A 57,671-nucleotide genomic window follows, 5' to 3' on the forward strand; every position below is an offset into this window, starting at 1 on the left:
CAGTGCGTTTTTTATCGCTCTTACCATAACTGGTGTCTTGGCATTGCTTTTAATGCACAAAAAGTCGAAGTCGTTGGCGGTGTTGTTAGCCAGTGTGCTGCTGATTGATAGTTTTATTTTAGGCTCTTACTTTGGCATTGATAAGGTAAAAACTCGCATTGAACAAACGCGTATTGAGCAAGAGGTGCGCGTTGATGTAAATCAGTACTCGTGGCAGTTGGTGAAACTGTTTCCCACGGTGGGTGTTGGCGGTGGTGGCTATTACAGTGCGTTTGGCTTAGTGCAAGGCGATAACATTCATGCTTTTTTTGATCACGCTCACAATGACTACCTGCAATTTGCAGTGGAATACGGTTTAGTAGCCACGATGTGGCTTGGTAGCATTGTGTTGGTTAGTTTGTACTATGCGTTGATGGCGATGCGCCGGCGGCGAGCGCCACTATTACAAGGCCTAGGTTTTGCCTGTTGTTTAGCCATTATTGGCATGCTAATACACTGTACGGTAGATTTTAATTTACAAGCACCGGCCAATGCCGCCTATTTTCATATTGTGTTAGCGCTGGCTTGGATAGCCCATGTTGGTTTACCGTCTAAATCAGGTGGTAACAGCTCAAAAACTAGGCTAACGGTAAAAAGATAACGGTAAAACAAGAAAAAATACTAATAAAAACACATGGCTACGAACTTTTTGTGGCTTTTTAACGTAAACTTAATACAATGGTAAGGTTGCACAGGTTTAACCGTTTTTTGATGAATAATTTATGACCGTAGATGTATAAAAACGCTAAAGAAAAATACAAATATAAATAAGAAAATAAATAAAAAATTTAAATAAAAATAGTGTAACAAACACAACAACAATAACACGCCGTAACAAGGAATTGCGCTGGGTAAGTGAAACGTATTTTAAGAAGTAATACATTATTCGCTTTAGTGGGCCTGCTAATACATATTAGTGGGGCAGGCGTTGCTGTTGCTGAAAATCAACCCGGCCAGATTCAACTTGAACAAAGTGCGGTTCCAGTAACCACACCATCTCAAATCGCTAAACAAGAGCCTATACAAACAGCGCCAAGTACCTCAGTACTCGACTCTTTGGAGAGCCAAGCGTCGGCCAATGTTGATGACAATACCACAAGCCCAATATACACCAACAACAGCACGGGCAGTAATACACTGACGATTGATGTTGATAACCCGCAAACCTTACTTGGCCAAGTTGGCGGTTTTGACATTACCAGTAATCTACGCGTTTCTCAGGTGTACACCGATAACTTGTTACAAGACAAAGACAGTGAAATACATACCTTTGTTACCAATATTGCACCATCGTTGCAGTTCAATAAACTCGATGGCTTAAATCGCTATAACATGAACTATCAGTTTGATCACCGTAACTTTTCGGCTCGCGGCCGAGATAATATCACTAATCAGCGATTAAGCGCCTCAGGCTTATTTGACTTTGATATTCGCCATCGCCTCAACGCCAACATTAATTATGCTTGGTTGCACGAGATGCGCGGACGCGATTTTTCAAACGGCTTTGGCGATCAGTTAACCGAGCCCACATCGTATAACGTTCTCAATGTGTCAACCGCGTATATCTATGGTAGTAAAACAGCCGCAGCCAATTTAATTTTTGACTACCGCATTAGTGATATTAACTACGACAGCGTCTACCTTGACGAGCTAAACCTGGATGACCCTATACCCGATACTGATGAGCGCTTTGATATTACCGCCGACCGTGAGCACCAAACGCATACCTTGGCATCAACGTTTAAGTATCGATTAGGGGCGTTTACCGATATGTCATTGCGCTTAACTTACAAAGATACCGACTACGACACCAAGCGCTACAACCAAGCCAGCTTAAACAACCGAGAATACGAGATAAGTGGTCGCTTTGCCTGGCAAGGCTCAGCCATTACCACCGGATATGTTGATGTGGGTTATGCAACGCGAAGCTATAGCGATGATGCGCGCAGCAGTAAACAGGGTATTCGCTGGAAAGCTGGGGTATTATGGCAGCCATTAACGTATTCCAATGTTGATGTATCAACCGCCCGACAAATTTACGAGCCCAAGGGCCAAGGTAGCTACATTGAAAATGCCAATATCAGTTTGGCTTGGCATCACAATTGGCTGTCTCGTTTAGGCAGTCGAGTTGCGGTATCGTTTAATGAAGACGATTACGGCGACTCTACGCGAAAGGATGATAACCGCTTATTGAACGCCAGTGCACAATACCAGATGCGCGATAACTTAAAGTTTGATGTATCGTTTACGCACCATCAGCGCAGCAGTAATGTTGCCGATATGCGTTTTACCGAAAATCGTTTGTCGTTTAATGTTAATTACCAGTTGTAGTCGTTATATGAATAGTTTTTATATGAATATTTTTTCTCGTTTTTTATCACCGCAGCTAACGTTGTTTTTGGCCTGTGTTTTGCCGTCACTGTTTGCACTGCAACCTAATCACGCTTTTGCTAACACAGCAACTAACACAGAAACTAAAGCAGCCTCATCAACCGCTAACAACAATACCAACCAGCTGTATCGCCTTGGCGTTGGCGATACCATACAAATTTATGTGTTTGGAGAAGACGAGCTGTCAAAGCAATTTAAAATTAACCAACGGGGTAGTATCAATTACCCATTTTTAGGCGAGGTTAGTGTTAACCAACTTACCTTAAGTGATGTGGAGCAGCGCATTGTTAATGGCTTAAAGCCCGATTATTTAATTAACCCCAGTGTGTCGGTATCCATTGTTGAGTATCGGCCATTTTTTATTGAAGGCGAAGTGAAAAAGTCGGGCGCGTATGCCTATCAACCCGGGCTTACGGTTGCCAAGGCGGTCGCCTTAGCGGGCGGTTTTACCGAGCGCGCCTCAAAAAGCAAAATATTTATTCAGCGCGCTGGTATCAACAAAAGCGAGGCTAACCAAGCGACGAACGCCCAATTAAACAGTGCGGTGCAACCGGGCGATATTATTACCGTTAAGCAGAGCTTTTTCTAAGCTGGTATTTACACCGCTATTAAAGCCTTTATTTGAGCCTTTTTAGAAGAGAAATTTAGTGAACCAACAAGTGCCTTTACATTCAACTTCTCCCCCTGATGCGTCGCATACCGCTAAGGTGATGCAAGACCATAATGACTTTGATGACATCGATTTTAAACAGCTGTTTTCGGTGCTGATGAGTCACAAATGGCATATTCTGTTATTTACCTTGGTAGTAGGCCTATGTGCAGCCCTGTACGCGTACTCTCTCACCCCAATTTACCGTGCAACGGCAACCATGCACCTTGACGCAGGCCAAGCGCGAGTTGACGATTTACAAGATGTGTATCAAGACACTACCGCCAGCGAAGAGTTTTATTACACCCAGCTAGAAATTATTCGTTCAACCTCGGTGGCAGAGCAGGTAGTAAAAAACTTACGCCTTGAAAATAACCCGATTTTTCGCGTTGATAAACTGGTACTACTTGAGCGCAATCCCGATTTGTTAACGCTGTCAGAGCAACAATTAAACGAGCGTATTGTGCAAATGCAGTATCAAAGTGCGGTAGGTTTTGTACAAGGCGGTTTATCGGCAACACCGTTAAAAAACACCCAGTTGGTTAATATTAGCTTTACCTCGGTATATCCTCACATGACGGCCTTGGTAGCCAATGCGCTAACCCAAGCGTATATTGATAACCACATGCAGGTTAGTCTTAATCGCATTGAAAAGTCAGCGCAGTGGTTAAATACCTCGCTTGCTGGTTTAAAAGCCAAGCTCAATCAATCGCAAGATGCGTTGCAAGCATTTAGAGAGCGCGAGTCACTGGTTGATATTGGCGGGATAAAATCACTGGCGGCCAACGACGTTGAGTCGCTGTCTACTCAGTTATTGCAAGCCAAACAAACGTTAAAAGACATTGAATTGGTATATCAACTGACGAGCAAAAACACGACGCAAGTAACCGAGCTGGCCACCTTGCCCGATGTGTTAAACCACCCCGATATTCGCCAAGCCATAGAGCAACAACGCCAAGCACAGCGCAAGTTAGATAATTTAGCACTCACTTACGGCAAAAAGCACCCCAAAATGATTGCTGCTGTTGCCGAAGTAAATCGCGAGCGTGCCAATGTGCAAAAAAACATTGAAAGCTTAGCCAATACCATAGGTAGCGATTATCAAAAGGCGCAACAAACCGTAAGTCAATTGCAGGTGTCGTTAAACAATGCCAAACAGCAGTATCAAAAATTGACTCGACTTGACGATGAACATCGCACATTAGAGCAAGAAGTCGAAACCAACAAGCAACTGTATACCTCGTTTTTTAATCGATTACAGGAAACCGCTGAGCTACAGCGTTTTGAAGCCAATGTCGCCCGAGTTATTGAGCCTGCCGTACAGCCAAGTAGCCCGATAAAGCCAAACAAAAAACTGATTGTGGTGATCGCCATGTTAACCGCGGCGGCGGCAGCTGTTGGTGCGGTGTTATTGCTTGAAGCGTTAAATAGCACCATTCGCTCTGTGGATGATGTTGAAACCAAATTGCACAAAAGCTTGCTGGGTATTGTGCCGTTGATCGGTCAATACAACGATAAAACCAGAAAAGATAGCAACGAGCAGGTGTTACCTGCAAGCTATTACAGCCAAGGTGGCGACAGCGCCTTTAGTGAATCTATTCGCACCTTGCGCACCAGCTTAAGTTTGCTCAGCCTAGAAGATAATCACAACGTGGTAAGTATTACCTCAAGCATTCCGGGTGAAGGCAAAACGACGGTAGCCATTAGCTTAGCAAGTGCGTTAGGGCAGTTACACAAAACGCTACTAATTGACACCGATATGCGTCGCCCAACTGTGGCTAAACGCTTTAACTTGGCCGATAACCAGCCAGGACTGTCTAATGTGATCGCCGATACTCATAGCTTTGAGCAATGTGTTCACCACTGTGAGCAAACCAACCTTGACGTACTCAGTGCGGGTCATAATGCACCAAATCCGCAAGAGTTACTGGCGTCAAACCAATTTAGCCAACTATTGCAGACTTTGCGCACTCGTTACGATCGCATTGTAATTGATACTGCACCGGTACAAGCAGTGAGTGACGCCATGTTAGTTGCTCGGTTAACCGATAGGCATTTATACGTGGTTAAAGCCGATGCTACCAAAGAAGCGGTGGTTAAAGCCGGTTTAAAACGCATGAGTCTAGCAGGTGTTAACGTTGATGGTATTGTGCTTAACCAAGTAGATTTAAGCAAAGCGCGCCAGTATCAAGACTTTGCCGGTTATTACGATCACTACGGTTATGCAACGTAATTCACTAAACATGGCGCAGCAACCATCTGCCGATGATAAGGCTATGGTTCAACCAAAACGTTACGCACTGAGCAAAGCCCTGCGGCTTTTGTTGCTGCTATTGCTTAGTGTGTTGGTGTTTACCGCCGCTAGGTTTGGCCTTGGCAATGCCTTATTTAAACCGGTAGAGGGGCAGATTAGAATATTGCAAACTATTTCTAATGATACGGCCTCTAACAATACGGCCTCTAATGATAAAGCGCACGATAACAATCAAACCGTACACGCTCAGTCAGCACTACAAGCCATATACCAACAGCAGTTAACAGCCATAAACCGAGTGTTGTGGCTGCACCGTAACCCCCAATATTTAGAGGCCAAAGCCCAACTGTTAGAGCTAGGTGTGCGCTTTGGCTTTAATGATAAGACACAGGCGCTAACCCAAGCCAATCGCTTATATATTGAGTCGATTACTAAGCGCCCAGCATGGCCAGTAACCTATTCGTCGTTGGCGTTAAATAAATGGCATTTAGGCGAGTTTGACCGCGATTTTGTTACCTATTTAGTGCAAGCGCATTACTTGGGCAAAAATGTGCCACAAGTTAAGCAGGTATGGCAGTACGTAGCAAATTCGATTAACCAAGCAAGCACTAGCGAGCTAGCCATGCTGTTTACTGAGCTGTTTAAAGAGCACAGCGCCATTGTTGCCTATTACCAGCAAGCCGATAATGCCAATGCGACACCAACTCAGCAGGTAAAGTAGGCGCTATGGCATTTACCCAAGTACCGCTTAATCACCATCACTTGTTAAGCTTATGGGTTAACGAGCTAACTAGTGAGGCGCTGTTGTTTGAACAACACAGCAAAACGCTAAACGCAATAAGCCCGCTTCAGGTTAGTATGTTATTGGCAATTGACGACGGACTAAGTAAAGATGCCATTAGCCAGCTACTGAGTGAGCAGGGCGTTAGTGAAACACAGATTAGCAACGCATATCAGCAGGTAGTAGCTTGGTTTAATGCCGAAGAGCCAACAGCAGAGCAAGCAGAAGCTGGATCTCTAAGCTACCAAAATGGCCAGTATCCAGAATTACATGCTAAAGCCATTAGCCAACCCCTAGCCATTACCCAACGTATAGCAGATATATTTTATGTAACGGTTTCGAATACGGTATTTAGTATTAGCGTGCAAACGCAAACGCAAACGAAAGACCAAATCCAGCAACAAGCACTTCAGTGGTTATTTACACAGGCAAAAACTATCTTACAACCAATTTGCTTAAACGACGCTGATACAGCTAACCCGCGCAAACAACAGTCATTAGCACCACAATCATCCCAACAAAAATCAAACAAAAATAGGGAGAAAGTAGCCTTACAGCTTTGCTTTCATCAGCAAAATTTTGCCTTACGAGCTAACGGCATTGTGGTTGAACAGGTAAACAACATCCAACAACTGTTACCCTTGTTAATTGATCGGTTGCAAATTTTGGCGTATCAAATCCAACACTACCAATTGGTATTTCACGGCGCTGCATTAAAACACAGGGAGCAGCCAATCACATTAATGCTACCGGGTAAATCAGGGGTAGGTAAATCAACATTGGCCACGCACTTAACTCAAGCGGACTTTGCGCTGTATTCTGATGAAATTATTGCCTTTGACCCAAATAACACGCTGTTTACCATAGGGCTACCCATTGCCATTAAAGCGGGCAGTTGGCAAGCCGTGCAACAGTACTACCCTGCGTTACCTCAACAACCCGTGTGGCAGCGCCTTGATGGTCGGCAAATAAAATACGTTTGGCCAAGAGAGTTTGTTAAGGGCAATCAACTGGCAAACAAGGCCAGTAAAACCATCATCTTATGCCCAAACTACCAACAGCATGCCGAACCCAGTATGGTGAAGCTAACCACTAGCGAGGCTCTCACCGTAATGACGCAAGGCGGTTATCAACTCGGCCACGAGCTTAGCAACCAAAGCGCCAATGACATTATTGAGTACTTTGACTCGTTAACCGCTTTTCAGCTAACGTACAGTACAACGGAACAAGCAATGGCTATGGTGAGTCGGTTATTGGCAAACGTTGCACCTAGCGAACAAGAACATCAAAACAACATACTAACGTGATCAATACAAAACCTGATAAAACTAACGCTACTGAAGCTAAACCTAATGAAGCAAGGCCAAATACAATGCTAGCAATAAGCCAACAGCTACTTGACGATATAAGCCAATGGTTTGATCACCGCGTCCCAGTATCCGCGAAGCTTATTAGCCGTTTACACCACGAACCAGATCTACTTGCTTTAATTGCCTTTCTCAACGAACACTGGTTATTAGGTGCCTTTGTTGACAGGTTAAAACAAGCAAACGTGTTTGTTCAGTTAGAGCCTGAGTTACAACACTATCTAGAGCATATCAGTGAGTTCTATCAAACACGCAACGAAGCGCTACAGCAAGAAGTAATAAACGTAGTTAGCCTATTGCAACAGGCTAACATTAACGCCATCGTATTAAAGGGCGCAGCGGGTTTGTTTAACCAAACCTTTGTGCCGTTATCAACCCGCTTTATGACCGATATAGATATACTGGTACCTAGCGACCAACAACAGCAGGCTATAGCAACATTACTCAAGCAAGGTTACTGGCAGGATAAAGACGAGCTTGATATTGCGGCAAAAAATCACCACCACGCACCGCCATTATCACGAGATAACAACGGCTTGTGTAACATTGAAGTTCACCAATGGCCAATTCAAAAACGCTGGCATGCTATATTGTCACCTGAGCAAGTGTGGCAAACGGCGAAACCTTTGCCATTAATAACAACTAAAGAGACTAATGACTTGAACTTGTGCGCATTACAATTGGCACCAACCGAGCAAATGATTTTAGCCATTGCCCACTGTGAACTATCGCACCGTGCCTTTTCTGAACAGCAAATTGATTTTAGGCAGTTGCACAATAGCGCTTGCTTAATTAAACGTTTTCATAACCAAATAAACTGGCAACAAGTTCAACGGCAATTTAGCCAACAGCAACAATTGCTACCACTGCAAGCCCACCTACTTATGGTGCAAAAGTTTTTTGCGCAGAGCACGCCTATAAATTGCCAAAGCCCACAAGCAATAGAGCATTTAAATCGTTGCGTAACCGATCTGATAAAACGCCAAGGTAAAATCAGCCCATGGCGCATGCTGAAAGGTGTGCTGCAAGGCTACAGCAAACAACATATCGATGTTATGTATGGTGCTGTTAACTATTGGCAACTTAGTAAAGGGCGATTACAACACGCCAAACGTCATTTAAAAATGTTGAGTAAACCCGACTACCTAAAAGCGTTTATCAACCGCTTACGCCAGTAATGCTTTAACGTCATCCTCATATTTCACGTCATCCAAATATTCAACGTCATCCCCGCGCAGGCGGGGATCTCCAAACCACCAAACGAGCCTTTAATTGTCATCTCCACTATTAACAGACACTCCATATTTTCACGTCAGCCCATAATGAACCGTCATCCCCGCACAGGCGGGGATCTCCAATCAAGACAAACAATTTTCAAACTAGATACCAAAAATTCACTATGATAAAGATCCCCTCTAATTGAAAAGGACTTCAATTATGAAACAACCTGCAGTTTATATTCTTTCGAATAAAACCCATTCAGTGCTATACGTTGGTGTGACAAGTAATTTAACAAGACGAATTTACCTGCATAAACAGCATTGTGTTGAAGGCTTCACTAAACGGTATAACGTTCATAACCTAGTTTATTTTGAGCTTTTTGATGACATGGAAAATGCGATTTATCGCGAGAAGCGCTTGAAACGATGGGAGAGAAGTTGGAAGGTTCGATTAATTGAACAAACAAATCCTGAATGGCTCGATTTGTATTACCAATTGCTTTAATCCTGACTCGAGTTTTTATGCATCCTCAAGAGATCCCACACAACGACATTGTGGGATGACGTTGTTTGCGATGGGCGCCGATTTGCGTGAGGTGCATAGGGCGCACGATTCATAAGCCTATTTCCCGCGCTCGAAATTAAACGTCATCCTTTATTTCAACGTCATCCCCGCGCAGGCGGGGATCTCCTAGACACCAAACGAGTCTTAATTGTCATCCTCACAATTTTACGAATCCCCACATTTAACGTCATCCCCGCGAAGGCGGGGATCTCCAAACCACAAACAGAGCCTAAAATACCTCACTCTAACTGCGATACTTTTATTGTGATTGACTCGTAACGGATTTCTACCAAACTAAAAAATGAAAGCAATGGAATTGCCCCGTAACTTACTAAATTAAATGTAAAATATTTATTAAGTCGGCTGGTGAAACTACGATGCTAATACGTGACGAAAAACGCAAATAAAAGGAGATTATCATGCGTGAATTAACAGTTAATGAACTATCAGAAATCAACGGCGCTTATTCAACCGAAGAGCTAGGTGCAGCAGTATTTGCCGGCGGTGTGGCAGGTGCGTTAAGTGGCTCGCTAGCCGGTGGCGTAGGTGCTGGTCCAGGAGCCTTTACGGGGGCAGTTATTGGCGGAATCAGTTATTTAAGCTACGAGTTGTACTTAGAGTACATAGCCAACTAACGCTTACATTTAAGCATTACACTAAAAACTTTAATCCAATAGACACAAAGGCAGTCTTAACTCGCTGCCTTTTTATTGAAGGACTAAGTCATGACAACAAAACAATTTAATCTAATGGTAATAACCAGCGTTGCAATTAGCTTAGGGATAATTTCTAGCAAAGTATCATTTTTGCCATTGGTTATCATCGCTGTTGTATTGGGTGTAGCTGGGCAATTACTTTGCCGATACGCCAGCAAATATTGGCTTAAATAGCTGCGCGCCTATAACATTTGATCTAAGGGTATTTATACCTAACAGTTTGCCGGAAGTAATTCCGGTTAACTTTACTTACAGTATGTGAGGTTTGTCATTAAGCCATATAGCTCGTGACTCGCTAAACATCACAAACATCCGCAACAAAATACGCAAAAACCTACCAAAAACTGCTAGAAAAACACACTTATCGCACTAGTTAAACGGCAAGACACAATTTAACCAATATCGCTTACATTTTTTACCAAAATGGCGTAGCAACACACGTCTAATTTTTTTATAATGCCAAATCAATATAAGTACAACGTTACCAGGTGTTCAAACATTCACCACTTGTGATTTGGTATTGCTAAAAATATAAGCAAGCTGTTTGAATACTAAGCAGTATTTTCGGCAATAACGGTGCGGCACTCAAATATATATCCATTAGCAATTTACCGCTAAGGTGATGATTACAATGCCGTTGTTATTGCGCTGTTTATGGTGCCATGCAGTGTGGGCAATTTAATTGCTATTAGCACTTTAAACAAAAAGAAAAGGGTAGTAGTATTATGACCGCAGTAGCTAAGAGTGCTTGGTATGTTTTAACCAGCAAACCAAGAGAGGAGCAACGTGCTCACGACAACTTAGTGTCGCAAGGATTAGAAGTATTTTTACCGAAAGTTGCTACGGTAAAAAAGAAAAAGGGAATTAAGGCTGTATCTCTTGACCCATTATTCCCCAATTATTTATTTATTCGCTTAAATCCTGAACAAGCTAACTTTAATGCCGTGCGTTCTACGCGTGGTGTTGGCAGTTTTGTTAAATTTGGCTTGCAACATGCGGTTATTAGCAACGACATTATTAATGCGTTACAACACCACCAAGTAAGCAATAACGAACCGAAAACGCTAGAGCAGTTGCTTAATTTACAGGTGGGCGACAAAGTGCAAATTAATCAAGGACCGTTTGCTGGTTTAGAAGCCATTTACAAAGCAAAAGACGGTCTTGAACGCAGCATTTTAATGGTTAAAATGCTGGGTAAAGAAAACGATGTGCCGGTAGATAACCAGCATTTTGATAAAGTAAGCTAATTGCCACTGATTACCACTAGAGCAATCAACGCAATTAGCTCAAATGCCGCTGATAACCAGCGCAAAAAAGATTAATAATCAGTTGTAAACAACGTTTTTACAACATTACAAACGCCGTTATCTGTATGCCTTTTGGAGCCAAACCAATGGGCGGAAGCGTGCCTAAACGGCCTTATAACAGCGTTTAAAACCAAGCCTAAATAATCTAAATAGAAGCCTGCTCAGTATGTTTGATAATATTTTAACCGTATGTGTTGGTAACATTTGCCGCAGCCCCGTGGCTGAGCGCATGCTAGCCAAACAGTTACCGAATAAAACAGTGAGCAGTGCTGGTATTGGTGCTTTGCAAGAGCACGGCATAGAGCCACATATGGTGAGTTTGCTAGAGCAACACGGCTATAACGGCCAAAACCACAGTGCTAGGCAAATTAGCCATAGCATGGTAAACGATGCCGACTTGATTTTGGTGATGGAAAAAAAACACCAACAGTTGCTAATGCAAAAATACCCAGCTGCCTCTGGTAAAATTATGTTACTTGGTAAGTGGCATAATGATGAGGAAGTGGCCGACCCTTATAAAAAAAGCCAAGAAGCATTTAATCATGCTTTTACCCTTATTGATAAACATTGCCAAGCTTGGTGCAGTAAGATTGGCAATTAGTATTGGTTAATTGCCAACGTTAAGCTTTAGCTTGTATAAAAATGCAAGTAACCTAAAGCAGCTAAAGAATAAAACTTGTTAGACAAACAAATTAAACCACAGTCACTATAAAAACTGATAATCACATGACTAAATTAAAAGCTCTCACTACCTCTCTAATGCTACTTGGCTTAACGGCCTGTACAATTCCTGGTGGACACATAGAAGGCGTAAGTGCCAAAGACGGTGCGACTAATAGCCAATCAAGTGAAGAACTCGATTTTGATATTACCGAACAGGTCAATACCATATTAATTACCCCCAATGTACTTAATAGCATTAAAGAGCGAGAGCCTTCTGCAACGCAAAATCAAATGCTAGAGCAGGAACTACAAAACTATGCTTATACAGTAGGGGCAGGTGACGTACTTACTGTGACTGTCTATGATCATCCTGAGCTAACCACACCAGCTGGTCAATTTCGCGATCCAGAACAAGCTGGTAATTTAGTTGATGCCAAAGGCAATATGTTTTACCCCTACATTGGTCGTATTCACGTTGCAGGTAAAAGTGTTGAACAGATCCGTGTAGAGCTTACTGAGAAACTCAGCCGTTACATTGAAAACCCACAAATTGATGTAAAAGTAGCCGCGTATCGCTCAAAGCGCACGTACGTAACAGGCGCGGTTAGCCAACCTATGGTTATGCCCATAGCCAATATTCCGGTTACCGTACTTGATGCCATTAACCAAGCAGGCGGTATAAGCGACGACGCCGATTGGCGCAGTGTTATTTTAACCCGCGACTCTAAAGAAGAACGTTTAGATTTATACGCCTTATATCAAAAAGGCGATATGAGCCAAAACCGCCTCTTGCGCCATAACGATATTGTGCACGTGCCCCACAACGATGCTACCAAAGTGTTTGTTATGGGTGAAGTCAGCAAAGCAGCCACACTACCTATACACCGCTCGGGTTTAACCCTTGCGGAAGCCTTGGGTAACGTAGGTGGTTTTAACGAAATGACCGCCGATGCCAGCGGTATTTTTGTATTGCGTGCCAGCACTGATGCCAACAAAGTTGCCGATGTATACCAGCTTGATGCGTCAAATGCCGCTGCGCTGATACTGGCTACCCAATTTCACTTACAACCAATGGATTTGGTTTACGTGACCAGCGCACCAATTGCCCGTTGGAACAAAGTTATTTCATTGCTGCTACCAACCGTACGTGGCTTAGATGACCTAAACGATTTTGAAAACAATTTATAGGCTGCACCTGCAGCCCCCAAAAAAAATAGCAATTAAAAAATAGAAAAAGTAAAAATAATAAAAAACAGCTAGCGCCAACATTACGCTAGCGCTTAACCCTAATACTCCAATAAAGTACAGAACAGTATTGCCTACGGACAGCCTAATGAGTCAAGAGCAACTAAACACCAAACTTAACCAACACAACAGCCATCATATTAATGAGCAGAGTGATGACATCGATTTTTCTCGTTACTTTAACTTGTTACTTGAAAATAAATGGCTTATTGCTGGTGTAACCACCTTATTTGCCATTGCAGGGGTAATTATTGCCTTACTGCAAACACCTATTTACAAGGCTGACGCCTTAGTGCAAATAGAGCAAAAGGCCACAGGTGTTCCGGGCCTTGGTGATATGGAAGAGCTGTTTGGCGCTGAATCAAAAGCCATTACCGAAATCGAATTATTAAAATCACGCAAAGTACTGGGTGATGCGGTTGACGAGCTCAAACTTGATATTATTGCCAAGCCTAAGCACTTTGGTAAGTTGGGTGAATACTATGCTCGTAAATACGCACACAGCTACTTTGGTGGGCAAATTACCAATGTCAATGCCAACAGTATTACAACGTTTAATAAGCCGTTTATTTCTACGTTTTTTGACAGCAGTTACGCGTGGGGTGGTGAGCACATTAACGTTGCTCAGTTTAAAGTGGCTAAACCGTTTTTAGGTAAAACCTTTGAGCTTATTGCAAAAGACAATGATCAGTACCAAGTGTACCTTGCTGGCGAGTTGGTATTTTCAGGTAGAGTAAACCAAGTTGCCACTAACCAAGATAACAGTATTCAACTGCTGGTAAACAACTTAAAGGCGCAATCGGGCACTGCGTTTACCCTAACTCGTACCTACCGCGCCGATGCCATTGCTAAGCTTCAAAGCTCGTTACAAGTAGCTGAAAAAGGCAAGCAGTCTGGTATTTTAACCCTCGCGTTACAGGGCCCTAACCGCCAACAAGCTGAAGATACCTTAAACGCCATTGCCGATGCGTTTTTACTGCAAAACGTAAAACGCATGAGCCAAGAGGTTGAAAAATCAATTGAGTTTTTAAACAAAGAACTGCCTAAAATTGATGCCGCTCAGGTACAAGCTGAAAATACGTTAAACAAGTTCCGCTTAGACAACGATGCCATCGACTTAACCCTAGAAACCGAGTCGGTGCTTGAGCAATTGGTAGAATTAGACACCAAAATACATGAGCTGTCGTTTTTAGAAGTTGATATTGCACAAAAGTACACCCAAGAGCATCCTAAGTACCAATCGCTTCTTGCTAAAAAACGCGATTTAGAAGCACAAAAGCAACAGCTTAATGCGCAAATTAAAGACTTACCGCAAGCTCAACAACAAATTTTGCGTATGGCACGCGATGTTGAAGTAAACCAACAAATTTACCTTGCACTGCTTAACAAAGTACAAGAGCTCAACGTGGTAAAAGCCTCAACCGTTGGCAACATTAATATTGTTGATTACGCGCAGGTGAGCCGCTTTCCTATTAAACCGAAAAAATCCCTCATCGTGGTTATTATCACCTTGTTAGGTGGTTTCTTAGCGGTTGCCTACGTTATCTTAAAATCGGCATTCCACCGTGGTGTTACCAACCCACAAGATTTTGAAGATGTTGGACTTAACGTATACGCCACCGTGCCGTTATCAGAAGATCACATAAAGCGCACGCAACTGGCCCGTTTGCAAGATAAAGTAAAACGCAATAAGCGCAAAGCACAGCGCCATGAGCTATTGGCTGAAGTTAACCCCGCTGATATGGCTATCGAAGCCATCCGAAGCCTTCGTACGTCATTGCACTTTGCGATGATGGAAGCAAAAAACAACGTAGTGATGATCGCCGGTGCCAGCCCAGAAGTGGGTAAATCATTTGTCTCATCTAACCTTGCCGCCGTTATTGCCCAAGCTGGGCAAAAGGTGTTGGTCATAGACGCCGATATGCGTAAAGGCTACATGCACAAAATCTTTCAGCTTAACGAGCAAAACGGCTTGTCTGATATCCTCGTAGGCAAATTAAGCATAGAACAGGCGACGCAAAACGCCGGTGTTGACAACCTGCACTTTATAAGCCGTGGTAACGTGCCACCAAACCCAAGTGAAATATTAATGGGAGAGCGTTTTTCAACGCTAATTGAACACGCTAAAGCCAACTATGATTTAGTAATCATCGATACACCGCCAATTCTTGCGGTAACGGATGCGGCCATTGTGGGTAATCACGCAGGTACCTCATTAATGTTGGCGCGTTATGATTACAGCCCACTTAAAGAAATAATCGCCGGTGCCAATCGCTTTGACATCAATGGCGTCGACATTAAAGGCATCATTTTTAATGCGGTTGAAAAACGTCAATCAGATTATGGTTACTACCACTACGGATATGAGTACAAGTAGGGTACGTCTTATCAAATGTGCAGCACATATCATGCGCCCAATAGCACACCCTGGTTGGACTTTTGGTAGGAGTTATAAGTTATACGCGCCGTCATTGTAGCAAACGACTGTATGGATGCTGGAGGTAGAGCAACGCTTTAGCAGTTGCCGAACTCGTAACCTCGTTACTATGTGACTTTAAAGTGAAATCAAACTTACCATAACGGACAACAATACCTAAAAACACTGACCAATGGGCATGAAATGTTTCATGCCTTGTATTTTCGTGAAACGAACAACGTGACTTGCGTTTTTCGTTACATGGCGATATTTAACACATTAACAGACATACTAATAAGACTCAGAACATGAACATTCTTGTTACAGGCGGCGCTGGCTTTATTGGCTCTGCGGTTATTCGACACATCATTCACCATACCAACGATTCGGTTCTTAACGTCGATAAATTGACGTACGCTGGTAACCTCGAATCGCTTGCTGATGTTGAAGACAGCCCTCGCTATACGTTTTCCCAAACCGATATTTGTGACGCAAGCGCGATTGAAGAGCTGTTTGCACAGTTTCAACCTGATGTCGTTATGCACTTGGCGGCCGAAAGTCATGTTGATCGTTCCATTGATGGGCCTCGAGAGTTTATTGAAACTAATATTATGGGTACTTATATCTTGCTTGAAGCAGCGCGCAAGTATTGGGTGATGCTCGATGGAGAGAAAAAAGCGAAATTTAAATTTCATCACATTTCAACCGATGAAGTGTACGGCGATTTGGAAGGACCAGAGGATTTGTTCACTGAGCAGACACCGTATGCGCCGAGCTCGCCATATTCTGCATCCAAAGCTTCGAGCGATCACTTAGTGCGTGCTTGGATCAGAACCTTTGGTTTACCGACCGTGGTGACCAACTGTTCGAACAATTATGGCCCGTATCATTTTCCTGAAAAGCTCATTCCTTTGATGATCTTAAACGCCTTAGATAAGAAATCATTGCCAGTCTATGGCAATGGCCAGCAGATCCGAGACTGGTTGTTTGTTGAAGATCACGCTCGTGCACTTTATTTGGTTGCGACAAAAGGCGAGACAGGGGAAACCTACAATATCGGTGGACACAATGAAAAAGCGAATATCGATGTCGTTAAAACCATCTGCACTTTACTTGAAGAATACGTACCGTTTGTATCAAATTCAGCCGAATCATCGCCTGAGATAAAGTCCTACGCAGATTTAATTACCTATGTGAAAGACCGACCGGGTCACGATGTTCGCTACGCCATTGATGCGTCGAAGATTGAACGAGAACTTGGCTGGACGCCCGTTGAAAGTTTTGAAAGCGGTATTCGAAAAACCGTAGAATGGTACTTAAATAACAAAACGTGGTGGCAACATGTGCTGGATGGCAGTTATGCCTTAGAGCGCTTAGGCTGTAAATAGGAAATTATGATGACGCATAAAACCAAAGGCATTGTATTGGCGGGCGGCTCAGGCACCAGACTTTATCCGATAACCAAAGGCATGTCGAAGCAATTATTACCAGTTTACGATAAGCCGATGATTTATTATCCACTTTCGGTATTAATGCTTGCAGGGATACGAGAAATCCTCATTATCACAGCACCAGAATACTTAGATAGCTTTAAGTCGTTATTGGGGGATGGCAGTCAATTCGGTGTTGTGCTGGAATATAAAGTACAACCAAGTCCGGATGGGTTAGCGCAAGCCTTTATTTTGGGAGAAGAGTTCATTGGCGACGATAATGTTTGTCTGGTTTTGGGCGACAATATCTATTTTGGCCAAGGATTTTCACCATTACTCCTAAAAGCAGCCAAACGTGAAGAAGGGGCTACTGTATTTGGTTATCAGGTACGAGATCCCGAACGATTTGGTGTTGTCGAATTTGATGAAAATCAAAAAGCCCTGTCTATCGAAGAAAAGCCTGAAAAAGCAAAATCCAGTTTTGCGGTCACCGGTTTATATTTTTACGATAATAGTGTGGTTAATATTGCCAAAAATATCAAACCATCGGCGCGCGGTGAATTAGAAATTACCTGTGTGAATAATGAATATCTCAAGTCAGGAAAATTACACGTTGAATTACTTGGCCGAGGTTTTGCTTGGTTAGATACAGGCACATACGATAGCTTAATGGATGCTGGGCAATACGTGCAAACTATCGAGCATCGACAAGGTTTTAAAATAGCTTGTCTTGAAGAAATTGCCTTCAATCAAGGCTGGTTAAGCGAAGACGAAATAAGAGAAATCGCCAAACCACTGATGAAAAATTCTTATGGCGAGTATTTGATTAATTTGATTGATTAATCGAAGCACTAAAAAGCATATAGGTTTATGCACGATAAACAACAAATTAAGAAAGGCTTCTTTTGGAGCGCTTTAGATAGCATCGGCAACCAAGCTTTAGGTTTAGTGGTCAGTTTAACTTTGGCTAATATTTTGGGCCCTAGCGCATACGGATTGGTTGCCATGTTAGCAATTTTTATTGCTATTGCTAATGTGTTTGTTAATAGTGGGTTTAGCGCTGCGCTGATCAGAAAAATTGATCGTAATGAAGCTGATTTTGCGACAACATTTTACTTTAGTTTGGTCGTATCTCTAATTTGTTATGCGTTATTGTTTATTTCTGCACCTTATATCGCTGAGTTTTATGAACAGCCAGAGTTGGTAGAGTTAACAAGAATATTAGCGCTTAATATCATTGTAGCCACGTTCGGGATAATACCAAGAACCAAGTTAACCGTTGCCCTAGACTTTAAGAAACAAGCAAAATGCAATGTGATTTCTTTAGTGCTTGGTGGGGGAGTCGCACTTTATTTGGCTGTTTCTGGGTACGGTGTGTGGGCTCTAGTAGGTCAGCAACTAACATCAATGCTAGTCAATACGTGCATGCTCAATATTGTTTCGCCATGGAAACCGAAAGTTGCATTCTGTAAGAAGTCATTTAAAGACTTGTTTGGTTTTGGCTCAAAATTGATGTTATCGGGCTTGCTCGATGCCATTTATAATAACCTTTACGGTTTGATTATTGGTAAGCAATACAGTCCAGCCCAACTTGGCTTATTCAATCAGGCTAATACGTTATCGACAATACCAGCGACAACCATCACGAGTGTTATTCAAAAAGTTAATTATCCTATCCTAAGTGCGATACAAAATGATCAAGACAGGTTGGAGAAAGCTTACTTAAATACTTTGCAGTTTGCTGCTGTAATCATTTTTCCAATCATGTTTGGCATATGCATTATCTCTGACCCACTTGTTGCATTGCTTTTAGGCGAACAGTGGTTAGGCAGTGCACCCTTAATAAGCATTTTGACAATGGCGTTAATCTTATATCCCATTCATGCTATCAATTTAAATATGCTCCAAGTAAAAGGTCGCTCTGATCTTTTTCTAAATCTTGAAGTAATCAAGAAAGTAATAACGACAATTATGCTCATCATAACCGTACCTTTAGGGATTGAGGCGATGTGTATTGGGATGGTGATTCAGTCTTATTTAGCACTTTTTGTTAATACCTATTACACCGGAAAACTGTCGAAATTAACGGCCATAAATCAACTGAAAGCCATACTGCCTACAGGCGTTATCACTGCATGTTCAGCATTTATGGGCTATCACGTGGGGAGCGTTTTTACACAGGCCATTATACAAATAATTGTGATGTTATTATCCGCACTTTCTATGTACATTTTGTCCATGTTTTTGATCCAACGTCCTTTACTTGTTTCATTAAAAAGTACGATACAAGCAAATTAACTTCTTTTTTGGAAATTCAATGATCGCTTTAAATAGCCCTGTTAAACCTAATTTAAATAAACTACTGCCGTTACTTGAAAAAGTTAACAATAGTGGTTGGTATACCAACTTTGGTCCTTTACATAATGAGTTAACAGAACGGCTTGAAGATTATTTAGGCGTAAAAAATTTATTACTGACCAATAACGGTACCTCTGCGTTGCAAGTAGCGGCAAAAGCAATTGGCTCAAGATCGATATTAGCAACGCCGTTTAGTTTTGTCGCAACCGTCAGTGCATTTAAATGGCAACAAGATGACGTGGCTTTTACGGACATCGACGCCAAAACGCTTAACCTCTGCCCCGACGCGATCATGAACGCTTATCGCAAAGGTTGTAAGGCTGATACTATTGTTGCCACTCACGTTTATGGTAACCCTTGTGATGTAAAAGGTATCAATGCAGTTAGTGAAAAAAATAACTGCCAAATCATCTATGATGCAGCCCATGCATTTGGTGTGAAACTGAATAATGGCTCAGTCCTCAATTATGGCCATGCCAGTACATTAAGTTTTCATGCAACCAAGATTTTTCATACCGTTGAAGGTGGTGCCATTGTGTTTAAGGATAAAGGAAATTTTGAAACAGCTAGAGAAATTATAAACTTTGGTATTAACCCTGAAAATGGAATAGTAGATGTTGGTATAAATGCGAAACTTAACGAGTACCAAGCGGCGGTAGGCTTAGTCAATCTAGAGGAAATCGACGATATTGTTAATCATAGAGCCGAATTATTCTATGCGTATAGAAACGGACTAAAAGATATTGTCGAACTTCCTGAGTGGCACCCAGAAGCAAACGCCAATGGAGCTTATATGCCTGTATTGTTAAATAATGCTGAAACCTTAAAGAAGGTATCGCAAGTTCTCAACAACAGAAATATCCAAAGCCGACACTACTTTTCCCCGTCTCTCGATGAGATTTTCGAGGATAGTCCCAGCTTTGGGACAACCAATAGCTTAAATGTAGCTAATAGAATTTTGTGTCTCCCATTGCATGCACACCTGACGATAGAAGACGTGAATACAGTTATTAGTGCGATAAAAGAAGGAATTTAGTTTTGGCTTTTTATACTCAAAAAGAACTAGAAAAAATTGGTTTTAAATCGCTAGGAAATAATGTAAAAGTTTCTAAATTAGCATCATTTTACAACCCCGGTAATATTGAAATTGGCGATAATAGTCGAGTCGATGATTTTTGTGTCTTATCTGCAGGCGTAGGTGGTCTATCAATTGGACGTTACGTACACATTTCAGTTTATGCCTCGATTATTGGTGCAGGCAAAGTAACTTTGGAAGATTTTACGTGTATTTCTGGAAGATGTTCCATCTATTCAAGTAATGACGACTATTCTGGTGCTTATATGACTAACCCTACAGTGCCAAGCGAATATACAAATGTAACCCACGCACCCGTTACGATTAAAAAACATAGTTTAGTTGGTGCCGGAAGTATTGTTTTACCAGGGGTGGAAATTGGCGAGGGTTCGGCTGTTGGCTCTTTATCATTAGTAAATAAAAGTCTTGAAGCCGGATTTATTTATGTAGGGAATCCAGCTAAAAAACTAAGGAAGCGAAAATCTACTTGTAAAGATTTAGAGAAACTTTTATGAAGAGCGCTAAGTCATTGAAGATACTTCACCTAGCACCAGATGAAAAGTTTATAGATATGGGGCTTAGGGCTTTTAAAAAAGTAGCACCTCATTCTAATCAATTGCTGGTCATATCAGATACACCAGTACTCAAATATATCGAAAGTGAAGTGGATAAGATTTTTTCGGAGTCAGAGCTTGATAGTGAAAAATTTTCAAATTATATCTACCAGTTCGATGTAGTTGTTTTGCACTCGTTATGTCGGGTTAATATTCCTTTCCCAAAACATGTCAAGACATTATGGATCGGCTTTGGAATGGATTACTATGACTTAATATCGGATAACTTTGACGACTTGTTACTACCTAAGACTAGACAATTGAACTCTCTCAGTCAGAGTAAAATATTCAAGTTAAAAAGAGCACTAAAAAAAATCCCTGCAGTAGAAAAAGTGCATAGAAAGCTTCATGGTCAAAAGACTAAAAGTGAATACTTGCAACGAATCGATTATTTTGCGCCTGTATTAGAAAGCGAATACGAAATGGTAGCCTCAAAAGACGCTAAGTTTAAGCCAAAATTTGCGGATTGGAATTATGGTACTCTAGAAGATGATTTGGTAAAAGACCTACCTGACCTTATGAGCGATGCTCAATATATACTACTTGGTAACAGCGCGACTATAACAAACAATCATGTCGATGCTTTCGAACTATTGGAACAACTAGACTTGAAAGACAGGAAGATCATATGTCCTCTAAGCTATGGCGATGAGGACTATCGAAATAAAGTGCTTAATCGTGGTAAAGATATCTTTGGAGCGAACTTTCTACCTATCACTAAATTTATGAGTGTTGATAATTATTTGTCGACACTATCTTCTTGCTCTGTTGTTATCATGAATCACTTGCGGCAACAAGCCTTGGGTAACATTATAACTATGTTATATCGTGGGGCAACGGTGTTTCTCAATAAGCAAAACCCTGTTTATGATTTTTTTAAAGAGCAAGGTGCAGTTTTATATGCAATAGATGAGTTAGAAGCGGATAACTCACTTATTAATTATCGGTTAACACCTAAAGAAGTTGAGCTAAATAAATCGATTTTGTTACAGCATTGGTCTCGCCAAGCCATTAATAATAAGACAGAACAATTGATCAACAAATTAATGTCGAATTAATAACATGAATTTAAAAAGAAGCTCTTAAGAGTGTAAAATAATAAAAATTATCATCTGCTAGTGTAACTCTTCAAGTTATTCAGATTGTACCTTTATGTAGCGCAAATTTTATAACACATTTTACACGTTTATTGGCCACACTACCGCTTACATTAATGGCGTCAACCCCTAGCCTATTTTTGTGTTATGTCATTGCAAGTTTAAATGAACTGGTATCGATAAGCACCTTTCTTGTGTTTTCTTTAACCATTTACGTAAATATTGTAGCTTAATTTAATCACTAGCATAGTGACTCTTTGAATAAAAAGTAATTGGTGAGTACGGTGCATATTGTCTTGTAGTCTAGATGTTTTGAGTAGGAAGTTAATTTATTTTGAGTAATAAACGAAAGCCACCATCTTGTTCGGTCATAATCACGACTTACAATAGTCATGAGTGTATCAGTGCAGCTATAGATTCAATTCTCAAACAACACTCTGTTAATGTTGAGATAGTAGTTGTTGACGATTGTTCTCAAGACATACATAAGTTAGAAAGTGTGTTAAAGAGCTATTCTAATTATCCAATTCGCCTCATTCAGAATTTGCAAAAAGGTAATGCTAATGTTTCAAGGAATATTGGCATAGGGCATGCTAAATACGATTATGTAGCTTTTTTAGATGCAGACGATGTTCATGAACCCAAACATTTAATAGAGAGCATAAGTGCACTTAACCATAAGAATGCTTCTCTATGTTTCTCTAAAGTGCAATTTTCTAAAGGTGAAATAATTCAACCTTATCCGCAGCCCGCTTTTGATGGAGACATCGCTAAGTTTATTTTCAATAATGGTGTAGCGGTTACGTCTTCGATAGTTGCAAAGAGATCTGCGTTGCTTCAATGCATGTTTGATGAAACATTAGAGAAACATCAAGATTGGGACTTTTTGCTACGGTTTGAGAGACAGTTTCCTGTTTGTCAATCTGACTATATAGGTCTAACTTATACGCTTTCAACAGGCGTTAATATGAGTAGTAAGGCGAATCCCGCAGCGACTATTCTCTTTTTGAATAACACGCTTCCCAAACAGTATCACAAGTCTATGATACACAGTCAGCTTTCGATGATTATCGATAAGAAAGATTCTTTATCACTAAACACGCTGAAAAATGAAATACTCAACAATTACAATTTTGATAAAAAAATATTAGGTCGAAGTGCATTTTTATACATAGCCCTTTTTTCTAGAGGGTTCCACAAGGTACTATTTCCTATATATCGCACCTTTGTTTTAATCAGAAAATCTTATAATAAACTTTTATGACTAAGCAAGAAACGACTGAGATAAAGCTATTTGGCTACCTCGTAGTACACTCAGCTAATATTTGACTTATACATATGTTTGTTTACTTGAATTTTGATGAATTAAGCTACGTTGTATACATTACTAGTGATCTTATTATCATATTCTTCTCGCTTTTAACAATATCTTTGGGTTTTTCTTACCTGGTCATATTCATTGAAAAACTAATAATCAATCAAGGTTATAAAACACGTGCACTCAATACCTAAAATCATTCATTATTGCTGGTTTGGTAATAACCCCAAACCAGCCTCTGTTTTAAAGTTCATCGAAAACTGGAAATCCGTACTTCCTGAGTACGAAATTAAAGAATGGAACGAGACAAATTTTGATGTAAATATTTGTAAATACACGGCGCAAGCTTATGCCGCTAAAAAATACGCTTTTGTTAGTGATTACGCTCGCTTGTATGCTTTATATTGTCACGGTGGAATATACTTAGATACGGACGTAGAGATTTGTAAAGACTTTTCAGATTTAACCCAACAAGCAGATGTCACTTTGGGGCTAGAAGAGTTTAATTTTGTCGCAACAAGCACAATGGCTGCAAAACCCAAATCTATCTTCATTAAAGAATTTATGGAGAGTTATCATAGCAGAGAGTTCAAACTTTTTGCTAGTACATTAGATATGACCACAAACGTTGAAGTACTAACCAACAAGCTAATAGCTATAGGGCTTCTAAAAGAAAACAAGCAACAAGAGCTTAGATTTAATAATGAAACGATCTTAATTTTGGAGCAGGAGTATTTTTCACCTTACGATTATGTGAATTTTATTGATAATCGGACTGGTAAAACAGCTACGGTGCATCACTTTGGAAATAGCTGGGTAGGGGGCAAATCCAAATTTATTCATGCTATCAAATTGAGCATCGTCAAAATATTTGGTGGAAAAATGGTTAAGTTTATTAGAGAAGTTGTAGCCAAGTGAAGAAAAAAATACTAATTACAAACTACGATATGGAGATCGGTGGCGTTGAGCGTAGCTTAATCTCTATGTTGAATAATTTCGATCATGATAATTATGATGTTGATCTTCATCTCCATTCACATTCAGGGCCTTTACTTGACTTGTTATCTGATAAAGTCAATTTGTTAAAAGAGCTTGAGACCTGTAAGACTTTTAGAATGTCTATAGTAAATGTATTTAGACGAGGCTACCCAATTCTTGCAATAAAGAGATTGTTTGCAAAAGTTTCTTCTTTACGGTATCGAGTATTGAGTCGATCTAAAGACTCAGGATACTATCAGGCTCAGAAAATTTGGGAAAAAAGTATTACAAACATAGATTCATTAAACGCTGAATACGATGTTGCAATTAGTTACCTATGGCCACACCATTTTACCGCATTCAACGTAGATGCGAGAGTTAAGATTGCTTGGATTCATACAGATTACTCAACCATTGACGTTGACGTAGAAAAGGACTTAGCAATATGGAAAAAATTCGATTATATCATTAGTATTTCTGATGCTTGCTCCATAGCTTTTATTGAAACTTATCCTGAATTAAAAGATAAATTAGTAATGGTTGAAAATATTACCAGTCCTAACTTTATTAGGGATATGGCGCAAAAAGGTGAAACACCAGAGCTGAAACCTGACTATTTTAATATCGTTAGCACTGGTCGGTTGTGTGAGCAAAAGGCATTTGATAAAGCCGTTGAAGCATTGCGTCTTATACGTAACATGGGATACGATAAAATACGGTGGTATATCATTGGAGAGGGCGGTGAAAGGGAGAATATTGAAACTTTAATTAATGAGTACAAGTTGAATAATGATTTCATATTATTAGGAAGTAAAATAAATCCATATCCTTATATGAATAATGCCGACCTTTACGTGCAACCATCCCGATACGAAGGGAAAGCCGTAACTATAGCCGAGGCAAAAATACTCGCTAAACCCATTCTTATAACAAATTATCCTACATCATCTAGCCAGCTAACTCACGGCATAGATGGTGAAATATGTGAACAAAATGTTGAATCTATCGCTCAAAGTGTTATTCAGTTTTATCAGAATAAAAATATTGGACTTAAGTATTCGAACTATTGCCAAAAACAGAATTACTCTAATAGTGAAGAGTTAGATAAGCTTTATAGTATTTTTCAATAGAGTCTCAAAAATTGCTCGATTTTATCCCTTTAAACATCTATATCCCTATATATTTGTGTTTTTTGTTTTTATCATTAGCCTCTGTTAGCTTGATTATCTGTCAGCATAACAACACGAACACAATGTCTTTAAAAAGTGTAAGGATTGTAGGTGCCTGCTTTGTACTGTTTTTTATGATTTATATCGGTTTTCGTCCACTTAGTGGTCGATATTTTGTTGATATGATAACTTATGCTCATTTATTCGAAACAGTAGAAAATGGCGGTGATATCGCATCTATTGAACCCGCTTTTTTTGCATATATGAAGTTTTTATCTTCGTTTACATCGCTAGATGGTTTTTTCTTCATTACGTGCTTTATTTATACTTTTTGTGTATTCCTTGCGTGTAGAAGATTTTTCGATAAAAGTTGGGCCGTTCCTTTTTTCTTTATTGTATTAAGTGCATTTTTTTTCAGTTATGCCACTAATGGAATGCGTAATGGATTAGCTACATCTATCTTTTTGTTAGGCCTATCCCAGAAAAGGTGGGGTAAGTGGGGACTAATTTTACTGTCTATTACTATTCACTCCTCTTTAGCACTACCAGCCACAGCTACATTGTTTTTTAAGTTTTATAAAAGAGTGCCTAGCTATTTGTTTGGTTGGCTATTTTGTTTGCTTGTTTCTGCTGCCATCCCCTCTATAGGACCATGGTTGTCATCCTTGGGGGTATTCAACGATAAGTTTAACGACTACGCATTGGCTAGCTCGTACTCTGAAGCCTCTGGCAAAATTGGTTTCAGAGTGGACTTTCTTGCTTTTTCAATTTTGCCCATATTGTTGGCGTATTATTTTATATTTAAACGTAGATTTTATGATCCTCTTTATAATGAAATAGTTTGTATATATTTAACTGCTAATGCATTTTGGTTATTGGTTATTAGAGTTCCTTTTTCAAATCGATTCGCATACCTTTCTTGGTTTTTATATGGTCTTGTGATTTCATACCCTCTAGTAAAGAGAGTATTTATCAAGCGACAGAACCAAGTTGTGGCTTTATTATTAATAACTTTATTTTTATTTCATTTCACTTTTCTGTATTAATCGGTGTTTTATGCTAGTTACTGTGGCAATTCCATTTTACAATCCAGGGCCTTTTTTTATTCATGCAATAAACTCAGTATTGCATCAAACTTATGAAAATTTAGAAATCTTATTGGTTAATGATGGTTCCACCGATGGCTCACTAGAGTTAGCGTTGGGGATATCTGATAGCCGAGTTTCGGTAATAAGCGATGGTATCAATCTAGGCTTGAATTATCGATTAAACCAGATTATTGATTTGGCGTCAGGGAAGTATTTAGCGAGGATGGACGCTGATGATTTAATGGCGCTAAATAGAGTCGAGCGTCAAGTAAACTTTTTAAAAAAAAATCCTCATCTTGATCTTGTCACCACTGGGTTATGTTCAATAGATAGGTCTTGTAAGGTGTTAGGACTAAGAGGTCCAGAAACGGAAGGGGAAGATAAGGAACTTAATCTTGAAAGTTTGCTGTTTGGATACAAATCTCCGATTCATGCATCACTATTAGCAAAAACTTCTTGGGCTAAAAGAAATAAATACAATGAAACATACAGTCGCATTGAAGATTATAATTTATGGCTAACCGCACAAAAGAATAATGACTTAAATATAGGCTTCCTACCAGATTATTTATATTTCTATGAAGAAAGTAATAGCATAAGGCCTGAGCTTTTGCGTTTATCATATATAAATCAAGTTCGACTTTTGCTTGAGCAGTTTTATGATGATTTTTCATTTTACATAAAATTTAGATTTATTTTTAAGTGCTTGATCAAGTCCCTTGTTGTGAGCGTGCCCTTTGTCGATACAATATTACTTCGCAAAAGAAACATGGTTGAAAAATCAGCGGTAAAAGCCTTAGAGCAAGAAATAAATGCAATATTGAAATTAGCAAAGTAATCATGGATAAAAAATCGAAAAAGCTTGTAATTGTTACAACCGTTCCTATTACATTAAAAGGAATTTTGCGAAATCAACCTAAATACCTTGACCAGCATTATGATGTGACACTGATTTCTAGTCCATCCATTGAATTGGATGACGTATCAAATCATGAAAATGTCACGACATACGCGGTACCGATGACTAGAGGTATAAGCCCTTTTAAAGATTTATCATCGATAATAGCGATGATTAAACAGCTAAGGCGAATTAAACCTGTAGTTGTTCACTCTTATACTCCTAAAGCTGGTTTGGTTGCTATGTTAGCAAGTTTTGTCTGCCGAGTTCCTGTTCGTATTCATACTTTTACAGGGTTAATGTTTCCTACGGCGACAGGGATTAAGAAAAAAATATTAATCTGGATAGATCGCTTAATATGCGCTTGTGCTACGACTGTAGTTCCTGAAGGAAGTGGCGTTAGACAAGATTTGATTGATTATCGTGTTACCAAGAAAAAGCTCGAAGTCATTGGTAATGGTAATATTGCAGGCGTCGATACCCATTTTTTCTCAAAAGAGGCGATATCTTCTGAAAACCTCGATAGTAAATTGCGTAATACGTTAGCGCTTCCGGATAGCGCATTTGTATTTTGCTTTGTAGGTCGCTTTACACAAGATAAAGGGATTGCAGAGCTAATTTCGTCCTTCAAGCAACTACCTGAAAAAGCTCATTTAGTGTTAGTTGGAGAAACTGATAAACGAATACCTATTACAGATGATATTGCTCTCGTAATTGATAGCCACCCTCGCATTCATAACTTGGGCTGGCAAAACGATATACGTCCGGCGTTAGCAATTAGTGACGTTTTAGTGTTACCAAGCTATCGAGAAGGCTTTCCGAATACGCCATTGCAAGCTGGTGCGATGGGGCTTCCTTGTATTGTAACTGATATTAACGGGTGTAATGAGATCATTGTGGGGGGCTACAATGGTTGGGTTATATCTGCCAAGGATGTCAAATCGTTGAAAAATGCAATGATGGAATCCATGGAGTCTGTTAGCTTAACCTCACTTGGAGCTAATGCTCGTGAAAACATTGAACTGAAATTCGAACAAAATTTGCATTGGCAAAATATGTTGCACTTTTATCAACATCAACTCAATTCCCTATCTAAATAAAATTCAAGTGTAAAAATAAATGAAAAGATTATTTGATTTTTCAGTTGCGTTAATCGCATTGATGCTGTTTTCACCAGTAATGCTAATAACAGCGCTTCTCGTGCGAGTTAAGTTAGGTTCTCCAATCCTGTTTAAACAACCCCGTCCAGGCCTACATGGGAAGGTGTTCAATATGTTTAAGTTTAGAAGTATGTTGGATGCTTTTGATGAAACTGGCATTCCATTGTCAGATGAGCAGCGTTTAACACGCTTTGGGCAGGTGCTTCGTTCAACTAGTCTTGATGAATTGCCAGGCCTTTGGAATGTATTAAAGGGAGATATGAGTCTGGTGGGGCCTCGCCCTTTATTGGTAGAATATTTGCCTTTATACAATAAGGAGCAAGCCCGTCGTCATGAAGTGCGACCAGGTATTACTGGCTGGGCTCAAGTCAATGGACGAAACTCCCTTTCTTGGAGCGATAAATTTAAATTGGACGTTTGGTACGTGGAGCATCAAAGCTTTTGGCTTGATATTAAAATACTTTTGTTAACAGTTAAAAAGGTATTCATAAAAGAAGGGGTTTCAGCGGAAGATCATGTAACCATGCCGCCGTTTCGTGGAGAGGAAGATTAAAAATGAAATTGACCATAGTTGTTCCGGTCTACAATGTAGAAGATTATTTAGCAAGGTGTCTTGTATCAATATCTGAGCAAGGACTAAATAATTCTGAGTATGAAGTGATATGCGTTAATGATGGTAGCACGGATAATAGTAAAGATATCGCTCTAGAGCACTCAAACCTTTTTGTAAATTTCCGACTGATCTGTATCGAAAATGCAGGGCTTAGTAACGCCCGCAATATTGGTTTGCAACATAGTCGTGGTGAATATGTATATTTTATTGATTCCGATGATTTTCTTGCTATTGGAGCGTTAAATTTACTGCTAACAGAAGCAATAGAAAAAAAACTTGATTTCTTAGGGTTCGATATGTTGCGAACAAGCGGAAATTCTATTCCTAAAGTAAATTCTTTGCGCTCTATGAGCCCAATAGTTCATGGATTAAAGTTTATCGCAGAAAATAACTATAATAACGGTGCGTGCGCCTACTTGGTTAGAAAAAAAGTACTAACAGAAAATGATATTTATTTCGCACGAGGAAAAATGTGCGAGGATGGACCATTTACTACAGAGACATTAAGTAAATGCGAAAGAGTGTCGTATACACCGACAGCTATATATGCCTATTATCAGAATCCGAACAGCATAACTACGAGTCATAACCCTCAACATTTATGTCGATTACAAGATGGATTTTTATATGCTATTGATTATTTTAATCAAAAAGTAAGTGAGTTAGAAAAATTAGGAGAACTAGCGACTGCTAGAAGGCTAATGAATCGACGAGATTCGTATGTTTTCTTTTATTTATCAAGATTGACTAAATTTGATTTGAAGTTCAATGAAGTAAAAGCGATGGTTAATGATCTTGATAAAAAAGGGGTTTACCCGATTTATTGTTTTCCTAATTCTGACTACCCTGGTCTCAAATATAAAGTCGCAACTCTGTTATTTAGTCACCCTGTAACGTTATTTATGTTAATTAAAATTTTTGCAATCAATAATAAGAGAAAAATCCGAAGTAATGTTGAATAATATATTAATTTTATCTGCTGGTCGTCGAGTGTCTTTAGTAAAGGCGTTTCAAAGCGCTGTAAATCATTTAAATATTTCAGCTGATGTGTATGGAGCAGACATGAATCCTGCAATGTCCGCTGCCTGTAATGTGTTAGAAAATAGTTTCACGCTACCACATGTTAGCTCAGAGAAGTATCTATCAGAGCTAAAAAAACTTTGTCTAGAACAGTCAGTCAAACTAGTAGTTCCAACAATCGATACCGAATTATTAAAACTTGCAAAGGAAAAATCCGAATTTTTAAAGTTAGGGATAACGGTAGTTGTCTCTGATTTAAGCTTAGTTAAGCCTTGCAGAGATAAACGGTTGACACATGATTTGTTTACATCAATCGGCATTGATGTACCTAAAACATACTCAAATTTTGAAATCTCGTTTCCTTGTTTTTCGAAACCGATAGCAGGGAGTTTAAGCCAGAACATTCGAATTTTGAATAACCGAGAAGAGTTAGAAAGTTGGGATATAAATATTGATGAGATGATGTTTATGGAAATTGTCTCAAGTGAAGAGTTCGATGAATTTACTATTGATATTTATTATGCTCGTGATGGTCAATTGAAGTGCATTGTCCCAAGACAGAGGATAGAAGTTCGCGGTGGCGAAATAAGTAAAGGCAAAACAAATAAGTCGTTAGTTAATTTAATAAAAGCACCGATGTCTAAAATTAAAGGAGCGTTTGGCTGTTTGACATTGCAGGTGTTTAAATCGAAGACATCAGATCAAATGTTCGGGATAGAAATTAACCCTAGATTCGGTGGCGGCTTTCCACTAAGTAACGCGTCAGGTGCTAGGTACCCTGAGCTTTTAGTTAGAGAAGTATTTTTAGACGAAACGATAGATTACTTTGATGATTGGGAAGATAATTTAGTCATGCTTCGATACGATGCAGAAGTGCTTGTCCGACATGGTTAAGCTATCAACATACGATGTTGTCGTATTCGATTTAGACGATACATTATATTCTGAAAAAGACTATGTGTTGTCTGGATACAAACATGTGTCGCAGTTGTTATTAGATACATATGGAATCAATGCCGAAGCGGAATTTCTTAATTGCTATTTTATCGGTAAAAAAGATACCTTTGATTACATAATTAAAAAATTTAGGCTTCCTCAGTGTGTAAAAGAACATTTGATAGCAGCTTATCGTTATCATCGACCAGAAATATCATTGCATGACACGGTGAAAGAAACATTGGAGGGGCTTGAACAGCTCAATATACCAACGTATTTGATAACGGATGGCCGAAGTATTACTCAACGATTAAAAATTGCTTCTCTGGGATTAGCGAAATATTTTAAACAAATCTATATCTCGGAAGAGGTGGGGGCAAGTAAACCAGAACTAAAGTCCTTCGTTAGTATTTCGTCTTTCGAACCTAATGCAAAAATCGTATACGTTGCTGACAACCCCAAGAAAGATTTCATTGCACCTAAAGCGTTAGGTTGGGCATCTATTGGCTTATTAAACTCGTCATCAAGAGTACATCCACTAACAGATAACTATCAAGATGCGGCTGATGTTTGGTTAGCCTCATTTGCTAATCTAAGAATTTAAAAATAAGTATGTTAAACACTAAATTTTCTCCTTGGCCTTCATTTACTGAAGAGGAAGCCAATAAAGTATCTGAAGTTCTTCTATCAAACAAAGTCAATTACTGGACTGGGCAAGAAGGTCGCGAGTTCGAAAAAGAATTCGCTGCGTTTAGTGACAGTAAATATGCGATCGCTGTTGGTAACGGTACGTTAGCCCTTGATTTAGCTCTGGTTGCTCTTGGTATTGGTGCTCGGAACGGTGGCAGTGAAAAAGATGAAGTTATCGTTACTTCTCGAACGTTTTTAGCGTCTGCGTCGAGTATTGTTACTGCTGGGGCACGCCCAGTGTTTGCTGATGTCGATGCCAATTCGCAGAATATAACAGCAGAAACGGTATCTGCTGTGATGACAGAAAAGACTCGTGGCATTATCGCGGTGCACTTAGCGGGTCTTCCGTGTGAAATGGATGAACTGATGGCACTCGCAGAGTCTCGTAACATTTTTGTGATTGAAGATTGTGCACAAGCACATGGCGCAAAATACAAAGGTCGTTCGGTTGGCTCTATTGGGCACATTGGTTGTTGGTCATTTTGCCAAGATAAAATCATGACGACTGGTGGTGAAGGCGGCATGGTTACCTGTAATGATGAAACATTATGGCGCAAAATGTGGGCTTATAAAGATCACGGTAAATCATATGAAGCGGTTTATGAACGTGACCATGCACCAGGGTTTCGCTGGTTACATGAATCTTTCGGTACCAACTGGCGCTTAACTGAAATGCAATCGGCGATTGGTCGTATCCAATTAACACGTATGCCAGAATGGTTCGCAACTCGTAATAAATACGCTGCTATGATCGCATCAGTTTGCGCTGAGTTTGACTGTATTCGTGTGCCGGCAGTGCCAGAGTACGTTGAACATGCGCAATACAAATATTATGTTTTCGTGCGTCCTGAACTGTTAGTCGACGGCTGGGATCGCGACCGCATTGTCAGTGAGATTAACGCACAAGGCGTACCGTGTATGCAGGGCTCATGCTCTGAAGTGTATTTAGAAAAAGCTTTCGATGATACCGATTTTAGACCATCCGAGTCTTTGCCGGTAGCAAAAGAGCTTGGTGAAACTAGTTTAATGTTTTTGGTGCATCCAACTCTTACCGAAGACGAGATGCAACGAACAACAAACGTCATTGCAGCAGTATTTCAGCAAGCTGAACAGTAGGTTTAGATTATGAAAATTGCTATTGCCGGCACAGGTTATGTTGGCCTTTCAAATGCAATGTTACTAGCGCAGCATAATGAAGTAGTTGCGGTTGATATTGTTCCGGAAAAAGTAGAGTCGTTGAATGATAGAGTTTCTCCTATTGTAGATAGTGAGATATCCGAATTTTTACAGCGTGACGATTTAAACTTTCGTGCGACGCTTGATAAAGAATCGGCTTATTCAGGTGCTGATTACGTTGTTATCGCAACACCAACAGATTATGACCCTGTAACCAATTACTTTAATACATCTACCGTAGAGGCGGTTATCAGAGATGTAATGGTGATTAACCCATCGGCATGTATGGTGATTAAGTCTACCGTACCCGTTGGCTATACTCGCCGTATTCGTGAACAGCTAGGTTGTGAGGGGGTGATTTTCTCACCAGAGTTTTTGCGTGAAGGTCAAGCGTTATACGATAACTTACATCCATCGCGCATCATTATAGGTGAAAACTCTGAACGAGCACGCATATTTGCAAACTTATTGGTACAAGGTGCGCAAAAATCAGATATTGACGTGTTGTTTATTAGATCAACGGAAGCTGAAGCGGTTAAGCTGTTTTCAAATACCTATTTGGCGATGCGTGTGGCGTACTTTAATGAACTGGATTCGTATGCAGAAGTACATGACTTAGATACTAAGTATATTATCGAAGGGATTTGCTTAGATCCGCGGATTGGCGCTCATTATAATAATCCGTCTTTTGGCTACGGTGGTTATTGCTTACCAAAAGATACCAAGCAGTTATTGGCGAACTACCAAGACGTACCAAATAACATGATCGCGGCGATTGTTGATGCGAACCGTACTCGTAAAGATTTTATTGCAGACTCAGTTATCGCCCGCGAGCCCAAAGTGGTAGGTATTTATCGTTTGGTTATGAAATCGGGCTCAGATAATTTTAGGGCATCGTCTATCCAGGGCGTGATGAAACGCATCAAAGCTAAGGGTATTGAGGTGGTGGTGTTTGAGCCTGTTCTTGAAGAAGATGAGTTTTACCACTCACGAGTGATTCGCGACTTTGAAGCATTTAAAGTGATGTCAGATGTGATTGTATCTAATCGCATGCAAGACGAGCTAACTGATGTTGCGGATAAGGTATATACAAGGGATTTATTTGGTAAAGACTAATGCTATTTAGACTAGATATTAACGCACTAAGAGCTTTTGCTGTAATTGCAGTTGTTTTGTTCCATTTTAATGAAAGTTGGCTCCCAGGGGGATTTGCTGGGGTTGATGTCTTCTTTGTTATTTCTGGTTTTTTGATGACAGGAATAATAATAACAGGAATAGAGAAGAACAATTTTTCAATTTTAGAGTTTTATGTTGCAAGAGCAAATAGAATTATACCTCCTTTAGCTTTCATGTGCTTATTGTTATCGCTATTCGGTTTTTTTTACTTAACTCCAAATGACTTTGCCACTTTAGGAAAGCATATCGCGAGTAGTATTACATTCTTGTCCAATATCGTGTATTGGAGAGAGTCTGGGTATTTTGATGCCGCTTCGCATGAAAAGTGGTTATTACACACTTGGTCTTTATCAGTGGAGTGGCAGTTTTATATAATATACCCTTTGATTTTGGTAGCTTTGAAAAAGTTACTATCACTGTCAACTATAAAAAAAGTTATAGTTGGTGCCACAATTTTTAGTTTTATTTTCAGTATTTTTGCAACTTATAAATGGCCAAGTGCATCGTATTTCTTACTTCCAACGAGGGCTTGGGAAATGATGATTGGTGGAGTGGCATTTATTTACCCGATAAAACTTCGAAACGAGATTGGAAAATATCTTTCTTATATCGGGCTAGCTTTAATATTTTTATCGTATGTATTTATATCTAAGAATGACATGTGGCCTGGATACCTTGCGCTGATACCTGTATTAGGGACTTTTCTTGTAATTCAAGCAAATCAAGTAAGTAGCCGGATCAATAATAATTTTGTTATACAAAATATAGGTAAATGGTCTTATTCCATATATCTATGGCATTGGCCTTTAGTTGTCCCATTCTACTATTTTGCCGTGGGAGAAGATTATGTTTATGTTGGCTTGTTTATGTCTGTTTTATTAGGTTATTTAAGTTTCAAATATATTGAAAGGTTTAAGTTTAGGAAGGACTTTTGTAACCTAAGGCAGATAACAAAATTTAAACCTGGTTATTTTGCATTATTAACTGGGCTTATCGGCGTGACCGTTTTTGCATTTGAAGGATTAAAAGAGAGGTACCAACTAGAACCTGCATTAGAGGCTTTAAAACCACACCTAGTAATGCCTATGAGAGATAATGGGTATTGCTTTTATTCTTTTCATAATACTGGCAATTCAATAAGTGAAAATATTGGAACTGATTGTTATTTAGGCGCAGACAAGAGTAGCGATACTCCAATAGTATCCACTTTATTGTTTGGTGACTCTTATGCAGGTCATAATGAGCCATTTTGGGACGAAATTTTTAAGTTTAGGCAAGAGTCATTTCAGTCTATATCAACCAATTGGTGTATCGCATCGTTTTCTAATAACTACACTGGTCCGATATCTTCTCATTCATATCAACAATGCTTGCTGAATAGAAAGTATTTACACGAGAACATGCATAAGTATAAAAATATCATATTTGCCGGTGCTTGGGGGGGGGCATTAGAACAAAATCAGTTAGATGATTTTAAAGCTGTCGCAAAGAAAGCAGCGGAAATGGATATTAATATAATTATTATGGCTGCACCGATAAGTTATAAACAAAATCCTTTAAAACTATTTTGGGTCGATGTCTATGCTAAAGTGGGATTTGAACTACAAAATGTACTGACTAATGATACTTTAACGGCGCAGGCAAATCATGAATTAGCAATATTGGCTAAAGAATATTCCAATGTTAAGTTTCTATACCGTGATTATCTTTTTAATGATGATAATACTTTTGACGTAAACGGTATATCTGTTCCGTATAGCCTTGATAGAGCGCATATTTCACTTTTAGGGTCTAAAAAGTCTGCCGAGTACTTTATGTCACAAGAGGTGTTTCCAGAGATTATGATGTCTATTGACTGATTTGCCAATGATTTGTTGTGTATTAACTTAACTAGCGGGTTATAGCAGTACTGTACCAAAAAGTAATCTAGTTAGTTCAGTTCAATGATACTTATTTTCTTGGGTTTTGATAGAAGAAGCCGGTTTTGTACCGGCTTCTTTGCGTTCTAGACATTAAATATCGCACTGACCCACCAAGTAGTGAGTATCTAAAAAAGTGACAATACTATGGTCGAAGTGACAAATATTTCTATGCAGGACCGTGTTGTTCAGGTAGCCGAACAGGTGCCATAGCATACCTTAATTCAATAAACTTCTTAACTTCAATGTGTTCATGCCTAAAAGCCATGCTAAACTACATTAATGTAAACTTTACGTTAAACGTTTTTAATTGGTCGTTAATAAGAACAAATACCATGAACTTAACACACCTAAAGCAGCTAGAAGCTGAATCTATTCATATTATTCGAGAAGTCGCTGCTGAGTTTGATAATCCGGTTATGTTGTACTCAGTAGGTAAAGACTCGGCAGTAATGTTGCACCTTGCCTTAAAAGCCTTTTATCCGGCCAAACCGCCATTTCCATTAATGCACATTGATACCACCTTTAAATTTAAAGAGATGATTGCCTATCGCGATAGCATTGCTAAAAAGTTTGGTTTGGATTTAATTGTGCATATTAACCAAGAAGGGGTTGAAGCGGGTATTAACCCCTTTGACCACGGTAGCGCCGTACACACCGATATCATGAAAACCCAAGCCTTAAAACAAGCGCTTAATAAACATCAGTTTGATGCGGCATTTGGTGGTGCGCGCCGTGATGAAGAAAAATCGCGTGCCAAAGAGCGGGTATATTCGTTTCGCGATAAGAATCATCGTTGGGATCCCAAAAACCAACGCCCGGAGCTGTGGAATACCTATAACGGCAAAGTCAACAAAGGCGAAAGCATTCGCGTGTTTCCGTTATCGAACTGGACAGAGCTTGATATTTGGCAATACATTTACCTTGAAAACATTGAATTACCAGCATTGTATTTGGCGGCAGAGCGCCCGGTAGTACATCGTGATGGCACCTTGATTATGGTAGATGATGATCGCCTACCACTTGAAGAAGGCGAAACACCACAGATGAAAATGGTGCGCTTTAGAACGTTAGGCTGTTATCCCTTAACGGGCGCGGTAGAATCAAACGCGACCACGGTGCCAGAAATTATTCAAGAGATGCTGCTTACCAAAACGTCAGAGCGCCAAGGTCGAGTGATTGATAAAGACTCGAGTGCTTCGATGGAGAAGAAGAAGATGGAGGGTTATTTTTAACTGAAGGTTAAAAATAAGCTACAAGCTTTAAGAGGTAAGCTGTAAGAAAGAGTGAAAAGCTGTTAGCGATAAGAAGAGTAAAAGCTGCAAGCTATAAGAGGTAAGAAGAGCAAAAAAGCGGTGAATAGCGAAATTTGCGCTAGGCTTATAATTCTGAATTAACAAAGGGAGTTGTTATGAATTATGAGAAGCTCATTGTATGGAAACAGTCTGTTCAACTATCTGCTGCACTTTTTAAGCATTTTAAATGTTCTAACGATTTTGGTTTTAAAGATCAAATAACTCGTTCAGGGCTATCGATACCCAGTAATATTGCCGAAGGTATGGCGAGAGAATCGGTTAAAGAAAAAGCTCATTTTCTGGCTATTGCGAAAGGCTCGTGTGCTGAGCTTAAAACGCAAATCATTATTGGTATTGAAATAGATTATATAGAACGTGATTTGGGTAATCGTTGGCTTAGCTTGGCTAATGAGATAGATGCCATGTTAACAGGGCTTAGAAACCGAATTCGCTCTGTTTGAAAGTGGGAAAACAATAATGAATACAGAACAAGAATTATTAGAAAACGATATTGAAGAATATCTGCGCGTACATGAAAACAAAGACATGTTGCGTTTTTTAACTTGCGGTAATGTGGATGACGGTAAATCAACGTTAATTGGTCGTTTGTTGCATGACTCAAAATTGATTTTTGAAGATCACATGGAAGCGATCAAAAAAGACTCGAAAAAATTTAACACCACTGATGGTGAGTTTGATTTAGCGCTATTAGTTGATGGCTTGCAATCAGAGCGAGAGCAGGGCATTACCATTGATGTAGCGTATCGTTATTTTGCCACCGAAAAGCGCAAGTTTATTATTGCCGACTGCCCAGGCCACGAGCAATATACCCGTAATATGGCCACCGGTGCGTCTAACTGTGACTTGGCTATTGTAATGATTGATGCGCGCTACGGCGTACAAACCCAAACCAAACGCCATACCTACATTGCATCCCTATTGGGCATCAAGCACATTATTGTTGCCGTAAACAAAATGGATTTGGTGGGCTACTCACAAGAAGAGTACCGCAAAATAAAAGATGATTATCGAGCGTTTGTTTCGTCGTTAAATATACCTGATGTGCGCTTTGTACCTATTTCGGCATTAAATGGCGATAACGTGGTTAATCGCTCAGACGCGATGGACTGGTATCCAGGTGCCACGCTTATTACTTTACTTGAAACGGTGAAGGTTACCGATCATAAAAACCGCAGTGATTTTCGCCTGCCGGTGCAATACGTAACCCGTCCTAACCTAGATTTTCGCGGGTTTTGCGGCACGGTTGCTGGCGGTGTGATTAACGTGGGTGATGTGATCACCGCCTTACCATCTGGCAAAACCTCAACGGTTAAAGCCATTGTTACCGCCGATGGCGAATTACAATCGGCAACGGTAGGCCAAGCGATTACCTTAACCTTAAACGATGAAATTGATATTTCTCGTGGTGATGTCATTGTGCGCTCAAACAAGCTGGCCACGGTATCTGATCACTTTACAGCAACCATTGTGTGGATGAGTGAAGCGGCACTGCAACCAGGCAAAGAGTACGAACTAAAACTAGCCAGTAAAAACATTTATGGTCGCATTGATAACATCAATTATCGCATTGACGTGAACACTCTAGAGCACAGCGATGAAGATGAAGTGAAGCTCAATGAAATTGCATCGTGTAATGTTATTACCAACGGCCCTGTGGTAATCGATACCTACGACAAAGTGCCCGGTACCGGCTCATTTGTTGTTATTGACCGTCTAACCAACATTACTGTGGGAGCGGGTATGATCACCCATACCCAAGTAGCTACCAATGGCGATGTCAAAGTGGTACGCGAATACACCATTGCAGAACAAGAGCTCAATGCGCTTATTCGTAAAAACTACCCAGAGTGGGGCTGTAAAGAAATTTAATTGCGCCTTCACTTTAAAACAAAGTCGGCAGCGGTCATTACCAAGTTAACCAAAACAAACGCCACACTGTCACGTGGCGTTTATGCTGTTTAGCTTAGCTTAAACGTAAACGCATCATCTGCCGCCTAGCTACTTTACTAGTAACTTTATCAGCAACTTTATTCGCTACTCTTTTCGTTTCTTTGGTCGCTGATTGTTCACTGTTTGGGTATAAGATGATGCGCTCAACGTATGTAAGCGGGTACTGTTGTTAAGAGGCACGCTGAATGATTTTATGGGGCTATGCTTATTATCGGTGTTGATACACATGTACAGCGTACTTTATCAATTTATTCGTTCATAGTGGGAACAAACTGATTTAATGGACTACGTTGACCAATGGCTGATGGCCATTATTTTTGGCTTAACCCTGATCGGCTTGGTGCGTTACCAACATGCGCCAGAGCGAGTGTTTGCAGCCGCGGCACTGGCCTGTTTGGCGTTTGGATTAGCGTCAACCGAATCACTATTAACCAACGCCACAAACCCAGGGTTGGTTACCTTACTGCTATTACTGGTTTGCTCGTTTGCCATTGACAGAACCAGCTTGTTGCGGGTTATTTGTAGTAAGCTGATTGTTCCATCCAAGGTGGCCACTTATAGTCGTTTGTTATTGGGTACTGCATTAAGCTCAGCGTTATTAAATAACACGGCGGTGGTGGCTACTTTGATCACGCCCATTAAAAACAACAGCGTTATTAACCCGTCTAAGTTGTTGCTGCCGTTATCGTATGCCGCCATTTTGGGTGGTACTTTAACTTTGGTTGGTACCTCTACCAATTTAATTGTTAATTCAATGGTGCTCGAAAAAGGCTTGCCAAGTTTGGGCTTTTTCGATTTTACCTTGGTGGGGGCAATGGCGTGTGCGTCTTGTTTTGTTGTGGTGTTGTTGCGCTTATCAGTATTGCCTAAGCATAAAGTACAAGACACCACAAAACCCAGCTACTTTATAGAAGCGCAGGTAGCGCCAACCTCAAGCTTGTGTGGTCGTACGATTGTAGAAAACAACTTGCGCAATTTAGACTCGCTGTATTTATTAGAAATCATTCGCCACGGCAAACTCATTTCACCTGTGCGCCCCAATACCCTTGTTCAAGCCAACGATCGGTTAATATTTACCGGTGATGTATCAAAAGTAAAAGTACTACAGCAGTTTGATGGATTGCGGTTATTTGCCGAGCAAGACGACTTATTGTTTGATAACTTAACCGAAGTGTTGGTAAAACCAGGCGCGTCAATTATTGGCTTAAGTATTAAACAATCGAGCTTTCGCGCCCGCTTTGACGCCGGCGTGGTGGCTATTCGCAGAGAAGGCGGTATGCTGTCAGGCAAGCTTGGCGATATGGTAATAAAAGCTGGCGATTTTTTGGTGTTGGCGGTGGGTAAAGATTTTGCTGGGCGTCGAAATTTGTCAAAAAACTTCTTTTTACTGTCGGGTGTCACACCAGAAAATATTTTGCTCGGATGGCGCAATTCCTACACGGTTATAGGTTTTGTCGTTACGGTGGCTGCATCGGTGCTATTGCCCATCACATTACTCGAATGCTTATTGTATTTTGTTGCCAGCTTGTTTGCCTTTGGCTGTTTAAGCGTAAACGAAGTGAAGCGCCGCTTTCCGTTTGGTATATGGCTCATTGTGAGTGCGGCACTTACCTTATCAAACGGTCTTGAAAACAGCGGATTATCAACGCAGTTAGCGCATTGGGTTGAACACTATGTTAATGATAAAAGTGTAATGTTGGCATTTGTCTGTGTGTATTTAATCACCTTATTACTTACCGAAATGGTCACGAACAATGCCGCCGCTGCACTTATATTTCCCATTGCATATAACGTAGCCCAGGGTTTAGGTGTTGATCCCATGCCGTTTATTATGGCCGTGGCATTTGCCGCCAGTGGTAGTTTTATTTTACCGTATGGGTATCAAACCAATTTAATGGTATTTAATGCGGGTCATTACCAATTAAAAGAATTTTTAAAAATGGGTATTCCGGTATCGTTAACCTATAGTGCGGTGGTGCTGTATATGATCCCCGTTGTGTTTCCGTTTTAAAGCGGATAAGCGGTAATAAGCTTTAAGCGGCAAGTCGCTAGCTGTAAGCGGTAAGGCTGTAAGGCGGTAAGCTATAAGGCTATAAGCTGTAAGCTGTAAGCTGTAGGGTGGTAAGGCGGTAAGCTGTTTCGAGTTGGCCTTAGGGTGACAATGCATTATGGTTAACGATAAATAAAACAAAAAGAAAGAATTAAACATGAAAACAGAAAACACGGTGTGGCACGAGCAGCACGTAAGCAAACAACAGCGCAGCGCGCAAAAAAAGCAAAAGCCTTGTGTGCTTTGGTACACCGGCTTAAGTGGTAGTGGCAAATCAACCATTGCTAATGCCGTTGACGAGTTGCTGTATCGCATGGGACAGCATACCTACGTGCTTGATGGCGACAACGTGCGCCATGGCTTAAACGGCGACTTAGGCTTTAGTGACGAAGACCGAATCGAAAACATTCGTCGCATTGGCCAAGTCGCTAAACTGTTTGTTGACTCAGGATTAATTGTAACCACCGCGTTTATTTCACCGTTTCGCGCCGACAGGGCAATGGCTCGTGAGCTACTTGACGATGGCGAGTTTATAGAAGTGTTTATCGATACCCCAATTGAGGTATGCGAACAGCGCGATCCCAAAGGTTTATACAAAAAAGCTCGTGCTGGTGAGATAAAAGAATTTACCGGTATTACCTCAGAATATGAACCGCCAGAGCAGGCCGATATTCATGTGAAAACAGACGAATTGACTATCGAACAATGTGCGCAGCAAGTGGTTGATTACTTAATAACGCATGGTTATGTGGGCGGGAAAGCTGCAAGTAATGAACTGTAAGGTTGTAAGGCGGTAAGGCTGTAAGGTGAAGAGCGGGAAGTTTTAAGCTGTAAGCCACAAGAAGCAAGCTGCAAGTGATAAGCGGTAAGCTATAAGGCTGTAATGATCTTGTTGAAAAAATAACACTAAATTAAAGGATTATTGGTTAATGTACTACGACGTTTTTAATGGTGATGCCGATGGTATCATCGCTTTATTGCAGTGGCGTTTAGCGTATCCTGTTACGGATGGCCAACAGCATATGTTAGTAACTGGTGTGAAACGTGATATCGCTTTACTTGGCAAGTTTGAAGCTAGGCAAGGTGATAGCGTTACGGTATTAGATATCTCGATGGAAAAAAACCACGAAGCCCTAGCTGTACATTTGCAACATGGTGCCAAGGTGTTTTATGCCGATCATCACCGTGCGGGCGATATTCCTGAGCATGAGATGTTAGATGCTCATATTGATTTAGATGCCAATACCTGTACCGCATTAATTGTTGATGGCTTACTGCAAGGGCAGTATCATCATTGGGCGATTACCGCTGCATACGGTGATAACCTTATTGCCAAAGGTGACGAGCTAGCAAAAGTAGCTGACTTAAGTGCCGAGCAAGCCGCGCAGTTAAAAGAGCTTGGCACTTTAATAAACTACAATGGTTATGGTTCAACCGTGGCTGATTTGCACTTTGCCCCCGATGCCTTATTTACTGCGTTATTACAGTACACATCACCGTTTGATGTTATTGCCGATCAAAGCTCACCGTTTTACCAGCTAAAAGCTGCTTATGAGCAAGACATGGCCAATGCCAAGGCTATATCACCAATGCATCAAAGCCCAACATTAACGGTAATTGAATTACCTGATGAAGCCTGGGCAAGACGCATTAGTGGTGTGTTTGGTAACTTGTTGGCAAATAATGCACCAAATTCGGCACATGCAGTATTTACCATGAATAAAGACAAAACCTACACCGTATCACTGCGCGCACCGTTAAATAACAAGCAAGGCGCTGGAGATATCTGCAGCCAGTTTGCCACCGGTGGTGGCCGTGCAGCCGCTGCGGGTGTTAATGCGTTAGATAAAAACGATATTGGCCATTTTATTGAGGCGGTTGAATCGTATTACGGTTAGATTGTCATAGTTATGATGTATTAGAAAGAAGCCGGCATCTGCCGGCTTCTTTGCGTTTAAGGGGGGATGTGGGAATCACAATCGCTCTTTACTTTTTATCTTGTATTTGAGCCTCGTTTTTAACCTAACCGTGTACAAAATCTACAGGTAAATCGATTTATTGGGCTAAGCCTATCAAGTAATAGGATAATAAATTATTACCTCTTTTGTTTATCGTTGTTAGCTTGTAGAATCGTCCGCTTTTTATAATTAACAATAAAAGGCCACACCGGCAATGTCCGTATTTTCGCTTTGTGCGACCAAATTTTCGCAATCGCTTTTGACTCAACGAATACCAACTCAACAGTTCTCTACTAAAAAGCTAGGGGCTCAATGCCAAGCGCGTGCAGTAAAAGCGGCGTTAGTGTGTCTGCTAAGTGTTGCTGCTATCGGTCAGGTGGTTAAAGCACAAACTGCCAATGATATGGAAGTAAACAGTGAGGCGCCATCAACACCTTTGACAGGCATCAGCACAAATTTATCTGCCCAAGCCTACACCGGGCTCTTTAATACCCCTAATGCGCAAACACTGGATTGGGGCTCGCTAGGGTTTAATTATTCCGATAGCTATTTTGATAAAAGTACAAGCTTTATCGAGCAACCGGGCTTTGTTCGCGCCCATGACATGAAGTTTAGCGCCGGTATTTTACCTGGCGTTGAGGTTACTGGCCGTTTAGGTACTCGAAGTATCGACTGCAACATGTATCGGGGTTCCAATTGTGGCTTTCGCGATTTATCGGCTGCACTAAAATGGCAGTTGCCGTTTTTACCTAAAGCATTCGACGATTTCGCTGATGTAGCCATTGGTATTCAGGATGTGGGCGGTGCGTCTAAGTTCTCAGAAACCTATTACATCAGCGCCGATAAAAGCGTGGCGTTAAATCGCTTTGGTACTATGCGTTTTAGTGCGGGTGTGGGGATGTCTGATAATGCCCTTGGCTGGATGAACGGACTCTTTGCCGGTGTCGAGTATCAAGTGGTTGATAACCTGCAACTGGTCGCCGAATACGACGCGCATGCGCTAAACGTTGGTGTAAAAGCGTATGCGCCACAGTCGTGGTTACCAGCGGGTTGGCAAGTCAGTGGCAGCGTGCAATTGCATTCGTCAGCGCCTGATCACAATGAACACGATCAATGGTTCAGTTTAGGGGTGCGAATTCCGCTAACGTCTAACCAGCGCTCTGATGCCAGCAGGTATTCGCGTACAGCAGCTCAATCATCAATCGCCGATGCTGAGCAAGGCGAGGTGGCGAAAAAACCAGCCGAAGAGCGCAACCGTGTTCCTTTGGCAAACTCAAACGGTAAACGCGACCAAGCGTGTACGAAATGCAATAACGTTCAAGGCGCCGGGGCAGAGCAGTTATATCACGGCGAATTAGCGCAGCTAAGTGATGCGTTACAGCGGTTTGGTTTTGACAGTATCTCGTTAGGATTACACAGTCAAGGCGGCCATTCTTCGCTGCTCATTTCGGTTGAAAATAATGTGCTTAACCACGATGAATCGCAAGCCCTTGCGGTGATACAGTCGCTGGCGGCAAAGACAACATCACTTGATTTTTCCATACGCTTGTTAAATCACGGTTTACCGGTATTTACAGAGCAACCTCAGCTTTGGCAACAGCCAAGCCAAATTCATTGGCAAGTAGTTGAACAACAACCTGCGCGCTGGACGCCACGGCTGATTTTCTCACCCGCGTTGAGCTCATTGGTTGGTACAGAAGCTGGCGCATGGGATTACCAATGGGCATTGAGCTCTAATTTGATCATCGATATGTGGCTAGGTGCAGTGGCAGATGTACGGCACTTGTCTAATGCCATTGCCGAAAGCGATGACTTTGAATACAGTAACGCCGTTCAACGCCGATTTGGCCTGCCTTCAGGGATTGATAGGGCGTTGTTTCACCAAGCACTAATACCCACAGCCAATTTTGCGGCTCAGTTAAGTGTTGGCCAGTTTGAAAAAAACATGCATGGTTTGCTCGTAGAAGGGCGCTGGCAATCGATTAATAAAAAGCATCGCGTGAGCGTGTTTGCCGGTGATTTTGACAGCGAGCTTGCAGTTAATTTTAATCAAAAGGCATCGCATCAACCGGCGTTATTCAAATATCGCTATCGCATTCAATCGCTACACACCGACATAGAGCTGACTGCCGGTGAATACGTTATGGGCGATCAGGGTTACTCACTAAAAACACACCATTGGTTTAACAATGTGCAAGTAGGGCTAAAATATCAACGCAGTCAATTTAGCGACCTCAACGTGGAAGAGGACTTTATAGGTATTGGTATCACCTTACCGCTAAGTTTTACAAAATCAATGCACCCCAAATACGGTTTTCAACTACGCGGTATTGAACGCTGGCATTATTTTGTGCAAACCTCAGTGAACCGGCCTGGCGAGCAAAATCTAGTGCGCACCCAATTTGGTCAAGAGCCGGTGTATTATCACAACTTAAACAACGCCTATTTTAATGGTGACCGACTATAAAAATAGGCGTAGAAAAACAGGCAAGTAATCACCCTTGGTTTACCCTGTTTTAAAACGATGACCGCGTTATGCTAACGCGGTTATGTCGGCGGTTATATTGGCGGTTATATTGGCGGTTATGTCGTCGGTTATATTGGCGCTAATTCGTACAACGCCTCCATAACCAATAATAAGAATGGTTATAACTTGACCAGCCCATAAATTCTCTGTAAATAAGCCGCATACCATTCTCGGTAACCACTTTGTTACAAACTGTCAGCAACCTATTAACCGTGCGTATACAGCTTTTTTCTGTTGCCTAATAAATGTACGTTAGCCATTGTAAAATATGACTTTTTGGTCTTTACGATAGGCGTTTTTCTTGGCTTTTTCGGGGCTGATTGGTATGCTATCTAGGCTCAAATGATTTGAGTTTTTTATATGACACGCACTGGCGAAACGTTATGCAGCTTTGTTGATAAACGTTGGCATCACTACCACCGTCAGTCGGTCAATAAATACAACCCATCTAACCCCACCTCGTTGGATGATATGGACGTCACAAAATAATAACTTAGTAAGAATTATGAAAATTAACAGTCCCCAATTGTTTTTGCCATTGTCTTTAATGGCAAGTATTTTAGTTGTTTCTGGTTGCAGTCGATCAGATGATAACGACACACCAATGCGACAACCCGAACCACCTAAAGTGGTACCGCCGCCGGCCTTTGAAATTCCCGCATCATCGTTAACCGTTAATATTGTTGACGCACTAACGGATAATGCGATTAGCCAAGGTCAATTAACCGTTATTGAAGACAGCTTAGGCCTTATCAACGATGACCAAGCGACCTTTGCCATTGACCAAGGCCAAGCGGTTGTCGACTTTAATATTGATGCGTTTGCAGACCAAGACGGTAACGGCTATCCCGATCGCCTCGGCACCATTACCTTTGTGGTAGAAGCCGATGGTTATTTGGCCACTAATATTTCGGCGACAGTTGACCAGTTCGGCGATATAACTCGCGATGCATCATTGATCTCGTTGCAATCAGGCTCAGCGCCAGCCGGTATCTCGGTTGCCCAAACCAAGGTTGATTTAAGCCAGGCAGCTTCACAAGACGCCAACGGCAACCAAGTGTTTACCATGTCAACTGACGACGGTAGTGCCGAAATTGCCATTCCTAATCAAATTAAGTTAGTAACAGAAGACGGCGAAGTACTTGATAACAGTGATTTAACCGTGCAACTTGCTGCGTTTGATCCAAGTTCTGAAGAAGCATCGTCGTTATACCCTGGCAATACCAATAGCAGCATACAAAATGCTGATGCACTATTGTCGTTGTGGCAGGACGCAGGCGATGACCGCACCTTAGCAGATGCAACCGAAGTGCGCATTGAAAGTGCAGGCATGGTTGCGGTGAATCTTTCAAGCCAAGGCAAAAAGGCCTCGCGTATTGAATCTGTTGATCCGGTAACCGTAGCCATTCCGGTTGCAGCTGATGCACGTCACCCACAAACTCAGCTTCCGTATCAAGCAGGCGATAGCCTGTCGGTATTTAGTTTGTCGGAAGGTGATGTTAGTTGGCATTATGAGGGCCAAGCACAGCTTGAGCTCGGTGCCGACAATCAACTGGTTGTAAACCAAGAGCTAACTCACTTTTCTTACTTTAACCTTGGCTTTGCCCACGTTGAAGATTTTTGTACCGGTACCATTTACCTACAAAATGTTGACGGCGAAAAATTCCAACTAAAAGGTGACATCAACCTAGCTAACGACCGTTTTAGTGGTAAAACACAGCAATACAACGGCGAGATTGACGGCGTATTAGAGTACGTTGAGTTGCCAGATGCACCTACCGAATTTCGCTTTGTGGGTACCAGTGAGGGTTCAGCCAAAATTGTGGTTGATAAAACCACGGTACAGCTAACCGAATCTGGCTCAATTGATGCAGAAGCCGGCGTGATCACCGGTATCGACTTATGTGCATCAGCGGGTAAGGTGATCGCTTTGCATCCAACCGAAGAGCCAACGCCATTGGTTAAGGTAGCTCAAGCAGATTACCGAGTAGTAGAAGGCGATGATCAAAATACCTTTGCCCGTGTGGTCATTGAGTTAATTGACGCACCTGAGCACGAAGTGAGTTTGTCGTACTCTGTACAAGAGCGCGAAGTGACAACCTATAGTGCGAAAGCTGGTATCGATTTTGTTGCCGTAGATTCTCAGCGCATTATCTTTGCCCCAGGCGAAACACAAAAAGAGCTACTGGTTGAAATCATTGCTGATCGCACAGTGGAGCAACGCGAAAAGCGCTTGCATGTGAGCCTGTTTGATATTGATGGCGCTGAATTTAGCAATGGCAAACCGAGCATTGTTAAAAACATCGAAATCCGTGATAACGATTATGTCACCATCACTAACATCGAAACGCTTGAAGCCAGTGAGCAAACACAGCAAGCACGTGTTCGCGTAACATTTGATCAGCCGATCCCTGAGGTGGTGAACAATAGCTCAATGTCTGTGGCACTCGCAGAGATGAACACCGAACAAGTGAGTGCAACATGGTTACTTGACTACCAAGGCGAGCAAAATCCCAAAAGTATCTTGCAATGGGTAACGTTAAATAGTGGCGAAACATCGGTCGATTTTGCCTTTGACGTAATCGATGATATCGATGTGGAAGGCGATGAGTCACTGATGTTGCAATTTTTAGATTCATATTGGGTTAAAACCACTGAGCAGACGGCTTACCATCAGGTGACCATTGTTGACAACGATGCACAGCTTGCTCCTGCTAGCGCATTTTCGCTCGAGTTGCTTGGTAGCAGTAAACGCAGTTACCGCGTTGAAGGTAAGACGTTTGAGTTAGAAGACACGCAAATTTACGAAGGTTACGACAACCGCGTTCGCATCACCCTTGATAGCGCAACAGAGAGCGAGCTTGATATCGACTACGTGATTAGCACGCCAACGGGTGAACAAAGCCATACCTTGCACTTTTTGCCGGGCGAAGCGAGTAAACTGATCACCTTGTCGGTTGCTAATGATTCGATTGTTAACGATGATTACACCCTAACCTTAACCGTGAGCTCTGATGCGTTAGCGATGACTAAGTCGCAACCTTTTACCGTGTTAGACAACGATTATTACTTTGTGCACCTCAGCATTGAGCAAGACTCGTCGTTGAAAACCAAAGGCTTTAAACCGGTTGAAGGGGTAGAAGACGATGCCATGTTTGCCATTGAACAGCATTTTTACGCTTCATCTGACGACGTGACCATGACCACGCTTGTTAGTGTTGATGACACTGAAACCACGGCAACACGTGATGAGGATTACACCATTGCCGACGGTAGTTACCAATTTGCTAATGGCTCAGCTCAACAAAATATCGATGTTGAAATTTTAGATGACGACGCACCAGAGTCGAGCGAAGTTGTTGTGGTGAATATCGATTTAACCGCATTGGACGTGCCAGCTAAGTCAATCGTTTCTTTCGATAATGACTGGCGCTGGGTACACGATTCAAACCAAGCGAATCAGTTTGACCGCGCGACGCGATTGATCAGCATTGCTGATAACGATTTACTCAATGCGTTTGTAACATCAGTCGGTACGGTAGAGTTAGAAACCAACACCGACAGCTTTGACCGTTTTGAAGTAGAAGTGCCAATTAACGTACTTGCGCGTGAAAAGTATGATGGTGAGTTGACCTTTGCTATCAGTGCCATCGATGGCAGTGCTAAATCGGGCGTTCATTATGAAATAGTTGACCAATTAGTGACTCTGCCTGCTGGCGAAAGCAGTGCAACCATTACGGTTGCTATCAAGTCAGTTAATTTAGCGCAAGCCGGTGTGGTTGAACAAGCCACTAATACACTGGATTTCCAGGTAGAGCTTACTCTATCTGATAGTTCAAAGGCCGCTCTAGAAGAAGTCGATATGCCATGGGTTATTTCAGTTAATAAAGCCGATGTGTCGATTATGTACACAAGTTTAGATCCCGAACTGACCGGTGCGTCAGGTAACGGCGGCTAATACGATAAAACGGGACGGAAACGTCCCGTTTTTTTTGCCCAGCAAAAGAGCTATAAGGCTACAAGCTTCAAGCTATAAGGCGATAAGGTTATAAGGCTTTAAGCTACAAGGGTACAAGTGATAGGCTTTAAGGCTGCAGGGCTATAAGGCTATTAAGGATTTAATAGTTTGCCGCGTTACAGCTTGCAGCTTACCGCTTTACAGCTTACAGCTTACCGCTTTACAGCTTACAGCTTACAGCTTACAGCTTACAGCTTACCGCTTTACAGCTTACAGCTTACCGCTTTACAGCTTTACAGTTCGCTCCTCGTTAAACCATACACTACACTTTGGTATATCCATTACCACCCAGACAAACACACACGAGGAGTTGTTATGTCTCAAGGAAAATGCCCGGTTATGCACGGCGCGCAAACCACACAACAAGAAACCAATACCCACTGGTGGCCGAAATCATTAAATCTCGATATTTTGCATCAGCACGATCACAAAACCAACCCTATGGGTGAGCACTTTAATTACCAAGAAGCAGTAAAAACACTGGACTTTGATGAGTTAAAAAAGGATGTGTTGGCGTTGATGACCAACAGCCAAGACTGGTGGCCTGCTGATTGGGGTCACTATGGTGGCTTGATGATCCGCATGACATGGCACGCAGCCGGCACATATCGCATTGCCGACGGACGAGGTGGGGCAGGCACTGGTAATTTGCGCTTTGCACCGCTAAATTCGTGGCCAGATAACACCAACTTAGACAAAGCCCGCCGCTTACTGTGGCCGATAAAAAAGAAATACGGCAATAAATTGAGTTGGGCCGATCTCATCGCTTACGCCGGTACGGTGGCGTATCAGTCAATGGGCTTAAAAACCTTTGGCTTTGGCTTTGGTCGAGAAGATATTTGGCACCCAGAAAAAGACATTTATTGGGGCGCTGAGAAGGAGTGGTTAGCACCATCGGGTAGTGAAAACAGTCGCTATTCTGGTGAGCGCGATTTGGCCAACCCCTTAGCCGCGGTGATGATGGGCCTAATTTACGTGAACCCAGAAGGGGTAGATGGCAACCCCGACCCGTTAAAAACCGCCGCCGATATTCGCACCACGTTTTCTCGCATGGCGATGAATGATGAGGAAACGGTTGCCTTAACGGCAGGGGGGCACACGGTGGGTAAGGCTCATGGCAATGGCGATGCCGACAAGCTCGGTCCTGAGCCGGAAGCGGGTAATATCGAAGACCAAGGTTTTGGTTGGCTCAATCCAAACCAATCGGGCATTGGCAAAGATACCATAACCAGTGGTATAGAAGGGGCGTGGACAACCCATCCCACCCAGTGGGATAACGGCTATTTTGATTTGTTGTTAAATCACGAGTGGCAGTTAAACAAAAGCCCAGCCGGTGCCTGGCAGTGGGAGCCGGTGGATATTAAACAAGAGGATATGCCCGTAGACGTTGAAAATTCAGGCAAACGTTACAAGCCGATTATGACCGACGCCGATATGGCGATGAAAATGGATCCTGAATATCGCCAAATTGCCGAAAAGTTTCACCGCGATCACGACTACTTTTCCGATGTGTTTGCTCGTGCGTGGTTTAAGTTAACCCATCGCGATATGGGCCCCAAAGCGCGGTACATTGGCCCTGACGTGCCCGCTGAAGATTTGATTTGGCAAGACCCTATCCCCAGCGGCGATCAACATTACGACGTGCAAGCGGTGGTTGATAAAATCACCGCCAGCGAGCTAAGTATTCAAGATATGATCACCACCGCCTGGGACAGTGCGCGAACCTTTCGCCATTCGGATAAACGCGGTGGTGCCAATGGCGCGCGCATTCGCCTGGCACCACAAAACGCATGGCATGGTAATGAACCAGAGCGACTTACAAAGGTGCTAAGCGTACTTGAACCCATCGCCAAAGACACAGGCGCCAGCGTTGCCGATGTTATTGTGCTGGCCGGTTGCATTGGCGTTGAAAAGGCTGCATTGGCTGCTGGATTTAAGGTGGATATGATTTTTACCCCTGGGCGCGGTGATGCCACAGAGCAACTAACCGATCGATCGTCGTTTGACGTATTAGAACCACTGCACGATGGTTTTCGCAATTACCTACAACAAGACTTTGCGGTGAGCAGCGAGGAGCTGTTGCTCGATAGAGCCCAGCTAATGGGCTTAACCGCAGCAGAAATGACCGTGTTAGTAGGTGGCATGCGGGTATTGGGCGCCAACTTTGACAACAGCCCTCATGGCGTCTTTACCAACAACGTTGGGGTATTAACCAATGACTTTTTTGTCAATCTAACCGACATGCGCTATCGCTGGCAGCCAATGGATAATGGACTCTATCAATTGGTTGACAGAACCAACAATACAGTGGCCTGGACGGCAACGCGTGTTGACTTGGTGTTTGGCTCTAATTCGGTATTACGCAGCTACGCTGAAGTGTACGCGCAAGATGACAACAAGCAAAAATTTGTTGAAGACTTTGTCAGTGCGTGGTGTAAAGTGATGGACGCAGATAGGTTTGATGTAAGCTAGTCTACTGTCACGGTTATGGCCTTTTTACTGGCATAGGTCAGCATCAAGGCCATTGTCTGTTTGGGCACATTTTTACCCGTTAAAAATTTTATCTTTTGCCAAAACTTGTTATGATACGCACTGTCGATTTATCTGCGCGTATCTCGGCTGATGTTTTATTTTATCTGGCATTTTTTGTTATGTGTTATGCATAACACGGGATAAAACCAAAACGTCAGTTCACCTGTTCGGTTACGGTATGCGCCATAATAATTATAACGGTTAGGATGTACCGGTTTATGGAACAAATCTTTGAGCTTTCTCGCCCATACAAGCGCTTGATCAGTGTTTTTGTAGACTCTCTGTTTATTATGGTTGCCTTCTGGTTTGCGATGTTTTTGCGCCTAGATAGTGAGGTACAATTTTTTAATCCAAACTACTGGTTACTGATCCTCGGCGTGGTCGCCATCAGTATTGTTGCTAACATTATGCTGGGCTTATATCGCGCGGTAATCCGCTACTTCAGTAATTTGGCCGTAGTGGTTGTGCTTATTAGCACCTTTATCTCGGCGGCAACGGTGGCCATTTGCAGCTTGCTAATCGCCGTCGATGTGCCACGCTCGGTACCGGTGATTTATGCAGCCTTTTTATTGTTGTTGGTCGGTGGTTCACGCTATACAGTGCGTTCTATGGCCAATCGCAGCTTAGCACGCTCAAAAAAACGGGTCATTGTATACGGTGCCGGTGGCGCTGGTATCCAATTGGTTGAAGCGCTTCGCAATGGGGCGGAATATCGCGCCGTTGCCTTTATTGATGACAACACCATGTTACACGGTTTATCGATCAACAGTTTAACCGTATACGGCGCAGATGAGTTACCAAATCTGATGGAAAAACACCAGGCGAGTAAAGTGTTGTTGGCGTTGCCATCGGCGTCTCGCAGTCAACGAGCGGCCATCTTAAACAAACTAGAAAGCCTGTACATTGAAGTCTTAGCCATCCCCGGTATGGCCGATTTGGTGTCGGGTAAAGCCAAAATCGATGATTTTGTCGAGGTGTCGATTGAAGACTTACTTGGCCGTGATCCGGTACCACCAAACCAAGATTTAATGGACGCAAATATCAAAGATAAAGTGGTTATGGTCACCGGTGCGGGTGGTTCAATCGGCTCTGAGTTGTGTCGCCAAATCATTAATCAGCGTCCCAAGGCCTTGGTACTATACGAGCTAACCGAATTTGCCTTGTATTCAATTCACAAAGAGCTCGAAGAGTATATTGCAACACACCAGTTAGCAATAACCCTGTACCCGATGCTGGGCTCGGTGATCAAACAACGCCGACTGGAAAAAGTGATGCAATCGTTTTCGGTGCAAACCGTGTATCACGCGGCGGCTTACAAGCACGTTCCATTAGTTGAGCACAACGTTATTGAAGGGGTGCGCAATAACATTTTTGGCACCTTGCACTGTGCGCAGGCGGCCATTGCCGCCAACGTAGAAACTTTTGTGTTAATTTCTACCGACAAGGCAGTGCGCCCAACCAACGTCATGGGCACCACCAAGCGCATGGCTGAATTGTGTTTACAAGCGCTGGCGCAACAAGATGGCCAAAAAACCCGCTTTTGCATGGTGCGCTTTGGCAATGTATTAGGTAGCTCAGGCTCGGTGGTTCCGCTGTTTAAAAAGCAAATTGCTGCCGGCGGCCCCATCACGTTAACCCATCGCGATATTACCCGCTATTTTATGACCATTCCCGAAGCCGCGCAGCTGGTGATCCAAGCTGGTGCCATGGGCATGGGCGGTGACGTGTTTGTTTTGGACATGGGGCAACCGGTAAAAATTTACGACTTAGCCTATAAAATGATCCACTTGTCGGGCTTGCATTTAAAACATGCAGGCAAGCCTGATGGCGATATTGAAATTATTGAAACCGGTTTACGTCCTGGCGAAAAACTCTATGAAGAACTACTGATTGGCGATGATGTCGGTAAAACCGGCAACGAGCGGATCATGACCGCGCAAGAAGTGTGTTTAAGTTGGGCAGAATTGGCACCCATGTTGGAGTCGTTAGATAAGGCATGTAGAGACTTTGATCAACAAACCATACGTCAACTGTTGTTAGACGCGCCGACGGCGTTTACCCCAGCAGATGAGATATGCGATTTACTGTACGTTAACCAATCAGCGCATAAAAACCTAACCGAGCCGAAACTGGTGAAGGCATAACAGCTTGTAACGGGGCATATCAATAAACATCAATAAAAGCGGTGATATGCATCTGCAGTGATATACATCGCCCTATAGTAAATCGTCTTAGACTAAATCGGCTTAGACTAAAGCGTCTAAGACTAATAAGACTAGTAAGATTAATTAGATTAAGTAAAGAAAAGGCCAGCACAATGCTGGCCTTTGTTGTTTGTTTATAAACTTAACGGCTAAGAGTCACTCAACGCACTGTTAAAAGCTGATCCGAAAACCACCAGAAATATTGCCGTAATTAATATCACTTTCAACGTAGGCCATGGCTTCTAATGTCCAACGTGCTTTGTTGTTCACCACATACTCAAGACCGCCACCAAGGCTTGGACCACTTTCATTGTATTCGTCTACATTTTCGCCGCGGATCCAATTAATATCGACATCGCTCACCCCCGCAACACCAAAAATGTTGAGTTTGCGATTTATGGGATAGCTGTAGGTAACGTACAAACCAGTGAGCTGGTCCAGTTCGCGATCGCCGTTGCCAATATCGTCTTCATTCCAACTTTGTCCCAATCGAACTTCAAAACCAAGGTGGTTGGTATGGTTGTAACCCAAGCGGCCGGTATAAGCACTGATATTAAAATCATTAAACGATTCGCTGTTGTGAATACCTTGTCCCACCTGTAAACCAAAATAGAAGCTGTCGTGTTGCTGCGCCGGCGCATAAATGTCTTGCTGATCATCCCATGCCATCGCCTTTGGTGATATCAGACTGAGGCTCATAACAACGCCAAGACAAGCGATTAAGCGTCGGGAAATAGAAACGGGAGTGAAAAGCGTATTCATATTCGTACCTACCAAGTTGTTATTAAGCGAGTTGTTGTTATAGCGAACTGTTGTTATCGCGATGTACTGTTTGCTTTTGTTGTTAATCTGTTTTTGCCACTGTGTATGTCGTCTTTACCAGTCGCTTTAATGACTAGGCCTTAGCTATCTGCCTATTAAGCTAGCCTCTTAAGCCAGCCTCTTAAGCCAGCCTCTTAAGTGATCGATTTTACAGATCTAGGTTTTGATTACCTAAGATCATACGCCCAATGCGTGGTTATGGCTCAAACTACCCGGCTTTGCTATATCAATTGCTGTTGCCTAAACACTACTTAAAACCGTATTAACGTTCATAAATTAAGCATAGCATCGGTTATCGGTTAGGCAATCTAACGGCATGAATTTTTTGATTATTTTTTGCTAAATTGGGGCAAGCCCCGCCGTCAAAGGCCTGGCGTAAAACAATCAAAAATAAGCAGAACCCCATATTGTTACAGCGCAGGGTAAAACGGGTACGCAAAGTGTTAGGGCAGGGGCTGTAACACATTGTTTTTGTTGTTCACAATACCTTTGCTGCTTTTAGTAAAAGGCAGTCATGAGAGCTCGTTATGAGGCTGAACAAAAATGAATGTAATGCAATCGCTAGGCTGCACTATTAATAGCAGAGCGTTTGCAAATCTTTTGTTGGTCTTTTGCAAGTCTATTTAAGTCTTTGATAAGCGATGTCGGACTTTTCTCACACTTGCGTTAAATAAGCTAACCAGCGAAGCTGATACATTTTCTCAAACAACCACTTACGGCTTGTTGCACTTAGATAAATCACCGTGTAATGATGGATTTTTAGACAAATATTCGTTTTTTTAACTGTATTCGTTATAAGAGTCTTTTTTATTGAAATAAATTTTGTTAGATTCGTAAGAAGTAAAAATATAGCTAATGTATTGTGAATGAATCGTTGGTTGTAAATTCATCAGTTTTCGTTGCTTTTATTATCACTTTTTCGGTAATAGCAGTGAGCGAATACGTTATTAGGATGTTAAGGCAAAAAAGCATGCAATTTCTTAAATCGGTTGTTTTGGCGTGTCTATGCGCGGTGTCAGTAACTGCGCTTGCCAGTCAAGAAGTGCAAGTGGATGCACCGTTTATTGATATGCACTCAGGTCCCAGTGGCGATTTTCCAGTGTTTTACATTGCCGAGCAAGGCGAGTGGATCAAGGTGATTGATCGCAAGCACGGTTACTTTAAAGTGGTTACCGAAGACGGCACCGAAGGGTGGATGGCAGAAATGCATCTAAATCAAACCCGCAACAAACAAGGGCAACCGATCAAAGTCGCGCCCTCAGGTATTAAGGGGCTAATGGCTAAGTTTAATGACTGAGTTTAACGATTAAGTTTAACGACTAACGTAAAGACTAAATGTAGCGACTAATTTAGTGATTAACCCGTATAACTGTAACAAATAGATAACAAGAATAACGAGTTGTGGTTTACCGCAACCCAACGGATAGATAATAAGACCAGTCGGTCATCAGGAGCATAACGTGGTAACTGTAAAATCGAGCGTAAGCACTCTTTTTACCCTTCTAGCGCTAACCGGCGTAGCCAATGCAGAGCAAACCTCTTCACCATCAAATTCAAATGATATTGTTGAGCCGGTGTTACAACGCCAAGCAGCAACACTGGATATGCATTCAAGAGATTGGGAAATTGGTGTGTTTGGCGGCCTGGCCACCATTGACAGCGATGGGGTATCTGCCCCTTCAACCACGCATGCGGCAATAGGTGTGCGGGGTGCGTATCACTTTACTGATAACATTTTTATTGAAGGCTCTTACTCAGTGACTGGTCATAGCCAACAAGTCACATTCATCAACGGCGTATTGGGTTACAACTTTCATCAAGACACCTTCATCACCCGTGATTACGGCATGAAAACCTCGCTGTTTTTTGTTGCCGGTGCGGGCTTAACCGATTATGAAAACTACGTTGAAAATAAAACCTTGGTTGGCGGTGCAGGCTATCGCGTTGTGTTAAACGATGCGTTTTC

46 protein-coding genes (2 of these 46 running past the window's edge) are annotated in these 57,671 nt (G+C 41.7%); 45 read left to right on the forward strand and 1 reads right to left on the reverse strand.

All coding sequences use genetic code 11. From position 1 onward, the window contains the following. The 43 genes from ACAY30_RS05955 to ACAY30_RS06165 all read left to right on the forward strand — a co-directional run. On the forward strand, positions 1 to 640 hold the 3' end of the coding sequence (locus ACAY30_RS05955) for an O-antigen ligase (protein WP_290251489.1). The gene continues 932 nt to the left of window position 1, outside the view; 640 of the gene's 1,572 nt are visible here — the last part of the coding sequence; the start codon falls outside the window, past its left edge; it ends in the stop codon at positions 638 to 640. 254 nt (positions 641 to 894) lie between these two features. Then, positions 895 to 2,370 carry an outer membrane beta-barrel protein gene (locus ACAY30_RS05960; RefSeq protein ID WP_290251490.1) on the forward strand — a complete coding sequence of 492 codons (1,476 nt, stop codon included), beginning with the start codon at positions 895 to 897 and terminating at the stop codon, positions 2,368 to 2,370. A gap of 22 nt (positions 2,371 to 2,392) precedes the next feature. Further along, entirely contained in the window at positions 2,393 to 3,019 is a 627-nt protein-coding gene (locus tag ACAY30_RS05965; RefSeq protein WP_290251491.1) for a polysaccharide biosynthesis/export family protein, read from the forward strand. Between the two features lie 58 nt (positions 3,020 to 3,077). Beyond that, the gene (locus ACAY30_RS05970) at positions 3,078 to 5,312 is read left to right on the forward strand and encodes a polysaccharide biosynthesis tyrosine autokinase (protein ID WP_290251492.1); all 2,235 of its coding nucleotides are present in this window, start codon (positions 3,078 to 3,080) and stop codon (positions 5,310 to 5,312) included. Beyond that, complete coding sequence (locus ACAY30_RS05975) at positions 5,302 to 6,054, forward strand: hypothetical protein (RefSeq protein WP_290251493.1); 753 nt, start codon at positions 5,302 to 5,304, stop codon at positions 6,052 to 6,054. Before ACAY30_RS05970 ends, ACAY30_RS05975 begins: the two co-directional genes overlap by 11 nt. Positions 6,055 to 6,059: 5 nt before the next feature. Further along, entirely contained in the window at positions 6,060 to 7,421 is a 1,362-nt protein-coding gene (locus tag ACAY30_RS05980; RefSeq protein ID WP_290251494.1) for a hypothetical protein, read from the forward strand. Between the two features lie 65 nt (positions 7,422 to 7,486). Continuing rightward, positions 7,487 to 8,659, forward strand: a complete 1,173-nt coding sequence (locus tag ACAY30_RS05985) for a nucleotidyltransferase family protein (RefSeq protein ID WP_290251495.1) — start codon at positions 7,487 to 7,489, stop codon at positions 8,657 to 8,659. A 259-nt stretch (positions 8,660 to 8,918) separates the two neighbouring features. After that, positions 8,919 to 9,206 carry a GIY-YIG nuclease family protein gene (locus ACAY30_RS05990; RefSeq protein WP_290251496.1) on the forward strand — a complete coding sequence of 96 codons (288 nt, stop codon included), beginning with the start codon at positions 8,919 to 8,921 and terminating at the stop codon, positions 9,204 to 9,206. A 479-nt stretch (positions 9,207 to 9,685) separates the two neighbouring features. Then, positions 9,686 to 9,901: a Blp family class II bacteriocin gene (locus tag ACAY30_RS05995; RefSeq protein ID WP_290251497.1), complete on the forward strand. Its 216-nt coding sequence runs from the start codon at positions 9,686 to 9,688 to the stop codon at positions 9,899 to 9,901. Between the two features lie 90 nt (positions 9,902 to 9,991). Continuing rightward, positions 9,992 to 10,156, forward strand: a complete 165-nt coding sequence (locus ACAY30_RS06000) for a hypothetical protein (protein ID WP_290251498.1) — start codon at positions 9,992 to 9,994, stop codon at positions 10,154 to 10,156. A gap of 551 nt (positions 10,157 to 10,707) precedes the next feature. Continuing rightward, positions 10,708 to 11,229 carry a transcription/translation regulatory transformer protein RfaH gene (gene rfaH, locus ACAY30_RS06005; protein ID WP_290251499.1) on the forward strand — a complete coding sequence of 174 codons (522 nt, stop codon included), beginning with the start codon at positions 10,708 to 10,710 and terminating at the stop codon, positions 11,227 to 11,229. Positions 11,230 to 11,455: 226 nt separating this feature from the next. Next, on the forward strand, positions 11,456 to 11,890 hold the full coding sequence (locus ACAY30_RS06010; RefSeq protein ID WP_290251500.1) for a low molecular weight protein-tyrosine-phosphatase: 435 nt from the start codon (positions 11,456 to 11,458) through the stop codon (positions 11,888 to 11,890). A 125-nt stretch (positions 11,891 to 12,015) separates the two neighbouring features. After that, positions 12,016 to 13,140, forward strand: coding sequence for a polysaccharide export protein (locus tag ACAY30_RS06015; protein ID WP_290251501.1), 1,125 nt, complete (start codon positions 12,016 to 12,018; stop codon positions 13,138 to 13,140). A gap of 145 nt (positions 13,141 to 13,285) precedes the next feature. Beyond that, positions 13,286 to 15,574, forward strand: a complete 2,289-nt coding sequence (locus ACAY30_RS06020; RefSeq protein ID WP_290251502.1) for a polysaccharide biosynthesis tyrosine autokinase — start codon at positions 13,286 to 13,288, stop codon at positions 15,572 to 15,574. A 347-nt stretch (positions 15,575 to 15,921) separates the two neighbouring features. Next, complete coding sequence (gene rfbB, locus ACAY30_RS06025) at positions 15,922 to 17,001, forward strand: dTDP-glucose 4,6-dehydratase (RefSeq protein ID WP_290251503.1); 1,080 nt, start codon at positions 15,922 to 15,924, stop codon at positions 16,999 to 17,001. A gap of 6 nt (positions 17,002 to 17,007) precedes the next feature. Further along, positions 17,008 to 17,886: a glucose-1-phosphate thymidylyltransferase RfbA gene (gene rfbA, locus ACAY30_RS06030; RefSeq protein ID WP_290251504.1), complete on the forward strand. Its 879-nt coding sequence runs from the start codon at positions 17,008 to 17,010 to the stop codon at positions 17,884 to 17,886. Positions 17,887 to 17,913: 27 nt separating this feature from the next. Further along, a complete protein-coding gene (locus tag ACAY30_RS06035) occupies positions 17,914 to 19,341 on the forward strand; it encodes a lipopolysaccharide biosynthesis protein (protein WP_290251505.1) in 1,428 nt (475 codons plus the stop codon). Positions 19,342 to 19,360: 19 nt separating this feature from the next. Further along, positions 19,361 to 20,437, forward strand: a complete 1,077-nt coding sequence (locus ACAY30_RS06040) for a DegT/DnrJ/EryC1/StrS family aminotransferase (protein WP_290251506.1) — start codon at positions 19,361 to 19,363, stop codon at positions 20,435 to 20,437. 2 nt (positions 20,438 to 20,439) lie between these two features. Further along, positions 20,440 to 20,991 carry an acyltransferase gene (locus ACAY30_RS06045; protein ID WP_290251507.1) on the forward strand — a complete coding sequence of 184 codons (552 nt, stop codon included), beginning with the start codon at positions 20,440 to 20,442 and terminating at the stop codon, positions 20,989 to 20,991. Continuing rightward, positions 20,988 to 22,148 carry a TDP-N-acetylfucosamine:lipid II N-acetylfucosaminyltransferase gene (locus tag ACAY30_RS06050; protein WP_290251508.1) on the forward strand — a complete coding sequence of 387 codons (1,161 nt, stop codon included), beginning with the start codon at positions 20,988 to 20,990 and terminating at the stop codon, positions 22,146 to 22,148. Before ACAY30_RS06045 ends, ACAY30_RS06050 begins: the two co-directional genes overlap by 4 nt. Before the next feature lie 373 nt (positions 22,149 to 22,521). Beyond that, complete coding sequence (locus ACAY30_RS06055) at positions 22,522 to 23,451, forward strand: glycosyltransferase (protein ID WP_290251509.1); 930 nt, start codon at positions 22,522 to 22,524, stop codon at positions 23,449 to 23,451. Between the two features lie 231 nt (positions 23,452 to 23,682). Further along, on the forward strand, positions 23,683 to 24,423 hold the full coding sequence (locus ACAY30_RS06060) for a glycosyltransferase family 32 protein (RefSeq protein WP_290251510.1): 741 nt from the start codon (positions 23,683 to 23,685) through the stop codon (positions 24,421 to 24,423). After that, complete coding sequence (locus tag ACAY30_RS06065; protein WP_290251511.1) at positions 24,420 to 25,613, forward strand: glycosyltransferase; 1,194 nt, start codon at positions 24,420 to 24,422, stop codon at positions 25,611 to 25,613. The genes ACAY30_RS06060 and ACAY30_RS06065 overlap by 4 nt, the downstream gene beginning before the upstream one ends. A 122-nt stretch (positions 25,614 to 25,735) precedes the next feature. Then, positions 25,736 to 26,698, forward strand: a complete 963-nt coding sequence (locus ACAY30_RS06070) for an EpsG family protein (RefSeq protein WP_290251512.1) — start codon at positions 25,736 to 25,738, stop codon at positions 26,696 to 26,698. Between the two features lie 22 nt (positions 26,699 to 26,720). Then, positions 26,721 to 27,578, forward strand: a complete 858-nt coding sequence (locus tag ACAY30_RS06075) for a glycosyltransferase family A protein (protein WP_290251513.1) — start codon at positions 26,721 to 26,723, stop codon at positions 27,576 to 27,578. Between the two features lie 2 nt (positions 27,579 to 27,580). Continuing rightward, positions 27,581 to 28,738: a glycosyltransferase family 4 protein gene (locus tag ACAY30_RS06080; RefSeq protein ID WP_290251514.1), complete on the forward strand. Its 1,158-nt coding sequence runs from the start codon at positions 27,581 to 27,583 to the stop codon at positions 28,736 to 28,738. Positions 28,739 to 28,757: 19 nt separating this feature from the next. Beyond that, positions 28,758 to 29,351 (forward strand): sugar transferase, encoded by a 594-nt coding sequence (locus ACAY30_RS06085; RefSeq protein WP_290251515.1) that lies wholly within the window; start codon positions 28,758 to 28,760, stop codon positions 29,349 to 29,351. A 2-nt stretch (positions 29,352 to 29,353) separates the two neighbouring features. Then, a complete protein-coding gene (locus tag ACAY30_RS06090; protein WP_290251516.1) occupies positions 29,354 to 30,373 on the forward strand; it encodes a glycosyltransferase in 1,020 nt (339 codons plus the stop codon). Next, a complete protein-coding gene (locus ACAY30_RS06095; RefSeq protein ID WP_290251517.1) occupies positions 30,363 to 31,325 on the forward strand; it encodes an ATP-grasp domain-containing protein in 963 nt (320 codons plus the stop codon). Before ACAY30_RS06090 ends, ACAY30_RS06095 begins: the two co-directional genes overlap by 11 nt. Continuing rightward, complete coding sequence (locus ACAY30_RS06100; RefSeq protein WP_290251518.1) at positions 31,318 to 31,971, forward strand: HAD family hydrolase; 654 nt, start codon at positions 31,318 to 31,320, stop codon at positions 31,969 to 31,971. The genes ACAY30_RS06095 and ACAY30_RS06100 overlap by 8 nt, the downstream gene beginning before the upstream one ends. Positions 31,972 to 31,979: 8 nt before the next feature. Next, entirely contained in the window at positions 31,980 to 33,173 is a 1,194-nt protein-coding gene (locus tag ACAY30_RS06105) for a DegT/DnrJ/EryC1/StrS aminotransferase family protein (RefSeq protein ID WP_290251519.1), read from the forward strand. A 9-nt stretch (positions 33,174 to 33,182) separates the two neighbouring features. After that, the gene (locus ACAY30_RS06110) at positions 33,183 to 34,349 is read left to right on the forward strand and encodes a nucleotide sugar dehydrogenase (RefSeq protein ID WP_290251520.1); all 1,167 of its coding nucleotides are present in this window, start codon (positions 33,183 to 33,185) and stop codon (positions 34,347 to 34,349) included. Then, a complete protein-coding gene (locus tag ACAY30_RS06115) occupies positions 34,349 to 36,268 on the forward strand; it encodes an acyltransferase family protein (protein ID WP_290251521.1) in 1,920 nt (639 codons plus the stop codon). Before ACAY30_RS06110 ends, ACAY30_RS06115 begins: the two co-directional genes overlap by 1 nt. Before the next feature lie 395 nt (positions 36,269 to 36,663). Further along, positions 36,664 to 37,563, forward strand: coding sequence for a sulfate adenylyltransferase subunit CysD (gene cysD, locus ACAY30_RS06120; protein WP_371190191.1), 900 nt, complete (start codon positions 36,664 to 36,666; stop codon positions 37,561 to 37,563). Between the two features lie 176 nt (positions 37,564 to 37,739). Next, entirely contained in the window at positions 37,740 to 38,084 is a 345-nt protein-coding gene (locus ACAY30_RS06125) for a four helix bundle protein (protein WP_290251522.1), read from the forward strand. Positions 38,085 to 38,100: 16 nt separating this feature from the next. Continuing rightward, positions 38,101 to 39,513: a sulfate adenylyltransferase subunit CysN gene (cysN, locus tag ACAY30_RS06130; protein ID WP_290251523.1), complete on the forward strand. Its 1,413-nt coding sequence runs from the start codon at positions 38,101 to 38,103 to the stop codon at positions 39,511 to 39,513. Positions 39,514 to 39,874: 361 nt separating this feature from the next. Next, entirely contained in the window at positions 39,875 to 41,605 is a 1,731-nt protein-coding gene (locus tag ACAY30_RS06135; protein WP_290251524.1) for an SLC13 family permease, read from the forward strand. A 196-nt stretch (positions 41,606 to 41,801) separates the two neighbouring features. Next, positions 41,802 to 42,425 (forward strand): adenylyl-sulfate kinase, encoded by a 624-nt coding sequence (gene cysC, locus ACAY30_RS06140; protein WP_290251525.1) that lies wholly within the window; start codon positions 41,802 to 41,804, stop codon positions 42,423 to 42,425. A gap of 148 nt (positions 42,426 to 42,573) precedes the next feature. Beyond that, the gene (locus ACAY30_RS06145) at positions 42,574 to 43,542 is read left to right on the forward strand and encodes a DHH family phosphoesterase (RefSeq protein WP_290251526.1); all 969 of its coding nucleotides are present in this window, start codon (positions 42,574 to 42,576) and stop codon (positions 43,540 to 43,542) included. Between the two features lie 319 nt (positions 43,543 to 43,861). Then, complete coding sequence (locus tag ACAY30_RS06150; protein ID WP_290251527.1) at positions 43,862 to 46,069, forward strand: YjbH domain-containing protein; 2,208 nt, start codon at positions 43,862 to 43,864, stop codon at positions 46,067 to 46,069. Positions 46,070 to 46,634: 565 nt separating this feature from the next. Next, the gene (locus ACAY30_RS06155; protein ID WP_290251528.1) at positions 46,635 to 50,087 is read left to right on the forward strand and encodes a Calx-beta domain-containing protein; all 3,453 of its coding nucleotides are present in this window, start codon (positions 46,635 to 46,637) and stop codon (positions 50,085 to 50,087) included. A gap of 375 nt (positions 50,088 to 50,462) precedes the next feature. After that, complete coding sequence (katG, locus tag ACAY30_RS06160; protein ID WP_290251529.1) at positions 50,463 to 52,619, forward strand: catalase/peroxidase HPI; 2,157 nt, start codon at positions 50,463 to 50,465, stop codon at positions 52,617 to 52,619. A gap of 266 nt (positions 52,620 to 52,885) precedes the next feature. Continuing rightward, positions 52,886 to 54,823, forward strand: coding sequence for a polysaccharide biosynthesis protein (locus ACAY30_RS06165; protein WP_371190195.1), 1,938 nt, complete (start codon positions 52,886 to 52,888; stop codon positions 54,821 to 54,823). 231 nt (positions 54,824 to 55,054) lie between these two features. Here ACAY30_RS06165 and ACAY30_RS06170 read toward each other — a convergent pair whose 3' ends face one another. Continuing rightward, entirely contained in the window at positions 55,055 to 55,582 is a 528-nt protein-coding gene (locus ACAY30_RS06170; protein WP_290251531.1) for an outer membrane beta-barrel protein, read from the reverse strand. A gap of 1,093 nt (positions 55,583 to 56,675) precedes the next feature. Between ACAY30_RS06170 and ACAY30_RS06175 the strand changes: the two genes are divergently transcribed. Both ACAY30_RS06175 and ACAY30_RS06180 read left to right on the forward strand, forming a co-directional pair. Next, positions 56,676 to 57,002 (forward strand): SH3 domain-containing protein, encoded by a 327-nt coding sequence (locus ACAY30_RS06175; RefSeq protein WP_290251532.1) that lies wholly within the window; start codon positions 56,676 to 56,678, stop codon positions 57,000 to 57,002. 163 nt (positions 57,003 to 57,165) lie between these two features. Next, positions 57,166 to 57,671, forward strand: partial view of a hypothetical protein gene (locus ACAY30_RS06180; protein ID WP_290251533.1) — the 5' portion only. The gene runs 100 nt beyond the window's last position; 506 of the gene's 606 nt are visible here — the first part of the coding sequence; the start codon lies at positions 57,166 to 57,168; its stop codon lies beyond the right edge, outside the window.

Source organism: Thalassotalea ponticola, from assembly GCF_041379045.1.
GTDB classification, from domain to species: Bacteria; Pseudomonadota; Gammaproteobacteria; order Enterobacterales; family Alteromonadaceae; genus Thalassotalea_A; species Thalassotalea_A ponticola.

What these genes read in the sequence shown, in the direction of transcription:
- ACAY30_RS05965 (WP_290251491.1), top strand. Translation starts at nt 2,393, where the DNA reads ATGAATATTTTTTCTCGTTTTTTATCACCGCAGCTAACGTTGTTTTTG.
- ACAY30_RS05975 (WP_290251493.1), top strand. Translation starts at nt 5,302, where the DNA reads ATGCAACGTAATTCACTAAACATGGCGCAGCAACCATCTGCCGATGAT.
- ACAY30_RS05980 (WP_290251494.1), top strand. Translation starts at nt 6,060, where the DNA reads ATGGCATTTACCCAAGTACCGCTTAATCACCATCACTTGTTAAGCTTA.
- ACAY30_RS05985 (WP_290251495.1), top strand. Translation starts at nt 7,487, where the DNA reads ATGCTAGCAATAAGCCAACAGCTACTTGACGATATAAGCCAATGGTTT.
- ACAY30_RS05990 (WP_290251496.1), top strand. Translation starts at nt 8,919, where the DNA reads ATGAAACAACCTGCAGTTTATATTCTTTCGAATAAAACCCATTCAGTG.
- ACAY30_RS05995 (WP_290251497.1), top strand. Translation starts at nt 9,686, where the DNA reads ATGCGTGAATTAACAGTTAATGAACTATCAGAAATCAACGGCGCTTAT.
- ACAY30_RS06000 (WP_290251498.1), top strand. Translation starts at nt 9,992, where the DNA reads ATGACAACAAAACAATTTAATCTAATGGTAATAACCAGCGTTGCAATT.
- rfaH (WP_290251499.1), top strand. Translation starts at nt 10,708, where the DNA reads ATGACCGCAGTAGCTAAGAGTGCTTGGTATGTTTTAACCAGCAAACCA.
- ACAY30_RS06010 (WP_290251500.1), top strand. Translation starts at nt 11,456, where the DNA reads ATGTTTGATAATATTTTAACCGTATGTGTTGGTAACATTTGCCGCAGC.
- ACAY30_RS06015 (WP_290251501.1), top strand. Translation starts at nt 12,016, where the DNA reads ATGACTAAATTAAAAGCTCTCACTACCTCTCTAATGCTACTTGGCTTA.
- ACAY30_RS06020 (WP_290251502.1), top strand. Translation starts at nt 13,286, where the DNA reads ATGAGTCAAGAGCAACTAAACACCAAACTTAACCAACACAACAGCCAT.
- rfbB (WP_290251503.1), top strand. Translation starts at nt 15,922, where the DNA reads ATGAACATTCTTGTTACAGGCGGCGCTGGCTTTATTGGCTCTGCGGTT.
- rfbA (WP_290251504.1), top strand. Translation starts at nt 17,008, where the DNA reads ATGATGACGCATAAAACCAAAGGCATTGTATTGGCGGGCGGCTCAGGC.
- ACAY30_RS06035 (WP_290251505.1), top strand. Translation starts at nt 17,914, where the DNA reads ATGCACGATAAACAACAAATTAAGAAAGGCTTCTTTTGGAGCGCTTTA.
- ACAY30_RS06040 (WP_290251506.1), top strand. Translation starts at nt 19,361, where the DNA reads ATGATCGCTTTAAATAGCCCTGTTAAACCTAATTTAAATAAACTACTG.
- ACAY30_RS06050 (WP_290251508.1), top strand. Translation starts at nt 20,988, where the DNA reads ATGAAGAGCGCTAAGTCATTGAAGATACTTCACCTAGCACCAGATGAA.
- ACAY30_RS06070 (WP_290251512.1), top strand. Translation starts at nt 25,736, where the DNA reads ATGTCTTTAAAAAGTGTAAGGATTGTAGGTGCCTGCTTTGTACTGTTT.
- ACAY30_RS06080 (WP_290251514.1), top strand. Translation starts at nt 27,581, where the DNA reads ATGGATAAAAAATCGAAAAAGCTTGTAATTGTTACAACCGTTCCTATT.
- ACAY30_RS06085 (WP_290251515.1), top strand. Translation starts at nt 28,758, where the DNA reads ATGAAAAGATTATTTGATTTTTCAGTTGCGTTAATCGCATTGATGCTG.
- ACAY30_RS06090 (WP_290251516.1), top strand. Translation starts at nt 29,354, where the DNA reads ATGAAATTGACCATAGTTGTTCCGGTCTACAATGTAGAAGATTATTTA.
- ACAY30_RS06095 (WP_290251517.1), top strand. Translation starts at nt 30,363, where the DNA reads ATGTTGAATAATATATTAATTTTATCTGCTGGTCGTCGAGTGTCTTTA.
- ACAY30_RS06100 (WP_290251518.1), top strand. Translation starts at nt 31,318, where the DNA reads ATGGTTAAGCTATCAACATACGATGTTGTCGTATTCGATTTAGACGAT.
- ACAY30_RS06105 (WP_290251519.1), top strand. Translation starts at nt 31,980, where the DNA reads ATGTTAAACACTAAATTTTCTCCTTGGCCTTCATTTACTGAAGAGGAA.
- ACAY30_RS06110 (WP_290251520.1), top strand. Translation starts at nt 33,183, where the DNA reads ATGAAAATTGCTATTGCCGGCACAGGTTATGTTGGCCTTTCAAATGCA.
- ACAY30_RS06115 (WP_290251521.1), top strand. Translation starts at nt 34,349, where the DNA reads ATGCTATTTAGACTAGATATTAACGCACTAAGAGCTTTTGCTGTAATT.
- cysD (WP_371190191.1), top strand. Translation starts at nt 36,664, where the DNA reads ATGAACTTAACACACCTAAAGCAGCTAGAAGCTGAATCTATTCATATT.
- ACAY30_RS06125 (WP_290251522.1), top strand. Translation starts at nt 37,740, where the DNA reads ATGAATTATGAGAAGCTCATTGTATGGAAACAGTCTGTTCAACTATCT.
- cysN (WP_290251523.1), top strand. Translation starts at nt 38,101, where the DNA reads ATGAATACAGAACAAGAATTATTAGAAAACGATATTGAAGAATATCTG.
- ACAY30_RS06135 (WP_290251524.1), top strand. Translation starts at nt 39,875, where the DNA reads ATGGACTACGTTGACCAATGGCTGATGGCCATTATTTTTGGCTTAACC.
- cysC (WP_290251525.1), top strand. Translation starts at nt 41,802, where the DNA reads ATGAAAACAGAAAACACGGTGTGGCACGAGCAGCACGTAAGCAAACAA.
- ACAY30_RS06145 (WP_290251526.1), top strand. Translation starts at nt 42,574, where the DNA reads ATGTACTACGACGTTTTTAATGGTGATGCCGATGGTATCATCGCTTTA.
- ACAY30_RS06155 (WP_290251528.1), top strand. Translation starts at nt 46,635, where the DNA reads ATGAAAATTAACAGTCCCCAATTGTTTTTGCCATTGTCTTTAATGGCA.
- katG (WP_290251529.1), top strand. Translation starts at nt 50,463, where the DNA reads ATGTCTCAAGGAAAATGCCCGGTTATGCACGGCGCGCAAACCACACAA.
- ACAY30_RS06165 (WP_371190195.1), top strand. Translation starts at nt 52,886, where the DNA reads ATGTACCGGTTTATGGAACAAATCTTTGAGCTTTCTCGCCCATACAAG.
- ACAY30_RS06170 (WP_290251531.1), bottom strand. Translation starts at nt 55,582, where the DNA reads ATGAGCCTCAGTCTGATATCACCAAAGGCGATGGCATGGGATGATCAG.
- ACAY30_RS06175 (WP_290251532.1), top strand. Translation starts at nt 56,676, where the DNA reads ATGCAATTTCTTAAATCGGTTGTTTTGGCGTGTCTATGCGCGGTGTCA.